This window comes from Clostridia bacterium (assembly GCA_026414765.1).
Lineage (GTDB): Bacteria > Bacillota > Clostridia > Acetivibrionales > DSM-27016 > SKW86.
Genome location: JAOAIJ010000043.1, coordinates 1 through 57,671, shown reverse-complemented (window position 1 = coordinate 57,671; position 57,671 = coordinate 1). Strand labels below are relative to the sequence as shown.

Genomic DNA, 57,671 nt, shown 5'->3' with positions numbered 1-57,671 from the left:
TTCAAATCCAAGGCCAGGTAGTGGTTCCAGTTTTGGCTATGTTCAATATATGATAAAAGTTCCCCAACCAATTTGAGTTCATTATCAATAAGTCCTATATTGTATTTTTGAACTAAAATCGCTACAGGAGGAAGCTCCAAACTTTGAGAAAAACCATCAATCTGTTTTTTCAAACCCAATAAGCCATATTTCAATTTTTCATGTTTTTGCTTAAGTATGGCATAGGCTTCATCCTTCGGTAAGTGGCATATCATCATACAGGCAATATTATCCTTTATATGATCCAATTCGGTACTAGCAAGATATTCCCTGATAGAATCTTTTAAAACCCTCCTCCCTTCCTCAGAAATCGAATAAATAGTTTTCTCCGGTGTATTACCTTCCTTTCTTGCCTCTCCTGCAATTAATCCGCTCTTTTGAAGGTTTCTAATAGTAGCGTAAACAGAAGAAGGTGCCACAGGGAACCATTTTTTGATATTGATTGCGTTTAGGAGTTTATTAATTTCATAAGGATTAATTGGCTTTTCATCAATAATACCTAATATTAAGACACTAACTTTAGGTAACATATATCCTCCTTTATTCTTACTATAATAGTGCAACACTATAAATGTATACTACTATATTTATACACTAGTCAAAACATATTGTCAATAAAAAAACTCGCCGTTTCCGACGAGTCCCTTAAAGTATGGTGGAGCTAAGGGGATTCGAACCCCTGACCCCCACACTGCCAGTGTGATGCGCTCCCTCTGGTATTGTATCCCATTTTTTACTTATGATAATTTTCTTCTAACAACCTTGCCTTGCTGTAACCTGGTAAGGATGCAGTTCGGCATGAACTATTCCTGCTTTTACTGCTGGGTCATTTTTAAAAATTTGTTGAGCTTCTTCAGTTGATTCAGCCCTAAAGATAACTATTCCATATGCACCGTCAAGGCATCCGCCCATTAGAATAACCTTTCCCTCTGCAAATAATTTTTCCGTATATTCTGAGTGTCCTCCAAAAGCTGCCATTTCTTCCTGTGTCATAGTCTGCAAAAAGTTCTCCCGCTTGGGTTTAAAGAGATAAATGAATTCACTTGATTTTTGCATCTAAAATGCACTCTCCTTCATTTTTTATTCTTAACAAAATATTTCTAATTCTCTGTAGCTACTTTTCAAGCTGCTTTTGAATAAGCGACTTTTATCCAATTAACAACTTCTTCTGTTATTTGACTTAGTGATTCTATTTTTATCTTATGTGTGCACATGGCACCTGCTCCTGATATCAATTCAAGAATACCATGAGGTTCTTGACCTTTAATAATCAACTCAATTTCAAATCTAGTTTTTGTTGCCGGTTTCAAACAGCAGAATTGTTTCTTCCTGCGAAGGCTGACATATGTATTTTTGGGCACAATCTCTATATCGTCACCAAAGTTCATTATTCTTAATAGCAACTCATCATAAATAGGTTTTAAGTTTTCTTTACCTTTATACTGATTTTCGATAAGTGTTTCCGAATCAACAGAACCAGAATCTGTTCCATTGGCTTTATGCACAACTAAGTCTGCATAGAAAGTCCCTAATCCGAATTGTTCCTTAAGGAATTGTACTGATTGACTATGCTTCGGAGACTTGTTTTCATTTATAATTATTACCCATTCTTCTATTGTCTTTCCTGTGTTCTTATATAAGTTTTCAATCATAGTATCTTCCGTTTTTTTATCCACTATATTCTGACCCCTTTTCTTTAAAGATAAAATAAATTTACCACAAATTTCTCTTAAAAAATTGTAAAAAAGGGACATTTCAACCTTCAAAAAACGTTTTTGCAAAATTGTTATCCTGTTTGAAATATTCCTTAGGAGTCAATCCTGTAAACCTTTTAAATTCTTTGATAAAGTGGGACTGATCATAATAAAAATCATACATTTGATCTCGAATATCATTTTTATTCATAGCAATCTTGCTATAAAACGCTTGGAATCTGAGAACCCTTGCAAGTTCCTTTGGGCTTACCCCTATGTGTTCCTTAAATTTTCTGTCAAAATGACGTTTTGAGTAACCTGTATCGGTAATCAATTCGCTAATATTGATTACCCCATTTTTCAAGGTGATCTGATTTGCTGCATACTCGATAAAGGAAGCAGCTTTCCTAGATGAAAACAGCTGATTAAGCAGGAAGCTTTCGAGAATAAATATTTTTTCTTCCACGGATTTCGAATCTGCAATTCTCTTCTGAAGTTCACAGCCAATCCTGTTTAAAACTTCATCTGCGTGATAAAACTGGTTTGTGAGTTCATAAAGTGGTATACTGAAGAAATTAACAGCTCCAAATGGTCTAAATTCTACTCCAATCGTTCCAAAACAGCCTTGCGGGTCAATGATTGCAGGTTTTGTTGTTTGTCCTATAATAGCAAATGAATGTTCTGAAAAATCCCATGAATAATTTTCAATTCTGCAATTCACATTACTCCTGTACATGATGATTAATTTTACTTCTCCATTGGGGGTTATCATTTTCATATCATCATTAGGAATTCCATATTTGCTTTCGAATATCCAAATCCTATGTATATATGGTTTTAAAAGTTTATGAGGAGAATGTAATTTATATACAACATCAAACATGCTTTACCCCCAGATTTTATCAAGTATGGTCTTCAAACAGAACAATTAATAATTATGATAATAAAAATTATAACAAAAAAACTCGACATTTTCGACAAGTTTTTTGTTTTGGTGGAGACGAAGAGGCTCAGACTCTCGGCCTCCACAATGCCATTGTGGTGCTCTCCCAACTGCACTATAGCCCCAAATTTCCCCATTTCTGGGGACTTATGCAATTTTAATTATTACCTGTTTTTCAATTATCTTTGGGGATGTAGTTACAGCGTTAGTGTTCTCCCACTGAGTAATCATCCTAATTTTTCCTTGTTAATTTTATGATTTGCGTATACTTAACAGCAATCCCCGTTTTATCCACTTACTCTATCTTTCACCCCTGCAACCCAACTCATAACTGTATCTAAAATCAACTTAACATTCCCCACATTACAATGAGCCCCCGCGGTTTCCTTGTCAGTAAATATTCGTACAGTAAGGGATTTAACGTTTTTCAGCACATCGATTTCTTTACTGACCATATGGTAATCAATAAAGTGGTCTTTGTTGGCACCAATAATTAGCATATCCTGTTCAATAAGCGGAGCAATATCTATCATTTGGTATTGGCTCATTTTAAAAATATATTCGCAAGGTGTTTTTGCCTCATAAGCATACATTCCATGCCGTAGTCCCCATTTTACCAATTCATCTCCCCTTTTCAGCTTAAAATTAAATACTGTATTAATCACAAACCCAAGTCTCATCTTGACTAAAAAATTAAGGAATTTTTGTAATCTAGGTGGTTGAGTAGATATAAGGATGTCCATAAAGTTAGGGAAGACGGACCATGCTATAACCCGATTAATCCTTTTCTCAAATGCTGCCGCACGGGGTGCAAGCATTCCCCCGAGAGATGCTCCAATAATCGTTACATCGTCTAGCCTAAAAAAGTCAAGGATTGCTTTCACAGGTTTCTCCCATTGATAGGAAAAGTGTCTTCCTTGTATTCTCATAACACCACCTTGTCCAGGCCCTTCAAAGAGATAAACCTCAAAACCATTTTCCGCTAAATACAGCATCGGCAAGAAAAACTCCTCAAAATATGAGTCATTTCCACCATGCAATAGAATGGTATCTTTTTTCATCCCCTTTGCTTTTGCATACATTACGGGAAGTGTAATATTTTCAAAGGGTACTTCATAACTTACAACGGTACTATCAACAAAGAAGTTCTTGTAATAGTCATAAAACAATTCTGTAGCAAGACTGTAATATTTCTGTTTATCTGCATCTCCATCATACATAAAAAATTCACTCATACGGTAATATGCGATGGCTTCCCTGATTCTACCCTCAGAAAATGCTTTATCGCCAATAGCTATGAGTTCCCGTTTCCAAGCTATACTATCATATATGCCATGAGCAATTTCCTCAATATCGCTAAGTTCCCCGCCCCCCCACATAATTGTACGGTTCAATTGATAATTTAAATTCGACTGCGAGTTTAAATTGTATGATCCAATTTTGAACTCTATTTTATCGTTTTTCATAATTAATATCCTCCACAAGCTTTTACCTAATTATACTTTGTGGTAATATGAAAAACTTTCAAATAGATGCTACATTACCTCTTTAAGTAAAGTCATTTTTCTGAAATCTGTAAATGACAACCCAAACATTCTTTTACAAACAGCTGAAAAGTGTGAAGGACTGTCAAAGCCTGCACGAACGCTTGCGATGGTAATATTTTCGCCTGTTGCAACGTACGTGTACGCTTTTCTCATTTTTTCAAACACCAAATAACTACTTAGCGAGACACCGACCTGTTGTTTGAACAGATGAGACAGTCTGCTCCGGGACAGATAAACTACATCACAAAGTGTACTGATTGCATTCTGATATATGCCTTCCATTTGTGAAACCGATTCCAGTAGTTGGTGAATTCTATGATCGTATTTTATACGACAACTCCGCTTTAACTGACAAACTGACAAGATAGCTTCATCCAGCTTCTTTGAATCTTTATGGGTTTCTTCCCAAACCGTACTTACTTTAGAAGATAGTTTTTCATCCAATACACAAAAAGGCTTACCCATTAGATAGTTAACACTTAATTCCCTTGCCAGTACACTTGTTTCATCAAACAGAAATACAAGTATATTCCCATCATTTCGACCTATTGTATGCTCGACATTTGAATCAATGCACACGCCTTTGCAATAAAAGCTTGCGTTTTCTACCACGCATTCAAATTTATTGTTAACACTGAAAATCAAATGTTTGGCAAGATGCCTGTGTGGTGCTGGGTTATCATAGCCCTTAGATATTAAAATATGATCAAAAGCCCAAAAAGCCTCTGCTAAGATATCATTCATTTTTATCCTTCTCATTTTAATAATTACTCGTGCTAAGAATGTTATAAAAATGGCAAAACAGAAGGACTTAAACCTTGCGAGTTCATTCCTTCTGTTTCATTTTATTTGGTGGAGATAGAGGGACTTGAACCCTCGACTTCAACACTGCCAGTGTTGCACTCTCCCACTGAGTTATACCCCCAAATTTCCCCATTTCCGGGGACTTATGCAATTTTTATTATTACCTGCTTTTCAATTATCTTTGGGGCTGTAGTTACAGCGTTAGTGTTCTCCCAGCTGCACTATAGCCCCATATATTAATCCGATATTTCCTATATTAAAAATAATGCAACCCAACTATTATATTTTAATATATTTTCAAATTAAGAGTCAATAAAAATCTTTTCAATCAACATGTATTGTCTCTGTAGAATAATCAACAAGCACTGCCCGTCCGTCATTTTCCACGAAATTTACAATACTTGACATCATACTGTCTGCATGCCCAGCTTCGTTTGATACACATGAAACACCTATAACAGCTTTATTCCATGTGTCATTCATGTCAACCTCAGCCACAGATGCATTAAATCTGGACTTAAGCCTTTCAACTATACTTTTGACAATATGCCTTTTTTCCTTTAATGAAAAAACCTCATCCATATGCAATACTATCCTGCAGACACCTATAACCATAAAACACCTCATTTTATGAATCAAGCCCGACTTTATAGTTTAAACCGGGATTTTATAATTTTATCATCTAAAAAGCCGATAAACAATACAAATAAATTTATATCTCTAACTTCCCTTTGATATATAAGGCTCTAAATGCTATACTATAAAACGAAGCATAGCTTCACATCTGAGCACACAAGTGTGCGTTATTTAGAAAGGGTGTAAAAATTGCCTTTTGACGGAATAGTTACTAAATGTATATCAAAGGAACTATCAGATACCCTTGTCGGCAGCCGGATAGAAAAAATATTTCAGCCTGAAAAAGATGAAATCTTAATGAATATAAGAGCGCAAGGCCAAAACCTAAAACTTCTTCTCAGTGCAAATGCAAACTATCCCAGGGTACATATTACCTGGGTTTCAAAGGAAAATCCGGCTAATCCTCCTGTATTCTGCATGCTCTTAAGGAAGCATCTTTCGGGGGGAAGAATTGTAGGTATTGATTTTCATGATTTTGAGCGGATAATTACCATTAATATAGAAGCAATGAATGAGTTAGGAGATCTGTCGGTCAAGAAGCTTATTATTGAAATAATGGGAAGGCACAGCAATATTATACTCACCACAAGTGAGGATAGAATAATCGATTCCATCAAACATGTTGATAATGAAGTCAGCAGCGTAAGGGAAGTAATGCCTGCCAGAACTTATGTATTGCCACCGTCCCAGAATAAGACCAATCCTCTGGAGCTTGATACTGATAAGTTTTTTAGGATTAGCGCTGAGACTCCTTTAGTAAGCATTGAAAAGTATCTGCTTAACAATCTCAAGGGATTCAGTCCCCTTCTGTGCTCTGAAGTCTGCTACCGTTCATGCGTAGATGGGAAAAATAGTATTAACAGGCTTTTAGCAGAAGAAGTTTCAAGGCTGGAATCTGTACTCAGCGATATAATCGACGAAATAAAACAAGACAACTTTTCACCATGTATAATTATGGATGGTGCAGCCGCCCCAGGCAAACCTATTGATTTTCATTGTCTGCCGATAAAGCAACATCCAAATATAAAGTATATTGACTCTATAAGCAAAACACTTGATATTTTTTATTCTACAAGGGACAATATTGAAAGGCAGAAGCATAAAAAAGCCGATTTGTACAAAGTGCTTAATAATAATATGGATCGGTGTAATAAAAAACTTGCCCTGCAGCAGGAAAAGCTCAGAGAAGTGTCAGACAGAGAAAATTTGAAACTATATGGTGAACTCATAACCGCAAACATTTACTGTATTCCGGCGAATACCGATAAAGTTTCGCTTCTGAACTATTACAGCCAAGACAGTGAATATCTGGAAATAAAACTTGATGAAAATCTCTCAGCACAGCAAAATGCACAAAGGTATTACAGGCAGTATACAAAAGCCAAAAGTGCTTATAGCTATACCAGCAAGCTGATGGAAGATACCCGGGGTGAACTTGATTACCTGGAAAGCGTGTTGTTGCTTTTAGATAACTGCAACTCTCTACAGGAAATTGAAGAGATCCGGGAAGAACTTATAGAACAAGGATATTACTCTTTAAAAAGAAAGCAAAATAGCAAGAAACGCCAATCAGGTTCTGAACCCCTACACTTCAAATCAAGTGACGGTTTTGACATATTTGTAGGAAAAAACAACAAACAAAATGACCAGCTAACATTAAAATTATCTTCATCAAATGATATTTGGCTTCATACAAAAAACATACCTGGTTCTCATGTTATCATAAAAAAGCTCCAGCATGAAATACCCGGCAGAACCCTTGAAGAAGCCGGTATGTTAGCAGCCTATCATAGTAAGGCAAAGATGTCTTCAGGCGTACCTGTTGACTATACCGCAGTAAAAAATGTAAAAAAACCCAGCGGTGCAAAACCCGGTATGGTTATTTATGACAATTTTAAAACAATGATAGTAACACCTGATGAGGAAACCGTAAACAAACTCAGAACATAAAATAATCCTGCAAATGCAGGATTATTTTATTAATTCAAGCTTTTTCATAACTTCAATTAACTTCTCGGTATTTATTGGTTTGGCAGCATATGCTTCACAGCCGGTTTCAAATGCACCGTATACGTCCCTTGTATCATTTAGTGCAGTTGTCATAATTATTTTGGCACGGTGTGAAGCCTCGACCGATTTTTGTTTTTCAATATCACGTATGGCTTTTAATGCTTTTAAACCATCCAGTTTAGGCATCATTATGTCAAGACATACAAGCTCATAAGGATTACCTTCATCCCATGCAAGCATAAATGCTTCTACAGCTTCTATACCATCTACGGTCACATCACAATCCCCATACGAAGAAAGAAACTTGTAAATAAACTTTCTGCTGGCAAGGTCGTCTTCTGCAATTAAAATTTTCATTTTGCTACCCCCTTGTAAATATTTATCATATTATTTTTCCAGTTTCTTCTTCCAAATTTATCAACAGCACACCTATCTGTACCCAATCTTCTTTTCTGGCAGCCAGTTCTATCTTAAAAGCAATATTCTTAATAGTGTTTTCTTCTGCACCTGAAGCTGAAATCTTTATGAGATGAGCATACCGCTCTATCTGTATACTCTCATGTTTCTCACATGCCACCCTAAGTCTTTTCATATGCAGCCGTATATCATGGATAAACAGCTTTTTATGCTCTTTAAGCTTGTTCTCTATGTTTTTTATCCTGCTACCTGCATTATTGTTCCCCAAAACTACTGTTTGGGCATTGTCTCCGTATTTCGATTCTCCCAACTGTTCCAGTGGCTTTAACAGCTCTTCCATGCTTACAGGCTTGGAAACATAATAGTCCATGCCTGCAGAAATGAATCTCTCTCTGTCACCTTCGAGAGCAAATGCCGTTAGTGCTATTATTGGAACATGCCTGTCAGTACCCTCTTCTGCAGCCCTTATCCTCCTGGTTGTCTCAATACCGTCCAATTCAGGCATCTGGATATCCATCAGAATTGCATCATAGTTTTTTTCACTCAGTTTTTTCAATGCTTCTGCCCCATTATTGGCAATATCCACTCTATGACCTTTTTTTTCAAGTATTTGAGTAGTAAGTATCTGGTTAACCTTGTCATCTTCCGCCATTAGAATCTCCAGTGTGTTTTCCGTCTTTTCCAACAAGCTGTTTATTCCGGAAATGCTTCCTGCCCTTGCTGCCATACTACCTACACTGAATTCTATAGTAAAGTAAAACGTACTGCCTTTACCTTTTTCACTCTTTAGCCATATAGTACCACCCATCATTTCTACAAGATGTTTGGATATGGCCAAGCCCAGTCCTGTTCCTCCATACTTCCTTGTTATTGAACCATCTACCTGACTGAAATTTTTGAATAACTGGCTCATTTCTTCCTGGGCAATCCCTATACCCGTATCTGATATAGAGAACTTCATATATGCCCTAGAATCAATTATCAGGTAATTATCCACCTGTATGTTTATCTCACCTGCTTCGGTAAATTTTACTGCATTCCCTATAAGGTTGTTCAGTATCTGCTGCAATCGTGTAGGGTCACCCATCAGGGTTTCAGGTACTTCTTTATTCACGTTATGTATGAATTTGAGCCCTTTTAGCCTGGCATTTGTATAATGAGGCTTAACTGTTTTTTCTATTAATTCTCTTATATCGAATTGAATACTCTCTATAAGCATTTTTCCCGCCTCGATTTTAGAAAGATCCAGTATATCGTTGATTACCCTATGCAATGTATCGGCACACGTTTTTATTGTGACTAAGTTTTCTTTTTGGTCTTTTGTCAGTTCAGTAAGCAAAGTCAGATCAGTCATACCTATTATTCCATTTAGCGGAGTACGTATTTCGTGGCTCATATTGGCCAAAAATTCACTTTTCGCCCTGCTTGCTGTTTCGGCAGCTTCCATGGCAAGCTGCAGTTCCCGTTCTGCCTTCTTCCTCTCTGTAATATCTCTTATTATACTCAGTATTACTCTCTTATTTCCGATAGTAGTTCCCTGGGCACTTACCTCTACCGGAAACACACTTCCGTCCTTGCGTATATGCTCAGTTTCAAAAAGCGTTCCTTCTGCATCAGCTATCTTAAGCTGTTTTGCAACCTGCGGAATTTCTTCATTGTTTCTAAGTTCAAATACACTCTTGCTCAAAAGCTCTTCTCTGGTATATCCATATGCCTTGAATGCGGCATCATTTGCCTCCAGGATATTTCCATCGGTATCGATAAAGTAAATTATATCACGGGCTTTTTCTGATAGTATCTGGTACCTTTTAAGCCCTTCCTCATTCCTCTTGTTCTCAGTGATATCTTCAATAGCCAGCACTACATATATTCTGCCATCCAATACTACCGGGACAGCACTCATTTTCAGCCATATGTTTTCCTCTTTTCCGTCCACGAATATATAATGGGATATTTCCATACCTTTTATCGGCTCTCCCGAATCAAAGGCAACAGAAACAATACTCCAGAAAAGACAATTGTCACACTCGATACTAAAGCCGCAACCATTGTTGCCTCTGATACAGTTTATACAGTTAAATCCGATACCAATCCGTCTGCTTATTACATCCTCAAACCCTCTTTTCAATATCTTCAATGCAGAATCATTGATTCTGCATATGATCATATTCTCATCTAATAGCAGCATCCCTACAGGTGAAGATTCAAAAATAGCCTTCAGGTTTTTTTGTTCATTTGCCACTTCTTCTTCGGCTTGCTTGATTCTTGTTATGTCTCTGAAAACTACTACTACACCGATTATTTCCCCATCGCATTCTTTTATGGGCGCACTGCTGGCTGATATATAGCTTTCTGTACCGTGCTTTGATATCAGTACTGTATGATTCTTAAGTCCGCTTTTACTTCCCTTCCTTAATGTCACGGTAAAAGGGCTCTCCAATAAAGAGCCGCTTTTTTTGTCAATAATTACAAATACTTCTTCCAGCCTCTTTCCGTCTGCATCAGTACGGCTCCATCCGGTAAGTTCCTCGGCTGCTTCATTCATAAATACTACCCTGCCGTTTTCATCAGTGGTTATTACACCATCCCCTATACTTTCAAGGGCAATCGACAGAAACTCCCTTTCAGCCTTTTTCCCTTTGGTGAACTGCCTGTCGTTTTGCATATCCTGCCCCCTTCTGAATTCCTTTTCACAGTATCCGGTTACAACTTCCCATTAATTACAGAAAACACAACCTGTGCAATATTGTCCAGCGCTACCTGTTTTTCAACTGCTCCAATATCGTATGCAACCTTAGGCATACCATATACGACACATGAATGTTCATCCTGTCCAATAGTCCTTGCACCGTTTTTTCTCATCGACAGCATTCCCTTGGCCCCATCATATCCCATACCTGTAAGTATGACACCTATTGCATTTCTTCCAGCTTCCTTAGCTACGGACTCAAAAAGTATATCTACGGAAGGACAGTGACCATTAACTCTTTCACCCTTAAAGCATTCGACTTGATATGATCCCCCGAACTTTTTCAATCTCATATGGAAATCCCCCGGAGCAATAAGGACACGCCCCGGCAATACCTTGTCCCCGTCCTTTGCCTCTCTTACCTCCAGAGAGCATGAATTATTCAGCCTTTCCGCATACATCCTTGTAAATACCGGAGGCATATGCTGCACTATCACCATTCCGGGAATTTCCCTCGGAAGGGATTTTATAACTTGATAAATAGCCTCAGTTCCCCCAGTGGATGCTCCAATTGCAATTATACGTTCCGTAAGGTCTGATATTTCGCTCTTCGGATTATTTCTTCCTGATAATCCTCCTGGCAGCCCAGCCCCTTTCAAGTGTCCCACCTTGGCTGTAGACGCTATTTTTATTTTCACTATAAGCTCATTTATCAATGAGTCCATTCCTTTAGGATTGCCCGGTGCGGACTTTGTAACAAAATCTACCGCACCGGCATTCAAGGCATCAAAAACATTTTCACTGACGGCACTCACTACAACTACAGGTATAGGGTATTGGGGCATAAGCCTGCGAAGGAATTCAATACCGTTCATTCTGGGCATTTCTACATCCAGCGTCATTACATCAGGCTCAAATTCAATTATTTTTTCGCTGGCTGTATATGGGTCCGGTGCAGTTGCCACTACCTCGATACCAGGATCGGAAGTAATGCCTCTTGCCAAAGTTTCCCTGAACAAAAGCGAATCATCTACAATCAAAACCTTTATCTTGCGTTTAATAAACACTCTTACCTCCGCAATCTTTTCTTTTATATCTTATAACAATTCATTCTTTTCTGTAAACAGCAGGCAGAATATATTTATATCCGCTTTCGCTGCGGTTAAGTGATTCCGAATGTCCAATGAACAAATACCCCCCCGGTTCTGTACTGTCATAGAATTTGTTTACCAATTCCCTTTTCGTTTCAGCGTCAAAATATATCATCACATTTCTGCAGAATATTACATGAAACTGTCTCTTAAACGGAAAATAATTCGTCATCAGATTGAATAATCTGAAAATGACTTCACTTTTTATTCTATCCGCAACTATGGAGTTTTCAGTGTCATGTGGCCTGAAATAGTTCCTTTTCCAATAGTCAGGCAAGGAAGCTATGTGCTCATTGGAATAAATCCCCTTATCTGCAGCATTCAATACCTTTGAAGAAATATCCGTAGCCAATACCTTGGTATCCCACTGAGGTTTTTCCAAACCGAAAAAATCGGATAAAATCATTGCAAGCGTATAAGGCTCTTCACCTGTCGAACACCCGGCACTCCATATCCTTAAATCCTTCCTGCTTTTCTCTTTTTCCGCAAGATAGGGAAGCACATTCTTTTTTAGATAATCAAAATGCTGGGACTCCCTCATAAAAAAAGTATGATTGGTTGTAAGCTTGTTTATGAGGGTGGTAACGGCATCCCCCGTCTTATCGGAAATTATGTACTCGTAATACTCTGAAAAGCTTTTAAAGTTATTTTGTATAAGGACATTATGCAAGCGTCCCATAACAAGTGTTTTTTTCTTTTCGGTCATATTTATGCCGTAATTCGCCTTCATATATGTTGCAAGACGTTCGAATTCCTTATCCGAAATGTCCAAAATACTCAACCTCCATAGTTATGCTTTAGTATTTGCCAAATTCATTACTTTCAAGAGATATTTGAGATTTAGGGTGCACAGAAGCTGCATTTTCCTGGTTTCCTCTGCTTACAGTATTTAAATAGTGCTTTTTGCTCATCATGCTCTCAATCATATTAATAACATCAGGGTTGAAACTGTCAAAGCCGGTATTTTTCATATCTTTCAGTCTGAACCTTCTTACAGATTCTTTCAGTAAGTCTGCCTGACCAGACAGCTCTTCACTTGCTGCTGCACTTTCCTCGGCAGTTGCAGAGTTGGTCTGTACAACCTGTGCAACCTGTTCAAGAGCCTGATTTACCTGCGATATTCCCGTTGCCTGTTCATTCGATGCAATTGCTATCTCACTTACTAAAGATGCTGCCTTAGCCACACCTCCAACTATCTCGCTCAAGGCACTGGCCGTGTTGCTTGCTATTTTTGTGCCTACCTCAACATTTTTAATGGAACCTTCTATCATATCGGTTGTTTCTTTTGCAGCATTTGCACTTCTGGCAGCCAGGTTTCTTACTTCTTCAGCCACTACAGCAAAGCCCTTTCCGTGCTGTCCCGCCCTGGCTGCTTCTACAGCTGCGTTTAGTGCCAGTATATTTGTCTGGAAAGCAATCTCGTCTATAACCTTTATTATTTTTGATATATTGGAGGAAGACTGGTTTATGTCCTGCATCGCTTTTACCATTTCCTTCATCTGGTCATTTCCTTGTTCGGCTTTTTCTTTTACAGCCAATGCAAGCTCGCTGGCCTGATTTGCATTTATTGCATTCTGTTTTGTCTGGGCAGCAACTTCAGTCATTGATGAAGTGATTTCCTCTATGGAGCTTGCCTGCTCGGTAGCCCCCTGGGACAATGCCTGGCTTGATGCCGAAACCTGTCTGGAACCTGCAGCCACCTGCTCAGATGCTGAATTAATATTAATCAGTACCTCATTATTCTTTTGTATCATCTCACTGAGTTTTTTGCCCAGAAGATCATTCTCCGACTTAACGGTTACTTCTACTGTCAGATCGCCGGATGCTATCTTTTCTACTGCAAGAGCCTGTTCTCGTACGTTTTTTATCATTCTGCCAAAGGCTCCCATCAATTCTCCTATTTCATCCTTTGTATCTGCTTCAACACTGACATTTACATCTCCTACAGCAAGTTTATTGGCAGCTGAAACCATATTTTTTACCGGGTTGCTTAAAATACGGGCTACATAAATACCCAAGCCTACAGCTACCAAAACAGCAAAAATCACAACAATTACCATGGTCATAACCGTGTTGTCTGTGGTAACAGAATATTCATCTGACCTTTCATTTCCACCCTTTATCTTAAGTTCCATCAGTTTATCAATAGTATCATTTATCTCGTTAGCCAGCTTTGCTCCATCCACACGCAGAAATTTCAAAGCTTCTTCTTCCCTGTTAGAAAGGGACAGATCAATGATTTTTTGCTTTATTGGCTGGTATTCGTTTATTGCGGCAACCAGCCTTGAATACTCATTTTTAGCTTCTTCAGTATGTAAAGACTTCTGAAATTCTGCCAATTCATCGTTAATAATCTTATCATAACCCTTTATTTTCTCTGTATATGTACTACGTTCCGAGCTTCCCTTGTCAATTATCAATTCCCTTAAGTTTACCCTGATACGCTGGTAGGCTATAGATACATTTCCTACATCACCTACTGCTACTCCGAAATCCTTATATAAAGTAGTATATTCAGTATCAATTTTCCTTAAATTGATTACCCCGACGATTCCGACAACACCAGCTATTAAAGCGACAATAATAAATGAGGCCAGAAGCTTTACCAGTATCTTCAAATTACGAAACCATTTCATATGATTTGCTCCTCCGTTTTTTAGATGTAGGATAGTTTGGTATATCTCTCTTAATCGAATACGTTGCTTCAGCAGACATTATATGTCGCTCACTTCTACGTGCTGACGCTATCAGGATAATGCAATGATACAATTATTGATTAATACTTGCCAAATTCATTGTCTTCAAGCATAATCTTCGCTTTGGAGAACATTTCTTTCTTATTTGTTTTACCGCCATTACTTTGCTTTTTGCTCACCATTCCTTCCAGCATTCGGACAACTTCAGGGTTTAGATTGTCAATACCTTTAAAATCACTTCTTTTTAATTTGAATTTTAGTACGGCATCCTTCAGCACTTCTGCCTGACTGGACAGTTCTTCGCTTGCAGCTGCACTTTCCTCCGCTGTCGCCGAATTGGTCTGTACTACCTGCGCTACCTGTTCCAGAGCCTGGTTTACTTGTGATATACCTGTTGCCTGTTCATTTGACGCAACAGCAATCTCTCCAACGAGTGTTGCAGCTTTTGCCACTCCATTGACTATTTCGTTCAGAGCTTCTGCCGTATCATTTGCTATTTTTGTTCCCGCTTCAACCTTTCGTATGGAACCTTCGATCATCTCTGTCGTTTCTTTTGCTGCATTTGCACTTCTGGCAGCCAGATTTCTTACTTCCTCGGCTACTACAGCAAAACCTTTTCCGTGCTGCCCTGCCCTGGCTGCTTCTACGGCAGCATTAAGCGCAAGTATATTTGTCTGGAATGCGATTTCGTCTATAACCTTTATTATTTTTGATATGTTTGAAGATGAAACATTTATATCCTGCATAGCCTTCTGCATTTGCTTCATTTGCTCATTTCCCTGGGCTGCCTTTTCTCTTACGGACAAGGCAAGTTCATTCGCCTGATTTGCGTTGATTGCGTTTTGTTTGGTCTGAGCTGCAACCTCGGTAATTGAGGATGTGATTTCTTCTATAGAGCTTGCCTGTTCTGTAGACCCCTGGGATAAAGCCTGTCCAGAATCCGATACCTGCTTGGAACCTGCAGCTACCTGTTCTGCAGAAGCATTTATGTTTGTCATTACTTCATTTATGTTGTTAGCCATAGTATCAAATGCCTGTGCCAGCATTCCCACCTCATCTTTTGTGTTCACTTCCACTTCAACATTCAGATCCCCGCCTGCTATTTTCTGTGCAGCTGTTACAAGCTTATTCATTGATTTACTGATTATCCGTGCTATAAAAATGCCAAGAACTATAGCTGTCAGCATTCCTGCAGTGACAAAAGCAATCATCATTATTACCGAATTTCTGGCAGTTGCCTGATTATCTTCCGCCTTTTCTCCCGCAATAACCACTTTAAGGGTTGTAAGCCTGTTTATAGTTTCATCTATTTCCTTTGCCAGAATTATGCCTTCACCCTTCATCCTGGCATATGCCCCATCCGCATTGTTGTTTTTTATCATTCCAACCAATTCGCCTATGTACGGTTCATACTTGTCAATTGCCACCTTCAGCTTTTCAACCAACTGTATTCCTTCTGTTGTCTGAAGGGTCTTTCCAAATTTATCTAGGTTAACCCTCATATTTGCTATATCTTCTTTTACACTCTTTTCATACTCAGCCAACCTGTCTGCATCTCTGTCTACAACCATATCCCTCATGGCAACACGTGACTTCTGGTATGACAAGGCTACTTGTGATATTTGGCTAATTGGAACTGTGTTCAACTCATACAGGACTTTATCCTGAGTTGTAATATTATTGATATTAATAATCCCTGTCACCCCTACCACACCTGCAATAAGAGCAACCAGTATAAAGGCAGTTATTAGTTTAGAAGCAATTTTTAAGTTATAATACCAATTCATATTAACTCCTCCTTTATGTATACTTTAACCCGCTGTGACAATTCAGGAGAAAACCAGCCTAACTATAATTCATTACTTTAACTAGTTGTACAAACCTGGATAACATAATAAAGAGTAATTAATACAATATAGTTTTCCCATTATGAAAGGTTCATAATTTCCTGTATCTCATCATCATTCAAAAGCTTGTTGCAGTCCAGCAACAGCTTCACGTTAGTTCCAACCTTACCTATGCCTTTTATATACCTCTGATGATAACCTGAGTTCAACTGTGGAGGCGGTACTATTTCAGTTTCAGGTATTGATAACACTTCAGATACTGAATCCACAATCAATCCCACAGATGTATTCTCCATATCTACTACAATTGTACATGTCCTGTCGTTATACTCCCTGGATTCCTTCTTGAATCTCAACCTGACATCAAGCACCGGAATGATTTTCCCTCTCAAATTAATAATACCCTTTATGTATTCAGGCATTTCAGGTACTTGTGTTATAGATTGCAGTCCAATAATTTCTGTCACATATTTTATGTCTATTCCGTATTCCTCACTGCCTAAAACGAAAGTCAGATACTTATCTTTCTGCGTATCCTCAAATTCCATTACGTTTTCCAAAACTTCAGTCATTTTACCATCTCCTCCTTTATAAACACTTTACTCCACAATGCCTGTTTATCTATCTACTCCCATTAACCCTACTACATCCAGAATCAAGCTTATACTGCCATCTCCCAGTAAGGTACACCCTGCTATCCCTCCTACCTTTTTTAAATATGATGGCAAAGCTTTTACTACTACCTGCTGCTCCCCAAGTAGTTCATCTGCAAAAATGCAGATACTTTTATCTTCATCTTCCACCATCATGATTATTCCTTCATGTATTTTCAAAGTGTCAGTTTTAACTTTGTAGATTTCGTGAAGCCTTAGTATAGGGTGACACTGGCCTCTTATAAGAATCATTTCATTACCGTCCGGATCTGTTATCACGTCCCTTTCGGTTACGCGCATTGATTCCTTTATTGAAGTCATAGGGACGGTATACCTTGAATTCCCTACTTTTATTGTCATACCATCTATAATGGCAAGCGTCAGCGGTATCTTTATCGAAATAGTAGTCCCTGTATCTGGTTTACTATCTACCAGTACAGTTCCCCCTACCTTCTCAATATTCTTGGTAACTACATCCATGCCCACACCTCTGCCGGAAAACTCAGTAACCTTTTCTTTAGTTGAAAATCCCGGTAAGAAAATAAATGAATATATCTCCCTGTCTGTCAGCTCACTCTCAGGCTTATAAACCAATCCGTTCTCCAACGCCTTTTTTAAAATCTTTTCCTTGTTCAACCCTCGTCCATCATCTTTTACGATAATCCACACATCTCCCCCTGCACTCTTGGCCTCAAGAGTTACTTTGCCGGCTTCAGGCTTGCCTTTTTCCAGTCTGTCCACCGCAGATTCTATGCCATGGTCAATGGAATTACGTATAAGATGCATCAATGGGTCAGATATGCTTTCAATTATGTTTTTATCTACTTCAGTCTCTTCTCCTATTATTTCAAGTTCTACATCCTTATTAAGCTTTTTGCTCATATCTCTGACAATGCGGTTCATTTTCTGAAAGGTCATTGAAAGTGGAACCATCCGGATAGACATTACAATATCCTGAAGCTCGCTTGTGATTTTGTGAAGCTGCCTCGCTGATTTATAAAAGTTGTCAAGCTGTAATCCTTTCAAATCCGGATTTCCCGTAACCATCGCTTCAGAGATTACCAGCTCTCCTACAAGGTCCATCAGTTTATCAAGCTTTGTAATATTAACACTTATTATTCCTTGTTTTGAAGATGTTGAGGTATTTTCTTTTTGAATTTCCTTTGATCTGTCTTTGTCAATAAACTCATCTACAGGCTTATCAAGATTTATTTCCCTTTTAACTCTTGCTTCAGGCCGGTCAGTGTTATTCTCTTCCAAACAAACTAAATCCAAATCTCTTAAGAAAATCGTCTGCTGTAATATATCCCTTACCTCATCAAAACTCTTTCCTGTATTGAAAACAACCTTAAAGCCTTCCTGCCTTATAACCTCAATGCTATCATCATTTTCCATTATATCTTCAGGTGCAAATTGCAGTTCATCTGCAATTTCCTTTAGATTATGTACTACAGTAAAAGCCCTTATATTCTCCATTTCGCAACCATCCTCAAAAAAAATGATTGCTTTGTATTTGTTTGATGTACCTGATGTAGAAATCATAGTTCTTTCCGGTGAGATATAGAATTTCTGTTCGGAATTGCTGTTATTATTCTCATTTCCTTTGGAAGGTGAATTATTCTCAATTCTTAGATTAGTCAAATATGCTTTGATTACATTTATAAGTTCTTCTGAATTTCCATCTGCATTCAGACCACTGTCAATTTTGGCAGTCTCGCATTTTATGAAATCCACCCCTTCAAGGACAATATCACTCAATCTTGAATAATCAACCTTGTCAGGCTTTTCCTCCCTGAGATAGTAAAAGAGGTCTTCTATTGCATGTGCTGTAGCAGCTATGTTATTAAAGAGCATCATAGCTGAAGATCCTTTAATAGTGTGCATTATTCTGAAGATTTCATTTATAGAAGAGTGGAAACCGCCATTTTTTTCTGAGTTTATGATTGATTGCTCCAACTGCTCCAGAAGTTGATATGTTTCGAATATAAACATCTCAAGCATAGGTTCCCTGCTATAACTATTACCCATTGGAAATCACTCCTGTTTATTGATTATTCAATTTCTTAATGTATATAAAATTTGTATTTATAAGTTTACATACATAAAAAAGATTAACTAAGAATAGATGACTGATATGCTTCGATATATGTAAAAACAAACCCATAATTACTAATTTATGTATACTTATAAATCAATAACTTTAAGTCAGGTCGTTTATACCATAAACAAATTGAATAATGATTGCTTTTATATTCACATGCACCGGTTATAGCTTGCTTAAAGTCTTAACAACATGTTCTTCTTTAAATGGCTTGACTATAAATCCTTTTGCACCTGATAATACAGCCTGTTTTACGTTGTTTTCCTGTCCAAGTGCAGAAATCATAACAATTTTTGAATTAGGGTCAAAGGCTCTTATTGTCTTAAGTGCCTCTAAACCATCCATTTCAGGCATAGTGATATCCATTGTTACTATATCAGGCTGTAATTCCTTATACTTTTTTACAGCTACCATGCCGTTTTCAGCCTCACCCACTACATTATACCCATTTCTTTCCAGCATGATTCTTAGAGAACCCCTCATAAACGCAGCATCATCAACTACTAATACATTTTTCAATTTACGTCACCCTTCCATAGATAATTTTCACAAGCTGGGAAAAAAGAATAAATAAATCAAAGCATTAATTACCAAAGTGTTTGCATACAGCAAACAAGTAAATAACAACTTTATCCATTATTTTCATTTAAAAATGGTACTTACTCGAATTGAAAAGAAGTTTAAACATGGAATAATAATATGAACTGCTTATATAGGTATTACAACTTTATTATACATAATAATCTGGAGAAATGCAACAATTCGCTATTATTCGACACTTTTCGACACCATTGTCTTAGACCACTAATTTTCATAACCAACAACTAAACTAAACTGTTGCGCCTGTTAATTGATAATCTCTGTATCATTCCAAATAATTTGAATCATTTCATGTTGACCACACAAATCTTTTAATGTAACATTGAAATAAGATAATTCTGGAAAGCAAAGTTGCTGCTTTTGATACTAATATATTTATTATTGTATCATATTAAATATATAATTAATATATCAGGAGGTTTTTTAAATGATTTCTCAAAAAATAAGCACTAATGTGAAGAACGGATCAATGATCAGAGCAATGTTTGAAGAAGGAGAAAAACTCCGTAAAATATATGGAGCCGATAAAGTATTTGATTTCTCACTTGGCAATCCGGATCCTGAACCTCCCCAGTCTGTAAAGGATACCATGAAAAGACTTCTTGACATACAAGGCATACATAAATATATGCCTAATGCCGGCTATAATGATGTAAGAGAAAAACTGGCTGAGCAGATAACAAAAGAAACTGATGTAACTCTACCTTTCGAAAATATTATCATGACATGCGGAGCTGCTGGAGGCTTGAACGTCGTTTTAAAAACCCTCCTCAATCCAGATGAAGAAGTAATTGTGTTTGCACCATACTTTGTAGAATATGGTTTTTACATAGATAATCATGGTGGTAAAACCGTAGTATGCCAGACTGATGAAAGTAATTTTGAACCTAACCCCGAAAAGTTAAGTCAAAGTATTACACCAAACACTAAAGCAATAATCATTAATACTCCAAACAACCCTACAGGAGTAGTTTATAGCGAAAAAATATTAAAACAGTTGTCACAGGTACTCGCTGAAAAAGAGAAGGAATATGGTACTACAATATACGTGTTATCTGATGAACCCTATACCAAGCTTGTGTATGATGGAATTAAGATACCCAGTGTGCTGAAAATATTCAAAAATTCTATTATAGTGAATTCATACAGCAAGTCCTTGGCTTTACCCGGAGAGAGAATCGGATATATTGCAGTGAATCCTGCCGCAGAAGATATCAAAGAACTTATAGGAGGACTCATATTTTGTAACCGCACTCTTGGATACGTAAACGCTCCGGCTCTATTTCAAAAAGTAGTCGGCGAAACTGTCGGTGAATCGATAGATATAGCCGTATATCAGGAAAGACGCGATGTACTCTATAATCACTTGACCAGTATAGGATTTGAATGTGTTAAACCTGAGGGAGCGTTTTATCTGTTTCCCAAAGCTTTAATACCTGATGATATTGAATTTAAAAACCGCGCTCTCAAGCATAATATACTGATTGTACCAGGCAGCAATTTTGGTCGCCCGGGTTACTTCAGACTGGCTTACTGCGTAAGCCTGGATCAGATAAAAAACTCACTACCGGCTTTTGAGGCCTTGGCAAAAGAGTTTAAGTAAATGGCTTTAAATACGAAAATGCCCCAAAGTTTAACTTTGGGGCATTTTATTCTTAATATTATCTTGAAGACTTACCTTCGTCATGATCACAGCAATCCTCACAGCCACACTCCCAGTCTATCTCAATTTCCTTATGGCAGTTCGGACACTTTATCGTACTGGTTTCATCATCTATTATATCTTCGTCAATATCAATTTTTTCATTACAGTAGGGACATTCTATTTCACTTTCATAAAAATAATCATCTTCTTCATCTTCTTCATCTTCTTCATCGAAAATAACTCTTTCTACTTCAGCCAAATCCTCATCCATGCTGTCAACCTGTTCGCTCAGTTGTTCCTGAACTTCTTCGATATCATCAACTGCCAATGCAATATCATCAAGTACTTCTATAATCGCCTTCAGCAGCTTTCCTTCATTTGTTGCATCACTTATCTGCATTCCTTCAGCAAGCCCTCTCAGATATGCAACCCGCTCTTTCATATAACTCATATCGCAACCTCCATTTCATAAAATAAATTGAGCTGGAAAAGCTAACATATGCTAGTTTCTCCAACCCGTGACTATTCTAGTCATTAAACTCTTTCCATATATTCTCCGGTTCTCGTATCTATTCTGACAACATCGCCCTGATTTACAAATAATGGAACTTTTACAACCGCACCTGTTTCTAAGGTTGCAGGTTTTGTAGCACCTGTTGCCGTATCGCCTTTAAAGCCTGGTTCCGTTTCGGTTATTTCCAGCTCAACGAAAGTTGGAGGCTCTATACCGAAAACATTTCCTTTATGAGATAGTATCTTACATACCATATTTTCCTTAACGAACTTAAGTGTATCACCTATTTGACTGGCGTTTATCGGTAACTGCTCGTATGTCTCAACATCCATGAAATAATACAAATCCCCGTCATTATAAAGGTATTGCATGTCTTTTCTTTCAATATGAGCCTTCGGCATTTTGTCAGTAGGATTAAAAGTTCTTTCAACTGTTGCGCCGGTAATTATATTCTTTAATCTTGTTCTAACAAATGCAGCTCCCTTTCCAGGCTTAACATGCTGGAATTCAACTATCTGGAATATCTGCCCGTCCAACTCAAAGGTAACACCGTTTCTAAAATCTCCAGCTACTATCATTAATTATCTCCCTCCACTAAATTAATTGGCAATTGACACCTGACAATTGACAATCAAAAAAATATATACTTCCCTCTTACAGGTTTGCCAGTCACTAATCACCCATAACACTCTATATATACAATTGCCAATTACCTATTCTTAACAGCTTCAACGTAATATTTCCTAACTAAAGCTGTTGACTGGAATATTTGAATATTATCTCCTAGATTATATTAAAATAAAATTTTACTTATTTCAAGAAAAATTTTCTTTTATTATATATTTTTCCCCTGATAATCAAATAATTAATGAAATTTATATAATTATCATTTCCTTTGTAGAACTGGTCAATACAACAGGTTTTTCACCGTCTATCACAATTATATCCTCTATCCTTACACCGCCAAGACCTGGAATATATATACCAGGCTCTACAGTAACAACCATTCCGTCCTCCATTTTTTTATTCCCTTTGGGAGACAATCTCGGTTCTTCGTGAATTTCAAGTCCTACACCATGTCCCAGCCCGTGTCCGAAATTTTTCTCATAACCGGCTTCCTTTATTATACTTCTGGCAACTGCATCTATTTCCTTTCCAGTCAAACCTCTCTTTGCACTTTCCATAGCCCTGACCTGTGCTTCCAAAACTATACTGTATACTTTTTTCAGTTCATCTTCCGGCTGACCTAAAAAAACAGTTCTTGTCATATCTGAGCAATAATCTTTATATATTGCTCCAAAATCTATAGTTATGGCATCGCCCAACCTGAGCACCCTCTCATCTGCAGTACCGTGGGGCATGGACGAGCGTTCACCGGATGCTACAATAATTTCAAAAGACGATCCCTTAGCACCCTGTCTTTTCATACTGTATTCCAGTTCTGCTGCCAGTTCAAGCTCTTTTACTCCCGGCTTTATAAAATTAAGTATGTCTGAAAAAGAATTATCTGCTATTTCAACAGCTTTTCTGATAATATCAATTTCGCCCCGGTCTTTTACTATCCTTAAGTTTTCAATAATACCACCTAGTGGTATTAACTCACTTATACCAAGTTCTGCTTTGTACGAAGAATAATCGTCAAATGTTACGTAGTTTTCCTCAAAACCCAATCTGCTTACACCGCGGGATTTGAGAACATCATCCAGCGTAACGAGCAAACTGCCCTCAAATTGGATAATTTTGTAGAGTATCGCCTGCGTGGCAGCCTGTTCTGTATATCTGGAGTCAGTTACCAGAACAGCTTCATCCTGGGTAATTATCAGGTAGGCTTCCCCGCCGTTAAAACCGGACATATATGTACAGTTTTCCTTTTTACATACAAGTGCAGCTTCTATATCCTTTTTCATTAACTCTTCGCGCAGTCTGATTATTCTTTCTAAGATTATTGAGTCCATATCGTCACTCCTATTACCACTGACTGTGAAAATCATTATTTATAATAATACGGCTGCATTCAGTGCAACCAGATAGCTGTTCCCCCCAAAGCCACTTATCTGGCCTTTACATACAGGAGCAATAACAGATTTGCTTCGGAACTCCTCCCTGGAGTGTATGTTAGACAGGTGCACTTCAATAGTAGGAATTTCTACAGCTTTTACAGCATCCCTTATAGCTATGCTGTAGTGAGTATATGCTCCCGGGTTAATTATCAGGACATCATATTTTTCTCTTGCATCATGGATTTTATCTATAATTTCACCCTCGTGGTTTGATTGCACAAAATCCACTTCAACATTCAGTTTTATTGCTTCTGCCATCACTCTCCTGGCTATTTCCTCCAAAGTTTCTACACCATATACACCTTTTTCTCTCGTACCTAACAAATTCAAATTCGGACCGTTTATAATTAAAATCCTCTTCATATTCATTTATCCCCCTTTTCAATCTTTTCATATATCTTTTTTAATTTTAGGGCATCTTCTGCCATATTACTCCTTGACTCACAAATAATTACCGGCTCCATATTCTTTCTGTATAGAACTTCTGCCAATGGCTCAAAGTCAGGACCGTACTGCACGTCAGAAATAGTCCAGTGCTTTTTTTCTCCACCGTCAGTAAACTCTATTCTACTGAAATGACTGTGAATTTTTTTCAGTCTGTCGTATCCTAAAGCTCCTTCTATCTTATCAATTACTTTTTCAAAATCACCTACTGTGTTGAGGCATCCCATTCCTCTGGCATGAAGATGTCCGAAGTCAATTGTGGGGATAAGCCTCTCGTCTATTTTACACATTTCCAGAATCTCATCAAGAGATCCGAGTTGATTTATTTTCCCCAATACTTCTGGACAAATAGCTATATCCGAATACCCCATTTCATCCACTTTTTGTATTGCTTTTTTCAGGACTTCCATAGCAGTTCCGAGAGCTAAATCCCTGCAAACTTTACTGCAGGCTCCCGTATGGACAACTATTCTCTTTGCACCCATCCATCTGGCAACTTTCATTGTCTCTAGTATATAGAATATAGAATTTTCCCTTTTATCCTCCTCGGAGCTGGCCATATTTATGTAATATGGTGCATGTATGCTGACAAAAATATCGTAGATTTCAGCTTGTTTTCCTATCATCCTTGCAGTTGATTCTTTAATATTGAACCCTCTGCTGCACTGGTATTCATATGCACTTAGTCCCATTTCCTTCAACCATGCGGGCATTTGCACGGATGATTTATTTCCCTGTTCATAAAAACTTTCCGAATTGCCTGACGGTCCAAACCTTATCATATGTATTTCCTGCCTGTTACTTTTTTATTATTATATACATAAATAAGCAAAAATAAAAGGAGGTTAACTTCAAAAGAAGTTCCCTCCTGATTTAGTCCGTTGTCCCGATTCATCATTCATAAGCTTGCACTACCCTATTCATGTCTTGGTTTCCTTTTTACCATTACAGCTGCTTTAGTTATTGCCGAAATAACATCCACTTCAAATTGCTGCCTGAGAGAATCAATCTTGGAATACAATTCACCTTTTTCACTTACTATGTACTTGGGCGGTAAATCATTCAATGCAATAGCAGCAATATCAAGTATGCACTTCTCACAAGTACACATATTGATGTCTGTAAGCACTTCCCTCATTAGGTTAAATACGATTTCTTCCATATAATTTTTGATCTGCGGCATAGCTTTATCCTCCCACAATTAATTATTAATTACTGATTGAATTCATATACCAGTTTATAATATCTGTTCCCCACACTATGGCTATAAAGGTTCCGATAACTATGAAAGGTCCGAAAGGGATTGTATCCTTCCTGCTTTTTATCTTTGTAAGAATAAGTATGATACTGGTTACCCCGGCTAATACTACGGACAACATGAGAGTAAGCAGACAAAGCTTCCATCCAAGAAAAATACCGATTGGCGCAAAAAGTTTGACATCTCCCATACCCATGGCATCATCAGTCTTATAAATTATTAAACCGATAACTGCTATAAGAAAAAGTGTTCCTGTCCCAGGCAGAAGCCCCAGTAATCGATTTAGCCAATAGGTCTCCCCAAATATCTGAACCGGTTTGAAAAAATTGTAGACTGTAAGTGGTAAAGCACCTGCAAGTCCGGCAACAACAAGCTGGTCAGGTATTATTTTATGATCAAGATCAATAAAAAACACAGCAATCAGGATTGCCATCAGATAAGCTGCCGCAATAAATTCTACTGAAATAAAGTATTTATAGAATAATATCATAAATACAGTTGCAGTAAGAAGTTCTATCAGGGGATACCGGGGTGAAATCCGGACTCCGCAATGCCTGCATTTACCCTTCAAGAATACAAAACTGAATACTGGAACAAGATCCGGAGCTTTCAGCCTTGACCCGCAGCCTGTACAGTGAGAAGGCGGCATTATTATCGATTCCTCACGAGGCATACGGTAGATGCATACATTCAGAAAAGATCCGAAAATGGTTCCCATTAAAAAAACAAAAAAATATAAAACTACGAAAGATAATATCGTCATATTTTCAACTCTAAAATAATTTTTCTTATTATATTATTCGTCAATTTAGCTATAAAACCTTTAATTTTTTAAAATATTTACAAAAGATTTGTATATTTCCTTAATAATATCCTCTGAGAGTTTTATGCCTGTCCATATTTCATAGGCATAAATCCCTTGATAAAACAACATTCCCAGACCGTTCATAGCCTTACAGCCTGACTTTTCAGCTTTTTTTAATAATTTGCTTTTAGCCGGGTTATATATGACATCATATATGATCTGATGACTCATAAAGTTTATTTTCTTATCAACAGGACATCCTTCTATTTCCGGATACATCCCTACAGACGTGGTATTAATAACTATATCGGCTTCACTAAATGCATCTTTGTATTTTTTGTCTTCAGAGTCTAAACACCTGATACCTGTTTCATAATTATTCTCTATTATTCCGGCAATATCCAATGCTTTGGAAATTGTCCTGTTCACTAAAGAGATATGTTTTGCACCCTCAATGGCAGTCTTCACTGCAATAGCCCTTGAAACACCACCTGCACCTATGATAAGGATATTTTTACCTTTGAAAGTGGCTCCCGACTCCTCTTTAAAAGACCTTGAAAAACCCTCTGCATCCGTATTATACCCATATAGCCTTCCATCAATGTTTTTCACGGTATTTACAGCTCCCATTAACAGGGCCTCCTTCGTGTTATCATCTATGAATTTCATAATATCCTTTTTATATGGGATAGTAACATTAAAGCCCAAAACATTTAATGCTTTTAAGCCTTTTACTGCATTATCAAGGTCAGCTTTTTCCACTCTGAAAGGAACATATACCGTATCAATTCCCAGTCTTGTACTGAGCGTGTTATGAAGCTGAGGTGATATGGAATGCTCAACCGGATTACCTAATACGCCCATAATCCGTGTCTTACCTGATACTCTTTTATCTACTATCATCTTTTCCTCACTTTTTTGATTTCTTTAACGCTTTTTATGGTATTTCCTCCTGTAGCTCATCAATACAGGCTTTTCAAAAATCCTCTTAAATCTGACAAAAACAAACTCCTTCTTATCTATAGGCTTTACAAGTACGGTAAAAGCCCCCGCTTTATTTCCCCCATACACGTCTGTAAAAATCTGATCTCCTATAACAGCTGCTTCGCTTATTTTTATATCCATAAGTCTTGCAGCTCTCATAAATGCTTTTGTTCCCGGCTTTGAAGCCCTATGTATTGCAAAAACCTTAAGTCTTTCATTAAACTTAATTACTCTTTTTTCTGAAGCATTTGAAACTATACATGTCTTAAAACCTGCCTTACGGACCTTTTCAATCCATCTGACTGCATTTTCATCAGCTTCCTTCATATGTTGGGGTACCAAAGTATTGTCTATATCCAGGATCAAGCCTTTTATATTCTTTTTGATCAAGGTTTCCAGCTCTATATCCTGTATCCTGTCAACAATCAGATCAGGGTATAATTTTTTAAACATGTGTATCCTCCAAAAATATTTTACTAATATTTTGTGAAAAAAAGCAAAAATGATTTACAAAATCATGTGAAAAAAAAGGAATCATCTAAAATATAATAATCCTGTTCATAATAATAACAAAATAAGCTGTTTATAGCAATAAGTACCGGAACTTTTGGATAAAAGGGGTAAATATCATAAGAAATGCTCAAGCATTTATTCGATAGAATCCATCTGGGAACAAGGATAAGCATTTATATATGCGATTTATACCGCAAACCAATCAAAACCAGAAAATTTGATGAAAAAGGTCTGGATTTTTCCAACAAAAAGTTGCATAATAAAATGAATAAGAAAACGCAGAGAATTTTAAACGGTTATGGTTGTTGCTGGCATTGGTATTGTAGATGATTGCTAGTATCGGCTTCAATTGCATTCCTTATTTAAAATTCAAATTGAAAGGGGTTTAAACTATGTCTTTAGAGATTAGAATTGAAAAAAACAAAAATCCAAAACAAAAGCCTGACCCAAATAGCCTCGGATTTGGAAAGTATTTTACGGATCATATGTTTATTATGGACTATACGGAAGGTAAGGGATGGCATGATGCCAGAATAATCCCATATGGTCCTTTGGAACTCGACCCTGCGACTGCTGCATTGCACTATGGTCAATCCATTTTTGAGGGGCTGAAGGCATATAAAACAGAAGATGGAAGGATACTTCTTTTCAGACCTGGTAAAAACATGGACAGAATAAATTCTACAAATGAAAGAATGTGTATGCCTCAGATAGATGTAGAATTCTGTATAGAAGCAATAAAGACCCTTGTAAAACTAGACAGTGATTGGATACCTTCTGCTCCCGGTACTTCACTTTATATAAGACCTTTTATTTTTGCAGTAGATCCTTTTCTTGGTGTTCATCCTTCCCACACATATAAGTTCATCGTTATTCTATCCCCAGTGGGTGCATACTACCCCACAGGACTCAGTCCCGTAAAGATTTTTGTCGAGAGCGAATATGTGAGAGCAGTAAAAGGCGGAACAGGGTTTGCAAAAACTTGTGGAAACTATGCTGCAAGTCTGAAAGCTCAGTCGGAAGCTTCTCAAAAAGGTTATATTCAAGTCTTGTGGCTTGATGGTGTAGAAAGAAAATATATTGAAGAAGTAGGAGCTATGAATATCTTCTTCAAAATAAACGGGGAGATCATTACTCCTTCACTGGAAGGAAGCATTTTACCAGGTATAACACGGGATTCCGTTATCCAGCTTTTAAAATCCTGGGGTGTTAAAGTCACAGAAAAGCGCATAACCATTCAGGAAGTTTATGATGCTCACGCAAATGGAGCACTTGAAGAAGTTTTTGGAACAGGTACGGCTGCAGTTGTCTCCCCTGTCGGCGAACTCAACTGGAATGATAACAAAATAACAGTAAACGATTTCAAAATAGGTGAGATTTCCCAGAAACTGTATGATTCCATTACCGGCATACAAAGCGGAAAGCTTGAAGATAAGCTTAACTGGACTGTAAAAGTTATATAAAATGTATAAAGAAAGGCGGCTTTAAGCCGCCTTTTATTTATATGTTGTCCAATTCATCCTTCAGTATTTTATTAATAACCTGCGGATTTGCTTTTCCTCTTGTTTCCTTCATGGCCTGACCCACAAGGAAGCCGAAGGCCTTTTCTTTTCCACTCTTATAATCGGATACAGACTGAGGATTACTGTCCAGAATCTTTTTAACTACAGCTACAAGAGCACCCTCATCACTTACTACCTCCATGCCTTCCTCTTTGACAATGAGTTCCGGATTTTTCCCAGACTCAAACATTTTGTCAAAAACCTTCTTTGCGATAGTACCACTGATCGTACCTTTATCTATCAATCCGATCAGCTTTGCGAGATATTCTGCCGGAAAAGGAATCTCTTCCACTTCCATTCCCTTTTCCTTAAGGATTCTCATAAGGTCTCCCATTACCCAATTGCTAACCGCTTTTGCATTATTACTTTTGCTTACTGCTTCCTCAAAGAAGTCTGCAAGAACTTTCGAAGATGTAATCATTGCCGCATCATATTCCGGGAGTCCAAATCCGGAAATATATCTCTTTCTCCTGGCATCGGGAAGTTCAGGAAGTGAAGCCTTTATCCTTTGAAACCACTCATCGTCTACTATAATCGGCACCAGATCCGGCTCAGGAAAATACCTGTAATCATGGGCTTCTTCCTTGCTCCTCATAGCATAGCTTATGCCTTTGTTATCATCCCATCTTCTGGTTTCCTGTACAATAACGCCTCCGGATTCTATCTCATTTATCTGCCTCTGAGCCTCAGCCTCAATAGCTCTTACTATTCCCCTGAACGAGTTCAAGTTCTTCATTTCCGTTCTGGTTCCAAACTCCTTCTGTCCCTTTGGTCTTACCGAAAGGTTTACATCAGCCCTCAAAGACCCTTCCTGCATTTTACAGTCCGAAACCTCTGTATATTCCAGAATTGCTTTCAGATTTTCAAGATATACTTTTGCTTCCTCAGCAGAACGTATATCAGGTTCACTTACTATTTCGATCAATGGTACGCCACACCTGTTATAGTCAACCAGAGTTCCGGTTTCCCACTCATCATGCATCAGTTTTCCTGCGTCCTCTTCTATATGAATCCTGGTAATACCTATTCTTTTCTTCCCGCCATTCAATTCTATATCCACAAAACCATTTTTGCACAGCGGAAGATCGTATTGAGAAGTCTGATATGCTTTTGGAAGATCAGGATAAAAGTAGTTTTTCCTGTCCTGTTTGCTGAAGTCTGCAACCGTACAGTTTGTAGCGAGACCTGCCTTTACTGCATACTCAACAACATTCCTGTTCAATACCGGCAACACTCCGGGCATACCTGTACAGATCGGACAACAGTGCGTATTCGGTTCTCCTCCAAATTCGGTAGTGCACGTACAGTATATTTTAGACTTGGTTGCAAGTTCTGCATGTACCTCCAACCCTATGACTATTTCATATTCCATTATTCTCACCTCATATTCTTCAGTTCAAAGCTGATGTAAAACATTACTTTATATGTGTAAGCCTAAACACTCAGCTTAAATACTTCAACATTTTTCTTAAAGTACCGGTTTTCTTTTATGAAAATCTGTATTCTGTTCAAATGTATAGCCTACTTTAAGTAGTGTACTTTCGTCAAATGGCTTTCCTATCAGCTGCATACCTATAGGAAGGTTGCTGCTGTCAAATCCGCAAGGTACTACCAACCCAGGTAAACCGGCAATATTTACAGAAACAGTGTAGATATCCACAAGATACATTTCCAGCGGGTTATCTGTCTTTTCACCTACTTTAAACGCTGTAGTAGGCGCAGTAGGTCCTAAAACCAAATCATACTTTTTAAAAGCTTCATCGAATCCGTTCTTTATAAGTGTCCTTACCTGAAGTGCCTTCTTGTAATAAGCATCATAATATCCTGAGCTAAGTGCATATGTTCCGAGCATTATTCTTCTTTTTACTTCTTCTCCGAAACCTTCACTTCTTGACTGCTTATAAAGATCAAGAAGATCAGAAAATTTCTCTGCCCTATATCCGTACTTAATGCCATCATATCTGGCAAGATTGGAGCTGGCCTCCGCACATGCGATCAAGTAGTATGCCGGAATGGCATATTCATTGATAGGAAGTGGAAACTCCTCTACTTCGGCTCCCAGTTTTTTGAAAATTTCAGCTGCATCCAGCACAGACTTCCTGACTTCTTCATTCAAGCCTTGCCCTAGATACTCCTTTGGTATACCAATTTTCATTCCCTTGATGTCGTTAACAAGTGCCTTTGTATAATCGGGATAGTTTATATCGGCTGAAGTCGAATCCATAACATCATGTCCTGCAATTTCATTCATTACCAGCGCACAGTCCGTCACATCCTTAGTCAAAGGCCCTATCTGATCAAGCGAAGATGCAAATGCTACCAAACCAAACCGTGAAACTGCTCCATAGGTTGGTTTCATTCCAACAGTACCGCAGAATGATGCAGGCTGTCTGATAGATCCACCTGTATCCGACCCTAATGAAAAAATAACTTCATCCGCTGCAACAGATGCTGCCGAACCACCGCTTGATCCTCCCGGGACTCTCTCCAAATCCCATGGATTTTTTGTCTTTTTAAAGTACGAGTTTTCTGTAGAACCACCCATAGCAAATTCATCCATATTAAGCTTCCCTAAAAGAACAGTATCAGCATCATAGAGTTTTTTAGCCACTGTAGCGTTATAAGGGGGTACAAAGTTGTGAAGCATCTTCGATCCGCATGTAGTTTTTATCCCCTCAGTACACATATTGTCCTTCAAAGCCATAGGTATACCCGCAAGTGGAGATTTAGCCTCTCCCCTGTCTATTTTGCCCTGTACTTCCTGGGATCTTTTTATAGCCTCATCCCCGCATAATGTTATGTAACTTCCTACACCAGGATCTATCTTTTCTATTCTATCCAGTAAAGACCGGGTAAGTTCAACAGCGCTTACCTTTCTGTTTTTCAGCATATCCCCCAATTCATGGGCTGTCAGTTGATATAGTTCCACTTTATCTCCTCCAATCTACTCTACTACTTTTGGTACTTTAAAACATCCATCCTCCTGAGATGGCGCGTTAGCCAGGATTTTTTCCCTGTCATATGATTTTTCTGTTTTATCTTCTCTGAAAACATTCTTGACAGGTAAAACATGTGATGTCGGTTGTATACTCCCGGTATCAAGTTCATTCAACTTGTCCACATATGCAATAATATTACCCATCTCTGAAGTAAGTTTTTCCTTTTCCTGTTCGGAAAGATTCAGTCTTGCAAGATTTGCAACATGTTCAATGGTTTCCCTTGTTATTCTCACTGCTTTTCCTCCTATTCTCCAACAAACGGCTAAATTGTATTTAAACTTGGATTTATTGACTTATTTATTGTCCAAATAATCTAAAAACTATTAGTATTATATTAAATGAGTAAAACTGAGTCAATTACCCGCTTCGAAAACATGAGCCGCTTTTTTACACAGAAAATCCCCCTTATATCTAAGGAGGACTTCATTGTACTCACTAATTCATCATAATTCTGTATAAATTCTGTCTATGCTGCCTTTATACGCAGTCCTTTTCAAATCAATATCCGGGCATTTGATATATATAATATAATAAATTGACATGTTATGCCAGCTAAATTTTTCTCTTTAGCTATTTTATCTGCATCGTTGAAGTAATTCCTTTATTGTTTTACCCAGTTCAATGTCTGAGACATCCGGCGAAATAACTTTTTCAAACCCCATATGGTTGAATTGATATGAACCATCAGATTTTCTTACAGTCGAGTTCAGGACCACACCGTGCCCGTTTTTATAGTGCATGGAAATATTCCTCCTGCCTCGGGAAAAATCTTTCCACTCCCTGGAGCCCAGCATTTTCATTAAGTCCACATCTGAACACACTAATCCTTTATTGCTTAGAGACATTGCATTTCTTGCTGCCTGTCCGAGCATTTCACTGCTATATGGAGAGTTAAGAAAAACAGGATTACCTGTAGCTCTTCCTACTCTGAATATATCGGCAGTATATGCAATTATCGTAACATTCTCCTGTTTATCAAAAAAAATACTTATGTTACCTGATGCTATTGAGAAACTCTTCCTGTTTTCTGTCCTATTACCTTTATGCTTTTTTCTAAATAAAAAAAACAAAAAAAGGCTAAAAAGTAATATTACAACGAACAAATACAACAAATACAAAGAATACTCAGACCTCATATCAATCCTTCCATAAACGATTATATTTATATACTAATGCATTGTCTCTTATAAATCAAAGTAATTATTTATTCGCTTCACAAAACCTGCTTTTTAGTATAAACTATCTTTAGTCCATTCTTTTATAAATAAACTTTCTTTGTAAATAAATTACTAAATACTGCGTTTATCATTATTGTAACGGGGGAAACAAACTAATGAAAAAGAACTTCTTTGTATACATGACATCCTTCTTCTGCGGCATGTCCGTAATGGCAGTTGAACTTAGCGCAACCAGAATGCTTGCTACCACTTTCAGTTCTTCTTCGATCATATATACAATAGTTATCGGTCTTATAATGATTTCACTTAGTATAGGAAATGTGATAGGAGGCAGGTCCGCAGATAAGCAGAAAAACGCAGACAAGCTGTATTTCATGATTGGTATTGCTTCAGTTTGGATAGCAATTATTCCCGTAATCGGAAAATATGTCACTGTATTATCAGCAGCCATCTTTGTATTTATACTTCCGGAAAACCTGATCGTAGCAGGCTCCATCACCTCATGCCTGATAATTTTCTCATTCCCTCTGGTTATTATGGGAATGGTGTCTCCATACCTTGTAAAGCTTGGACTGAAGGATATAAGCAACTCTGGAAAAACAGCCGGTGAAATATATGCATTATCTACTATTGGAAGCATAATAGGTACGTTTGTACCAACATTTGTCACTATCCCGACTCTGGGTACAAGTAAGACATTTTTTGTATTTGCAATTATCCTGAACCTGATATCCCTATATTATTTTGTGACAAATAAAAGAAAAATCATCCGTTCCGTAATAACAACCTTAATAATAATTACATTGGCTCTTGCGCCACTGAACAGTTCCTATGCATTTTGGGAGAAAAATATAGTTTATGAGGGAGAATCCATGTACAACTACCTGAAAGTGACCGAATACAAAGACTCTGTCATTCTTTCAACTAATGTTGCATTTGGTGTTCAGTCAATATACAAAAAAAATAATACGCTTTCCGGATACTATTATGATTATGGACTGATGGCTCCATTCTTCATCAGGGATACAAGCTTTGACAAAAAGCTGAATGTATTGATCCTCGGACTGGGGACTGGCACCTATGCCAAGCAGTGCAAGCGCTATTTCCCTAACAGCAGTACTGATGGTGTGGAAATCGACCAGAAAATCGTTGATCTGTCCAAGCAATATTTCGAACTCAAGGAAAACGAAGCCAAAATATATGTAAATGACGGAAGAACATTTCTAATGAGCAAGGAAGCAAAAAGATACGACCTGATAATGGTAGATGCATACCATGACATCACCATACCCTTTCATATGTCAACTGTAGAATTTTTCAGACAGGTTAAAGAACATCTGAGGGATAATGGTGTTATATTAATCAATATAAACATGCGCTCTGAAAAGAATAATGAGATTACGGATTATCTTACTCAGACAGTGAAGCATGTAATGAATAAAGTATACAAATATGACTTACAGACCGGTACAAATACACTGGTTTTTGCATCTGACGATAAAAACTGCATTGAAAACTATAAAAATAATATCAGTATTCTAAGTGAATCAGATCCCTTATTTAAGATTTCGAATTCTGTTAAGTCAAATCTGGTAGAGATATCTGAAGCAAACCATATTTTTACCGACGATATAGCTCCTGTCGAACTGATGGGACAAAAAATGCTGGATGATGTTGTGGGCAGCGAGCTTGAGTACTTTAAGCAGCAGCTGAAATCCTCCGGAAACGGGATAAAGGGAATTTTCGACATGATTTCCAACAGCTGAGTCTTTAAAAAATTGAGAAGCCAGGTATTGAGCTGTTTTGATCCGGCTTCTTTATTTTATGTCGTAATACTGTTCATCAATCTGCTTTCCTGACTGATTTTTGAAGATGAAATACAAGCCTCCTTTGGATGCTAAAGCCTCTTTATTTATCCTGACCAAATCCATCGGCTTATATGTGACCTGCTCTATCAGGCCTTTTTCCCCATCACCCTTTTTTTCCTCCTTAACCGGACTGTTCATACTGACTTTTACTTCCACAACATTACCCCTTTGGGCAATTTCATCAATCTTCACTCTATATTCCAGAGATTCGACATTACCTAAAGAACAACATATAGTGATATATTTTTCATAGTCTTCGGTCATTATCCTTTTCATGACAGACTGCTCCATACGGCCACCCATCTCTTTTTCAAAAGACAGATAATCCAAATAATTCCTGATTACAGTCAGCTTCATCTCCTCAGGATGCTCCGCTGAATACCACTTATCATATGAAGTATCGCGCACGTCATTTCTGAAACTGTTATTATATTGTGAGAACCACTCAAATTCAACGTTATATACCTGATTTATCGCTGCAAGCGAATACGCTGAAAACAACGCCATTATTGCAGTTATAATCAAAATTATCAAATGAGGTTTTTTCATTGTCTTATCACCTGTATTTTTAGCTTGTCCTACTCTGTAAAATTAACCTGCACACTTTTTCAAAACCTCCAGGTTAAGCTTTGCTGATTCTTTATCTGTTATGTTATATTATACCACATATCCATATAATGAAATAACTTTATGATCACTGTAAGTTAATAACCTCCGGAAACATTTAGTATCATAGCCTTTTTTTGTTGTTTAACCCCGATTATTTCATAAATATAATAGATAATTTGTAAACAGCTCGTAAATTTTAAAGCCTCTCACGGTGAATTTATACCGTCAGAGGCTTGCTGTTTATTAGTATAGTCATTAATTGGCGTATTATTAATGCAGTATTCCACCGTCCAGGGGCATCAGATCAATATGCTGTATGTCCTGGTTAATAGGGTCTCTCTGTACTTCCTTAACCTTAGCACTCACCTTTGTTCCGTTTAGTTCAAAATTTAAAATGATACCTTCACCTTTTTTATCTAAGATATTTCTCAATTCATGTTCTTCCAGAATAATAGGGATACCAGCACCTTGATTATATATTATTCCCGGCACCATTCCTTCATTTTTCAACTTCCTCATTGCACTTTTACCAGTATCATTCCTTTTCTCCACGCTAATATCAAAACTCTCCATGAAAAACACTCCTTTATAATGAGTCATATAAAAAAGTATTTCCTTATTGTTATTTTTGATACCGGGCAGGAAAAAGAAGTGGATTGATTATTCGAATGGAGTCTGCTATGTATCGATACCGGTATATTTACACCGCTTCAACATTTTCTGTATAAAATAAATACAATATCCCTTTAATAATATCATTATGGTTTTCATAAGTGACAGGATGCAAATCTCCCTTATCTACCTGTATGCACATACAAATTTCGTATTTATCATTATTATCCATTACAGCACTTATCATATCAATTGCATCCAGCGGCTTGTTATATATGTATATCCACTGGTCGACGTCATCATCCATAATAATATTCTTTTCATAATAGCTTTCCAAAAACCTTTTGATTTCACCAGTTCTTTTAGACCATAAGTTAACAGCAATTGACATTATATTGCCTCCTCTTAAAATAGTGCGCAGTGTCATTACCGGGTAACTGTAATGATTAACTCCCACTGAGGGGTTAACCCATATACCTGTCCCGCATACTCCAGGCAAATGTAGATCTTTCCCCAGCAAACCGTAAATGCTTGACAGTTCCGATTAATACATGATAATACGCTACATTACTATATTCGGTATATTTACATAAATACCTTTATGTAATTTTTTCTTGGCATGTTAGAGAATTCTATTTTGCAAATGCTAATTTGGGCTATATGAATCGCTGGAGTATTTTTATCATTTTATCTTGAAATAATACAAATAAGAGAAACATACTAAAATTCAAGATGGAGGTTAAGCAGGATTGGGGATGTGCTAAATTTTATACTACAGATTTTCGAAAGGTATTCAATAAATTTTAGGGTATCCCTATTAACTGCAAGATTAAGATGAAAAGAAATATACTGTTTTTAAGAATATTATTACCTGTTATGATAATACTTTGTTTTACTGCCACAGGATGCAGCGGACAAAAGAAACAAAATCCCGAAACTAAAATGCAGTCACTTGAAAACGAGGAAAAATCGGAGAAAGTTCCTGATCAGCTGACTTCACTGGAAGACAATATAGAAAAAATATTTAAAGAGTTTAAAGGCCCTGCTACAGTAATGGAAGAAAAAAAAGGTGGAGGAAAGGACGAACAGGAAACTGACAAAAAACAGTCACAGGATCAGGAAGGCGGGCAGCAAGGCGAAGGCGGACAGGAAAATAAAGAACAAGGCGGCGGTACTGACGAAAAAGGCGGACAGCAGGGTGGCGGTGAGAAAGAAAATCAGGACAAACAACAAGCTCAAGCAGGCCAGCAGGTAAAACAGCCAAAGCAGGATCCATGGACCAATGTAGCTCCTGTAATTAATGAGCTGCATTACCAATGGGACAACTATATGCCTATGGCAGCTCAAAAGGGTGCAAGCAAAAACCTCATGGATGGTTTCAGCAAAGCTCTTAATAGCCTGACAAATACTATTATCGGAAAAAACTCGACAAATACACTAATGGCAGCCAGCTATCTTTATGCCTATATACCTGACTTTTATTCCTTATACAAGACAGAAATGTCTCCTGAAATAAAAAGGATAAAATATTATACAAGAAATGCCATGCTAAATTCCTGGACAGCAAACTGGACTCAGGCGGAAAGTGATATAAATGCTTTAAAATCGTCCTGGCCGCTGATTAAGAATACAGTTAGCAAAGATCAGCAGGAAAATTGCAACAAGCTGGATTATTCCCTGTATGAGCTTGAGAAAGTTATTAAGGAAAAAAATCAACCTCTAGTTGATATAAAAGGTAGGGTTGCATTAACAAATGTGCAGGCTATAGAAAAAGGGATGCAGAAAGGTAATGAAAAAGGTGGCGGAAGTGAAGGCGGCAACCAGGGAGGCGGAGAATCAGGTGGTGAATCCGGGGGTGGTCAGTCAGGCAGCGGGAGTTAGCTCATAATTCATAGATAAACAAAATAACCTGGGACTGTCTCCCGGTTATTTTGTTTATTCCGCTTACCACTTATCTTACCTTGAACACAGCTCTTATCTCTCCTACCTTTTCCCCTTTATGATTTACAATGTCAGGGTTGTAAAATTCCTTTAATCTTTCAATTTCTTCACTGTTTATAACCTTTAGTTGGAGAAGAACCTGAAGGATTGCAGGACCTGCAGCTCTATTATTACCATCATCTATCTTTATTGCAATACCTATTGATTTTCCAATTATACCTGCACAATATACACCTTCTGCTCCTATCTTCCCGATTACTCTATCACCGAAATTCTTCATCAGTTCATAATCAATCCTACCAACTCCTGAAACCATTTCCGGATACATTGTCATAGAACTTTGTACATAGTTTTGGGATTTAGCATATTTACCATCCATAAAACCGTTATCACAAAGATTTGCGTACGCAAGAGCCATATTCATTAATGGTATTCCATAAACGGTAATTCCACACCCGTCACTACCCTTTATGATTTTATTTTCTTCTACACTACTGAAATGTGAAACAACTCTCTCTACATCTTTCTGAATTGGATGGTCAACCTGGCTGTAATTCTTCACGGGTAATCCCTTTGCAATTGCAGCAGCAATAATTCCCAGATGTTTCCCAGAACAGTTACAGTGAAGCTTTGAAGGCTCTTTACCTGCTGCACTCAGCTCCTTTGCTGCTTCCTTTCCCAAAGGTTCATGAATACCACATTCTAACTGTTCCTCGTCTATTCCAATTTTTTTCATTATTGAGTCAGCCACCTCTATATGCTGCTTCTCACCGCTATGTGATGCTGTCATAAGGGCCACTTCCCATAAATCCAACCCGAATTTTTCTACTATACCAGCCTCCAAAGCTGCAATTGCCTGTATGGGTTTGGAGGCAGAACGAAGAAAGGTCAGGCGGTGCTGGTCTCCGAGACTGTACAATATGCTGCCGTCAGATCTGGCTATAACAACATCTCCCCGATGTATACTTTCAACCAAATTTGATCTTGTCACCTCTACAAGCTTAACAGGCATCTGTTTCACAACTCCTATTGTTTTTCTTCATATTCACCAATAAGCTTAGCCATTCTTTTCAAATGATCATGATCATTTGATAGTATTTCATTTATTAATGCCATACTATCCTTTCCGATATCCGTCTTAGCCAAATCTTCTACAAGGGCAATTCCCTGGTCTTCTCCATCATATGCCTTTTTCAGTATTTCTACATCACCTCTTTTTTCCATATTATCAAAGTTCATTTTTATATTAGCCATAAGCCCCCCAATACCTGTGCTGTATTGAGGCACTCCACCCAAATTCTGAATTCTTTCAGCAAGTTTTGTGGTATGATTTTTGTGTCGTATTTGTATACTCTGAAGCTCACTTTTTATCCTATCGTCCTTTGTGGCCTGTATAAGGTGTTCATAGGCTTGTACAGCCATTTCTTCCCCTCTTAACATGTCATTCAGATTATTTAAAGATAAATTTTCCATATATCCTCCTTCTCCAAGTATATTTATTTGTATAGTTTGCCAATATAATAGAAGAATAATACGGACATTTTCACGCTTGGAAATTCATAAGCAATAAATATATTGTGAATGGCTGGAAATTAGGCTATAATATGTTTTATAATAGGGAGGTTTCAAAATGATTGTTATCGGTGAAAAAATCAACAGTACATTAAAGGTAATAAAGCACCTGATAGAAAGCAATAATTCCGTAGAAATACAGGAAATAGCAAAAAAGCAATATGAGGCAGGTGCATCATACATTGATATAAATGCAAGAACTTTTTCAGATAATGAACCGGAAAAACTGGAATGGATTATCAGCACTATACAGAATGTTATCGATATTCCTTTTTCCATAGCAACTACAAATCCTAAGGCCCTTGAAAAAGCACTGAATGCAAACCAAAACGGTCAACCGATTGTCAATTCAATAACTGATGAAAAAGACAGGTACGATTCCCTACTCCCACTTGCAGTCAAATATAAAACCGGTGTTATAGCTTTGTGTATGGATGAATCAGGAATGCCGGAAACAGTTGATGAAAGTATAAAAATCGCTCATAGACTTGTCAGAAAACTCTCTGACAGCGGAATCCCTATGAAGGATATATATCTGGACCCTATGGTCAGGGCTATAGGCTCAGGTTCACAGCATGGTATCATGGCACTTGAATCCATAAGCAAGTTGAAAAAGGAATTTCCCGGTGCCCACATTACATGTGGAATCAGCAATATATCCTTTGGCATCCCGGCAAGAAAGCTTATGAATCAAGCTTTCCTGGTTGCAGCTTTATCTGCCGGTTTAGACAGCGGGATACTGGATCCGCTGGATAAAAAGCTTATGTCCTCCTTGTATGCTGCCGAGGCACTGTTAGGAATTGATGATTTTTGTATGGAATATCAAATGAAATTCAGGGAAGGTTTGTTGGATACTTAAAATATGAAGGTTGCAGGTTTAGTTGTAGAATATAACCCTTTTCATAACGGGCACCTATATCATCTTGAACAGTCAAAAAAACTGTCAGATGCAGATTACACTGTATGTATCATGAGTGGAAATTTTATACAACGCGGTGAACCGGCATTAGTAAACAAATGGGCAAGGGCAAAAATGGCCTTACTATCCGGTATCGATCTTGTGATAGAATTACCTGTAGTATATGCGATGGCAAGCGCGGAATACTTCGCATATGGTGCCGTTAGCATCCTTGACAGTCTTGGCGTAGTTGACAGTCTTTGTTTTGGAAGTGAAAGCGGAAGTATATCGGAACTGGATTTAGTAGCAGAAACACTGAATATGGAACCTGACAACTATAAGTTTTTTTTAAAAAGCAAACTGAATCAGGGCTTGTCTTTTCCATCAGCGAGAGAAGCTGCTCTGATAGAATACTTTAAATATTTAGATTTGGATATTAATATCAGTACCATTATAGGCTCATCAAATAATATTTTAGGAATCGAATACCTGAAAGCGTTAAAACGGATAGGTAGCAGTATAAAACCTCTTACAATAGGACGTATATGCAACAGCTATAATTCCGAACAGCTTACAGGAAGCGTGTCAAGTGCGACTTCGATTAGAAAAAGTATATTACATACTTCAGACGGACTTCTAACCCCTGAAGTGTCAAAAACTCTCCCTGACACAAGTTTATCCATCCTTAAAGAAGAAGCTGATGCAGGACGCAGCCCGGTTTTTCCGAAAAATTTTGAGACTGCTCTTCTATCGTTTCTCAGAAGAATGCCTGCTGAGGAGATAGGCCTGCTCCCCTACGTATCCGAGGGAATGGAAAACAGAATAAAAGCTGCTTCCGATTCCTCTGGAAGTCTTGAAGAACTTATTGCCAATATAAATACCAAAAGATACACAAGGACACGGATACAGAGAATATTATTCAGTATTATGACAGGATTAAAGGCATTTGAACTGCACGCATATGTCAGGGATTACGGTCCACAGTATATAAGAGTGCTGGGTTTTAGTCAGAGGGGCAGAAAGTTATTGTCTGAAATAAAAGTCAAGGCTGTTCTCCCCACAATTATAAAAACAGCAGATTATAAAAGGTCCTGTAACCCCCTTTTAAAAAGAATGCTTGAGATTGAAGCTCAAGCGACTGATATGTATGTTATGGGATACTCTAATCCCGTATATAGAAAAGCAGGACAGGAATTTACACAAAATATCGTAATAATATAATAATTCCTTGAAAACAAATTTGAAAAATCTGCTTTCAAGGAACCTCTTTTATATCTCCATAATAATCGGAAGTATCATTGGTTTCCGTTTTGTTTTTTCATATATATAGTCCCTGAGGGAGTCTTTTATAATATTTTTCTTTGCAGCCCAATCGCTCTTTTTCTTGTCTTCACATTTTTCCAGAGCTTTCTTTACTACTTCCCTCATATTGTCCATCAAGTCTTCAGACTCTCGAACATATACAAAACCTCTTGATATGATATCCGGCCCGGCAATGACACATCCCGAATCGCCTTCTATAGTAACTACAACAACTATCAGACCATCCTGTGACAAGTGTTTTCTATCCCTTAAAACTATATTGCCTACATCGCCCACCCCAAGACCGTCTACCAGCACTTTCCCGGAGGTTACGCTGCCATTGATTTTTGCGCTGTCGGATGTCAGCTCGAGAACCTTGCCTATGTCCATAACGAATATGTTTTCATTTGCCATTCCAAGTTTATGAGCAAGGTTGGCATGCTGTTTGAGATGTCTGTATTCACCGTGTACAGGCATAAAGAATTTTGGCTTCACAAGGTTTTGAATCAGCTTTAGTTCCTCCTGGCACGCATGTCCTGATACATGGATATCCGCTAATGCTTCATAAATAACTTCAGCACCCTTTTTAAACAACTCATTTATTACTCTTGATACCAGCTTTTCATTGCCCGGTATTGGTGTCGCTGATATTATGACAAGGTCTCCAGGTACAATTTCAACTTTTTTGTGTTCTGATGCTGCCATTCTTGATAAGGCAGACATTGGTTCACCCTGACTTCCCGTAGTTATAATTACTACATTTTCAGGATTATACCTGTCCATATGGTCTATATCAATCATTATGCCTTCAGGTACATGCAAGTATCCAAGTTCCATTGCAGCATTTACAACATTAACCATACTCCTGCCGCAAATTGAGACTTTTCTGTTAAACTTAACTGCTGCATTTACGATTTGCTGTACCCTGTGTACATTTGAAGCAAATGTTGCAACAAGTATCCGGTTTCTGGCATTCATAAATATCTCTTCAAATGTATCTCCTACTGTTCTTTCGGACATAGTATACCCTTCACGCTCTACATTGGTGCTGTCAGACATCAATAACAAAACGCCTTTTCTGCCCAACTCGGCAAGACGGGCCAAATCCATAGGCTGTCCCTCTATAGGTGTATAGTCTATCTTGAAGTCGGATGTGTGTACTACAACTCCTACAGGAGTGTGTATCGCTAATGCAACAGCATCTGCAATACTGTGTGTAGAGCGTATGAATTCAATTTTGAAAGCCCCGAAATCAACTATCTGCCCCTGTTCTACTCTTCTCAAAGTTACAGTAGAAAGCATTCCATGTTCTTCAAGTTTGTACTGTAGTAATCCCAGTGTAAGTTTAGTACCGTAGACAGGTACGTTTATTTCCTTTAGTACATACGGTAATGCGCCTATGTGATCCTCATGTCCGTGTGTAAGTATAATGCCTTTGATCTTTTCCTTGTTTTTACTCAGATATGTTGTGTCAGGTATTACTAAATCAATACCAAGCATTTCATCTTCCGGAAATGCCAATCCGCAATCAATGACAATTATATCCTCTCCATACTCAAAAACCGTAATGTTTTTACCAATTTCCTGTAATCCGCCCAATGGTATGACTTTAAGTTTTTTCTTGTTCTTTGCCACTTCTTAACCTCCAATTTTTTTCTTATGTATGCATTTACAAAAAACTGATTATCCGTACGTTTTTGTAAAATAAATTCTGATATCTATAAATAATATTCTAATTAAATCTTATACTTTACACCTAGTTTACTGTTGAGTAAAATATCTGATTCAATATTTCTGAAATGTTACTATAGAATACCATATAAAATATGTACAAAATTATAAAAGATATTGATATCAATATATCAGCTGAAAAACAGCCTGACGATTATCCATCTATTCCCTGTTTATATGCAACTTTATTATTATAGCATATTTCCAATAAAAACAAATATCTTTTTTTAAATATAGGTTTTTATTGGGTTATTCGGAATAAGAGGCCTACAAACATATCGATACACGGCTATAAATGTCAAACAATAGTACATAGCCTTATTCAATATCTTCCCAGCCTCCCTTCTGAAAACATTCAGTCCCGCTTCAGTTAGCCTTTGATTTCAGGAGTCTTCCAGTTAGCACCCTTACTTTCTTTCAGTACTTCGCTATATACATCCATTGTCTGTTTTGATATCACGTCCCAATTATATATCCTGTTTACCTTTTCCAAAGCCTTTTCTTTCATTTCTTCCGCCTTGTCCGGATTGAACAATATCTCCATAATACTGTCAGCTAGAGAATTTGCATTACCCGAATATGATTTCATCCCGTCAATACCGTGATTAACAATTTCCCCCAAACCACCTGTATCAGATACTACAACCGGTACATTCGCTACCATTCCTTCAAGAGCTACTATACCAAAAGGCTCATATAAACTTGGAAACACAGCAACATCCGCACATTTGTATAATTTACACAAGTCATCATCGCTTATATATCCTGTAAAATATACTTTATGCGCAATACCCATTGCCAAGGATTTCCCTTTTAAATACTCAAACTGAGGACCTTTGCCTGCTATAACAAACTTAACATCGTTATAGTACTGAACAATTTTGGGTATTGAATCAATCAGTACATGAGCACCCTTTTCATTAACAAGCCTTCCAATAAAAAATACAATCTTTTCATTATCTGCTGCAAAGTTTCTTCTGAAACCAATATCTCTTTCATAACCCTTAAACTTGTCAGAATCTACACCATTATGTATTGTGTGTATCTTATCTTCGGGCAGCTGAAAGATATTTCTCACTTCATTTCGCATATACTCACTATTTACAATAACTTTCCATGATTCATAGGTAAGCCACCATTCTACACTGCTGATATAGCTTTGTATATCATTATGTATACCCCAATTCCTCCCGTATTCAGTTGCGTGAATAGTTGATACAAGGGGTATTGAATAAGATTGTTTTATAGCTCTGGCAGCAAATGCAACAATCCAGTCATGAGCATGAATTATGTCGAACTTTCCAAATTCGTTAATAAGCTTAACGGAATATTCTACTAAAGCAAAATTTAGCTGCAGTACCCAGTTAATAAAATTACCTGCATTAATATCATATGTATGCACCCTGTGAACCATAACTTTTTTATCCATTTCAACTTCTTTAGAGCCTGGCTCCCAACAGGTAACAACATGAACTTCATTATCATTTTCCCCAAGCTTTTGTGCTAAATCATGCACAACCCTGGAAATTCCACCGACTATTCTAGGAGGGTATTCCCAGGATAGCATAAGTATACGCATAGAATTCTCCTCTCAAGCATTTTAATAGTAAGACGCTTAAAATGGTTCATATACCATCTGTATCATACCAGTTAATCCCGCATTATTGTTTCCGATTAATAATAATATTATTTGCCTATATCAATATTGTGCAACAATATTCAAAGATTATTTATCTGCTTAAATCTTATACGCTAAACAATTATTTCATTCAAATTACTTTTCTATTTATATAATTTTGACCTATTTTTCTAATTGATTACGCCTGAATAATATAATCCGGTTTATGAAAAAATATTATGGTGAAATTACAAATATGAAACAGTAATATACCATATTTCGTCATATACTGGAAAAATCCTTCATATTACTATTTATTTATACATAAAATTATTTATAATGTAAATAAATAATAATTTTGCACATACCCTTTTAGTACATTGGCAGCTTTAGCTTACACTTGGATATGCAGTAGCAGGTATTTATTACTAATACTACCGATTAAGTTCTGTAATGGAAAAGTAAACTATAAACTGATTTAATCAACTATATACCACTGAAACTGTTTTTAAACCAATTTTTGTTAATCAATATTATCAAGGAGGACTATTTATGGTTGGGGCAAACATACAAGGTGATTATTTTTTGCCTTTAAGATACGATGAAAGCAAAATAACTTTGTTAGCCAGGGATCCGAATTGGCTATATGCTTACTGGGAAATATCAGGCTCCAAAAAGGATGAATTCATAAGAGAGTTCGGATATGAACTTTGGGAAAAATCTGTACCTGTACTTAAGGTAATAAACGTGTCAAAAAACACAAGTTTTTTTATCCGAATAAATGATTTCTCCAACAACTGGTATATAAATGTACCGGATGCCAATATGCTATATGTAGTTGAAATGGGAAGAAAAGTAGCTGACAGGTTTTTTATCAACCTCGCCAGTTCAAATTATGTCTCAACGCCGTCAAATAGTGTAAGCACAAATACAGCAACATATTTTATCAACTATAACAGCCTGAAAAACGGCAAGCTTGATATGGAAACGAAAACCATCTATGAATCCTACAACTTTAAATCACATTCAAAATTCATGGTTGGCATAAGTTCACCGGAATTGATGGGAATAGGCCTTGAAGAGGCTTCTTTTGGAATTAGTTCTGCAGAGTTATTCGGAATTAATATTTCAGAGCATTTTGGAATCAGCTCTGAGGCCTTTTTGAAATGAAAACAGAACACATAGAGTTAACACCGGAAAGGATGATTGTAAATGGCCAAAGGATATGTAGCACTAGTATTGCATGCCCATCTTCCTTATGTACGCCACCCAGAACATGATAATTTTTTAGAGGAAAGATGGCTTTTTGAAGCTATCTCTGAAACATATATCCCTTTACTTAATACCTTTGAATCTCTCTCAAACGAAGGCGTAGATTACAAAGTGACCATGTCTATTACCCCACCTTTACTATCTATGCTTTCTGACAGTCTCCTACAGGAAAGGTACATAAGATATCTTGAAAAATTGATATCGTTGACAGACAAAGAGATTGAAAGAACTAAAGAACAGCAGGAATTCAATTTGCTAGCAAAAATGTATAATGATAAATACAGAAATGACTTATACATTTTCACTACTAAATATAATCGCGACTTGATTTCTGTATTCAAAAGTTTTCAGGATTCCGGGAAATTGGAACTTATTGCATCAGCTGCTACTCATGGATTCCTTCCTCTTATGGAAAATTCAAATGCAATTAGAGCTCAGGTAAGTACAGGTGTAAAAGTATATGAGAAATACTTCGGATGTAAACCCAAAGGGATATGGCTCCCTGAATGCGGTTATACTCCAATGGTAGAAAACATACTGAAGGAAAACGCCATTGAATACTTTATTACTGAATCCCATGGAATTTTGTTTGCAGATCCGAAACCCGTGTTTGGTACTTATTCCCCTATAGTCACACCTGCAGGTATCGTGGCTTTCGGAAGAGATATCGAATCTTCCAGGCAAGTATGGAGTGCGACAGAAGGTTATCCGGGTGATTTTGATTATAGGGAGTTCTACAAGGATATAGGATACGAGCTTGATTATGACTATATTAAAGATTATATTTCTCCTGACGGTCAAAGAATTCAAACAGGCATCAAATACTTCAGGATAACCGACAAAACCGGACAAAAACAGCCATATAACCCAATCTGGGCACATAACAAGGTAGATATCCATGCCAGCAATTTTATGTTTAACCGACAAAAGCAGATTGAATTCCTAAGCGATAAAATGGATAGACCTCCAATTGTAGTTTGTCCGTATGATGCAGAATTGTTCGGCCACTGGTGGTATGAAGGCCCTTATTGGCTATATTCACTTTTTAAAAAAACATATTATGACCAGAACACATTTAAACTTATAACCTTAAGCGAATACATGGCAGAAAATCCTGTAATGCAGGTATCCTCGCCTTGCCCGTCTACATGGGGGCATAAAGGCTATAACGAAGTATGGCTGAATACTTCAAATGACTGGATTTATCGTCATTTACACAAATCAGCTGACAGGATGGTTGAGCTGGCAAATTCGAACCTATATGCAGAAGGTCTAAAAAAAGATGCTTTAAACCAGGCCGCCAGAGAACTGCTGCTCGCTCAAAGCAGCGATTGGGCTTTTATAATGAAAGCAGGTACTGTTGTACCCTATGCAATAAAACGGACAAAGGACCATGTAAGCCGTTTTACCAAACTATATCACGATATCAAGGAAAACAGCATAGATGAGGAATGGCTTCGTGATATCCAAAGTAAGGATAATATTTTTCCTGAACTGGATTACAGTATTTATAGATAAAACCACCCCAAACCCCTTCGCTTTTTTTGAGAAGGGGTTTGGTTTTACTCTCCATTCTAAAGAAGTAGCCCGAGGTGAGCTTGAATTTACATTCTTTTAGCACTTTCATAAGCCAGTTCTGAACGCTCACATTCTTCATCGGTCAATGTTACCTGGTAGCATAGTGAGCTGCCTTTCATCTTTTCAGACGCGTAACACAGACCATTGGTTCTTATATCAAGAAAAGGATGATCGATCTGTTCGGGATCACCCAGCAATATTATTTTAGTACCCATACCAGCACGGGTTATAATTCCCTTTACCTGCTTTGGTGTCAGATTCTGAGCTTCATCAATAATAACCCATTGTTTTACGATAGAACGTCCTCTTATAAAAGCAATAGCCTCCGTATTAATAATCTTTCTGTCAAACAACTCATCTACCTTATCTTTCAATTCCTTCTCACTTCTATAGCGTTCATTCTCATCGTTATCAATAAGAACCTCCAGATTGTCTACAACAGGCCGTAGAAATGGAGCTATCTTCTCCTGTTCAGTACCGGGCAGAAATCCTATATCCTCATCAAGCTTTACGTTTGGACGGCATACCAGAATTTTTCTGTAAAGCCTGCTCTGCTCTGTCATTATTTTATGGAGACCTACTGCAAGTGAATAGAATGTTTTTGCTGTACCTGCTGGCCCTTTTATAATCACCAGAGGCGCTTTATCTGCATCCAGCATCAGTGCTTCCTGCATGAATTTTTGGCCGGCATTCCTCGGATTTACGCCAAATGGCCTTTCCTGTAAAAACTTCAGCACTACAATACTTTTCCCGTCAAACCTCCCTAAAGCTGTATGCTTATCATTACTGCACGAATGAACAATAAGAAACTGATTTGTAACAAGCTTTATGTCTATCTTTTCTCCTGAATCCGATGAAAAACTGTATATGTCTTCAGGTTTTATTTTGCCTTTACTATAAAACTCATTTAGCTTCTCTTCCGATGTATAAACATCCACACGCCCTTTATACTGTTCGTCAAAAGTGGGAACCTGCTCTGCAAAAAAATCCTGAGCAATAACACCTATTATGTCAGCTTTTATTCTCTCAAAAATATCCTTCGTAACAAGATATACCTTTTCGCCTTTTTCCATCAGTCCCTTACATACCTGTAAAATCCTGTTGTCATTATTACTTTCAGACCAACTACTGGGTAATTCCACATGGTTATAATTCATTTCAATACGGAGAATACTACCGTTTTCCAATTCTACACCTTCATTTAAATTTCCTTTTACCCTAAGTGCATCAATAATTCTTGCTACATGCCTTGCATTGGCTCCAAGTTCAGTATTATCCCTTTTAAACCTATCAAGCTCTTCCAAGACTACTTCTGGTAAAATAATGATATTATCTTCAAATGAGTATAATGCAAAAGGCGTTTGCAACAGAACGTTGGTATCAAGAACAAAGGTCTTCTTCAATAGAGATCTCTCCCGTCTGTAGTTTATTTTACTATAATACAGATTAGTCAACAGACAACCAAAATGTGAATAATAGAAATTATATGATACCTCCTATAAAATATTTCGTACATTTAACAAAGAAACAATAGTATGAAATAAATAGGTCTAAAATCATATTGACATTAACCACCAACATTAGTATAATAAAAACACTTGTCGTATTGATACGACTCTCTTTAATTACCCGGATAAATATAATTGAATTGTTGTTCTTAACCAATTTGGTAGGGTTCCGGAAGGAACCCTACATCAATTTTTTTTGGGGACTAGTTTATATCTTTATCCTTCTCGCTGAGAAAAAGTTTATCAAAGCTATTACAGCACCTCCGATAAAAACATATTTATAGCCGTCTGCTCCCCCACTTTGCCAGACAACTCCTCCCAAAACCGGTAAAAACATTGATACAATATGATCAATACTGATTCCCAATGAAAGCGTAGGGGATACATCCTCGGGTGAAACTGCAATCTTCTTTAGATATGTTGATCTTGCCATGCTGACCGAACTCGAACACTGATCCAGGACATAACATGCACTGACAAGAAATATAGCTGCACTGCCTTTCAATAAATCGTTTGAAAATGCATAACCAAGGCATACAAAGAATAATATCGCAGACTCCCCTGCCAACACTATCCTCTCACCTATCTTATCTACCATGTGTCCTATCAACGGCTTAATAAATATCCCAAGAGAAGCTATAATGAAAAACAGGATTGTCATAGTAGCCCGCTGCTGCTCAAAAACATCAACCAGAACCCATGTTCCGAAAGTAAGAAATATCTGTTTCCTGGCTCCAAACAATATACACAGCCAATAAAAGAGTTTATACTCTTTTCGGAAAACAAACCTTGTTTTAGATTTCTCCTTTTGCTCCTTTTTCATCAGCAGCAAAAGAAAAGCAGCAGCAGTAAATGATAATGCCCCTATAGAAAATGATACTGTATATCCTATATCAAATATTTTTATCAAAAGCCATAAAGCAGCGCTGCTTATTACAAGGGAAGCTGTATTAAAAGAACTCAACTGCCCCAGCTTTCTCCCCAGGTTTCCTTCCTTGGCAAAATTCATACCTATACTGTTTGAGAGTGGCATATATACATGCTGTCCGGTGCTGTAAACAAAAATACATATTAGCACCAGTGAATACTCGGAAGGGATAATCCCCAGCAGTAACATCCCTGCAGCAGCACAAATATTTGCAAAGGCCGCTATTCTGATATCTCCAAAGGCATATAAAAAACCAATTATTAAATAAACTAAAAACCCCGGAAGCTCCCTTGGAATTTCTAGGGCTGTCCTCTGAATAACATCAATCTGAAACTTGTCTTTTAAAAAATTTGTTAATGTAGAATTATCTACACTTTGACCTATTCCTAGAAAAACACCAACCAAAAGAAATAAGAGAAAGTCTCTTTCCATGCTTTTTGTCTTTCTTATCAATGTCTTGACCATTCTTTTCCCCCTGTTTTTGCGAATTATATAAGTTATAATATAGCACTATTTAAGTGGTAATTCTACATGAATATTATCTAAATCAGCCGCTAGTGCTAGTTGATTTTTATTGCAAATGCTTATTTATATGACTTTTAGTACTATATACCATCCGTATTCTTAACCCCTTTACCCATATATGATGATACAGATATACTAGGCATATTAGACAAAAAAGACTAGATACTGTTCTGATTTATAATGTTAATATATTGTTAGGAAAGTGTATATTAATGCACTAAAAAAGGGTGAGTATTTATGCACATAAACTTATTGTGTATACAGGATATGTGTCCTGACTGGTATAAGCTTGAAAAACAAACTAAAAATACAATAGGTAAGCTAAATAGTGTAAAAGACCTGAGTTTTTACCTAAAAAGCCCTGATGAATTTATCAGACGTCTTGCTATTCTTAGAATAAATGAATTAAAGCTGAAAGACTCCATTGAAATCTTAAAGGATATTATGGATGAACCTTATGAAAGTCAACCTAACAAAGAGTTGGCTGCCTGGACAATAAAAACAATAAGTCATAAGTGGAATATTGATTTATTTATAAGCCACAAGCTTTTGAGCAAGTTTTCCGGTACTGAAAAGCTTGATGACATATTCAGGCTGACAGTAAAAGACTATTCTACTTCCATAAAATACGAATTCACTTCTGACATTATCTTCAGGGAGCTACAGTTTGACAACAGCAGCATAAAGCAATATGATGAAATCAGTTTTGAAATGCCCTTTTCGATTATAGAGTGGACTAAATCTTACTTTTCTCACTTATCCGCAACTAATAAAAAACTATTGGCAAATCTCCCTCTTATTACTGCAAGAGCGCTCAAAAACTTCTATACCGTATGCACAAAAAAAATCCTCATCCGGATATTTCACTTTATTAAGCATAATTTCAGCACTTTTAGCCGTGAACTAAAGCATAAGCTGTCATATAAGAAAAAATCCAAAGCAAAAACCAGAAGTTTATATGTACATAATACCCGGCAATATCCTTCCCTAAAGAAAATTGTTGCAGGCCTTCTATATGTAGTCTTTACTCCTTTAAGAATGGTTATCAGACACAAAATGCTATTTTTGAGTGCAATTTTAGCTTGTTACTGCTTATTAGCACTGACAGTGCCGGGAAAAATACTTACATATAAATACACTGGAACGGATCTGTCAGAAATACAAAGCAGCGCATATTATTCAGCAAAGGATTTTCTCTCTTTCGCCTGGAATGAAGCAAAGACAATAATCGGTATAGAAGAAACTGACACTGTTGAAACTACTGAAGCTGAAATCTCTCCATTATCTGAAACAGGCAAACTATATACAGTCACAGCTAAGGAAGGCCTAAACCTTAGAATGCAGCCTGACGGCACTTCTGCCAAAGTAATAAAACACGCTTTAAAGCATAACACAAAAGTAAGTTTTCACGGACAAACACAAAAGGATACTTCTGGAAGGCTTTGGTATTTAGTAAGCACCCATGATGGGTATTCAGGCTGGGTTAATTCAAAATGGCTTAGAGAAGCCGGGAGGTAAGGCTATGTGCGATAGAGCAATGAAAGACAGAATTGAATTTGTTATAAGACTGCTTTACGAGCTAAAAAGTACTGTGTCTTCCTTTGAACAGCTTAATAGTACTATAGGTAAACACTCTGGAGACTTTTACTCAAACCTTTTGAATAAAAGCAGGTGTGAAGTACAGCAAGAAATTGAAAAATACAAAACCAATGTAAAAAAGATAACTTCCTTAAATCACGAAATAACAACCAGAATAAATGAGTGGTATAATTTTTCAAAAAACCCCGTTTACCTTAAACAAATATCATACCCTCTAAAATTCTTTATTGAAAAGCGAAAGCTCAAGATATTCATTAAACATATAAATTTGGAAGTATCCGAATTGGCGATCGAAAACAGGTTCATACGCGAGCGCCTGACAAATTGGGAGCATGGCCTGGAATCAAAAGCGGTACAATTAATCAATGAAGAGGAAGAGCACAAGCATTATATTCAGCTACTGAGAAAAAAGGATGAACTTGTTACGGAACTTGGATATTTATTGCCTACTGTTCTTGATAAGCAAAATATGGAACTGGATATCCACAATCTTGACTACCTTATTGAGGAGTTAGCTAAAAAAACAGCTGCTTAAATAGAGTAAAGGGATACACCCCAGGTTTTCTGACAGTAGTATCCTGACTTATATGAATATATCCCTCTATTTTTGGATTCTTAAAAAAGCAGAATAACGGCAAGCATCTCTAAAGGCTCTGTACCATTATTCTCAACCGAATGGGCCGCACCACCTCCGGTTAGGATGGAATCACCCTCAAATACCTCTTTTTGGATGCCATTGTCATCGATTATGCCTTTACCTTTTATAACATAGAATATTTCTTCCTCATTCACATGCTCATGCAATCCTATAGAACATCCTGGATTTATAGTGATTTTTGCACATAATCTTGCTTTTCCAGTGAGTTCATCCTGCTTGAAGATATGAGTTATTTCAACAGATCCTTTTCCACCCCTCATTTGCTCTTTAATTTCTTTAACCATCTCATCAGCTTTTCTTATCATTAAGATACCTCCAAATTAACAATTTTATCCGATACATGAATTATATACTTCACTCAAACTCATTTCAATATTTCCACTAATTGAAAATAAACTAAAATAATACTGAAGTTATTCTTTACCAGTTTTTTAGTTATGAATCTGCATAAAATAGTATTATTAATCAGTTTCACCGTAATCATGCTACTAAATCAATGATTGGAGGTATTGGAATTGAGTACAGTAGTTCACGCTTATCATAAGAAAACTGCTAATATATGCCCTATTTGTCATGCACCGATGTATATAGTTTACTTGCATAACAAAACCAGAAGTCTCATGTGTTTAAAATGCAATTTTGGTTTTAACTATAAAGATTAGTATACTTAAAATGTAAATCATCAGGTAAATAAAAAACCTCGTATTTTGAAATACGAGGTTTTTGGCTGTGGGACCCCGATTACGATAGTATCCACAATACTATTTCCATTATTATAAGTTCTCTCGAACCAAGATAGGCATTGATCTTAAAACACATAAAAAATAACTCATAGAATACTATGAGTTTAGAGAGCCAAGTTAATTAGTAATTGTCAACACGATAAACCTTTGGTAACTCAAATAACATAAGTTGTATTGCACTAAAACCTTCAAACAGACTAATTAGTCTATATAATTACAAAAGATTTTATGAATTACCTCTTTCTCTTAGATTATTTAGTGGTCTTAACGACTTTTCCATCTTTATCCTTGATTTCGGCTTCTCCAGTCTCAATTTTAAATTTACCTATGATTGTTCTCCCATCACTTTCATATAGATTGATTTCTTTTTTTGATGGCATTTTATTTTGCTTCTCTAAGGCTTCCTTTGGAGACTTTGGTTTATCCCCTGTAAGGTCAGATGACTTTACATATCCGACTGTTCCATCTACACCGATTGCTTTAATTAAGTCTGGCTCATCTTCTTGGTTTTCAGCATACAGTGCAGAACCATATGTCTCACCTGATTCATTTTTAGGATAATCTTTTTGCTTAATCATATTAATTGATGCGTAAACAGCAGAGCCTGCTAGTATACCAACTAACAGAATTAATAAAAATACCGATTTCTTATAAATGACTTTCACGTTCATTTTATTTGCCTCCTTAACTAATAAGTTTGACTTGGACTCTGGTATGTAGAATAAGAAGTGTATCCATTTCCGTTATATGCATACGAAGTACCTTTACTATAATATGATCCTGTTCCTCCATTATATGATGTGCTGGTGCAAACAGATAAATATTCAGCAGCTGATGAATTATAAACTGTATTTGTAGATGTCACCAATGCATCATATCTATATAGTCTTGCTTGGGCACCTATATAGCCTGTTGGTACAGTTCCTGTCCCATCTTTTCCAGCATATGTTTGTGCATACATATAGCCATTAGATGGATTATCGCTTACATAAACACGTGCTATGTTCTTATAGCTGTATCCATTTGTTGGGCCATAATATTTCCAAGACCCTTCTGCGACACCGGCAAATGCAGTAAATGTACCTATTCCTAAGGTGACACCTACAATGAATGTAAAAATTACTTTACTTAAGTATTTTTTATCCATATTATTTTCTCCTTATGTATTGAAAAAATTCGAGTATAATAATATTTTACATCAATGTTTAAATTTGTCAATTTATTATTTCTTACCATTGAGCTCTAATAACTGTTAGTACCTAATGCAAAAAATTACCCATATATAAAATAAATACTATGGGTTGAGAAAATTAAGCTAAGTCGGATTGTTACAACACCCAAAGCTAACAAAATAAGTATTTATATATCTATGAATAAGATTCTATATTAGTAGGATGTACTCTATACAGAATTTTGTTAACAAAAAACCTGATATATACCAGGCTTTTTATTTCTATTTTTATCTTTTTTCTTTACTCATAATATGATCATTGGTTTTTCTTATTATTTGCAAAATAAAAGTTCTTAAAGCCAAATACTATAATAATACCAGAAATTATGATTTCGGTGATTATTACATACCATAAAAATGAGGGTATGAGTTTCATTCCGTTGGATATGGGACCAGATGATACTGCTTTAAACTTATAAACACTATAGAAATCGTATATTATTATAATAGCCATAAGTTTTGTAAGTGTTAAAAATAATGATACTAAACCAAGTCTAAACATAAAATACCTCTTTATATTCATAAACAATATTACATATCTCCATTTACTATATTTGTAAATTATTATAATTATAAATTTTGACAAATGTCAATATGCTTAGTATAATAATTATATCCATTTATATACATATGTTACATATTGTTCCTGGGTGACATTAAATAACGGTAAAGAATATTATTATATGGAGGTATCTTTATTGTGAAACACTTTAGAAAAATAATATGTTTTACTACAATCTTTAGTATGTTAATGGCTTTGAATGTAAATGCTGCTGAATCAGCAGAACTTAAAGATGATATTACTCTAACAAAAAAATTCATTAGCACAGAGTTAAAGCTAAAGAAGGCTAAAGTAGAAAAAAAGGATGGCTATACAATTACAACTATAACTGATAAAGATGAGCTTAAAAACCCTGATGTTATGGCTGGCGCGGAAATACCGGAAGGCTATAAGCTTGTAGAGGTAAAAATTGGAGTCATGAATTCAGAAGATGAAGACTTAACATCTAAACAAGATCCGCCATCTTCTACAGACAATCCACAAGCTATTACTCAAGCAGTTATTTTGCCACCCATATATTCATATTATGCAAAAAATGCAGTTGAAAACCCTGTAGAATGTTATTTTCCAAACAACCCAGACTATAGCGACTGGTACGACGGCCCTGCAAGCATTAGTATATCAGAGCAAAGAGGGTTTTTAGCAAAATATACAGCAACTGTGGGGTTAACTGTATCAGATATTGAAGCAGCTGTAGGTTTTGAAGTTGGTATAAACTATAATCGTACAGTTACTTATAGCATTACAGCTAGTTCTACCGAAAAAGTTAATGTTAAAGTATTCTCTAATAATAAAGAAACAAAATATGAGGAATGGAAACAGTGTATTAGCAGAATACCTTATACATCCGAATTTGTAGGTACAAGATATGCATATAAGCCTATCGGTTCAATTTGGAAACAATATCGATATACTAAATAATACATTTTACTGTTTTGAGTTTTCTCCTGAGGATTTTTGAATATCAATAGATTACCTTATTTAGTGGGTCTATAAGAAATTTCGTGTAAATTTATTTTGATAAATAGCTATAGCTGGTTACCATAACCTTTATACCTGAAGAATTTAATAATACTATTATTTGCCACAATAATTTGGATATGCATGTTTCTGAATAATTATGGCAA

The 57,671-nt window shown here is 36.9% G+C and carries 54 protein-coding genes and 1 tRNA gene (1 of these 55 running past the window's edge); 12 read left to right on the top strand and 43 right to left on the bottom strand.

The features are described 5' to 3' along the window. From N3I35_16470 to N3I35_16435, 8 genes are all read right to left on the bottom strand, one after another. Window positions 1–569, bottom strand: partial view of a PadR family transcriptional regulator gene (locus tag N3I35_16470; protein ID MCX8131674.1) — the 5' portion only. 16 nt of this gene lie to the left of the window's left edge; the window shows 569 of its 585 coding nt (coding positions 1–569); it begins with the start codon at window positions 567–569; its stop codon lies beyond the left edge, outside the window. Between the two features lie 223 nt (window positions 570–792). Continuing rightward, the gene (locus N3I35_16465) at window positions 793–1,095 is read right to left on the bottom strand and encodes a YciI family protein (protein ID MCX8131673.1); all 303 of its coding nucleotides are present in this window, start codon (window positions 1,093–1,095) and stop codon (window positions 793–795) included. Between the two features lie 65 nt (window positions 1,096–1,160). Then, window positions 1,161–1,715, bottom strand: a complete 555-nt coding sequence (locus N3I35_16460; GenBank protein MCX8131672.1) for a DUF4287 domain-containing protein — start codon at window positions 1,713–1,715, stop codon at window positions 1,161–1,163. A gap of 79 nt (window positions 1,716–1,794) precedes the next feature. After that, window positions 1,795–2,616 carry an AraC family transcriptional regulator gene (locus N3I35_16455; protein MCX8131671.1) on the bottom strand — a complete coding sequence of 274 codons (822 nt, stop codon included), beginning with the start codon at window positions 2,614–2,616 and terminating at the stop codon, window positions 1,795–1,797. A 347-nt stretch (window positions 2,617–2,963) separates the two neighbouring features. Beyond that, a complete protein-coding gene (locus tag N3I35_16450) occupies window positions 2,964–4,142 on the bottom strand; it encodes an alpha/beta fold hydrolase (protein MCX8131670.1) in 1,179 nt (392 codons plus the stop codon). Between the two features lie 69 nt (window positions 4,143–4,211). Beyond that, the gene (locus N3I35_16445) at window positions 4,212–4,967 is read right to left on the bottom strand and encodes an AraC family transcriptional regulator (protein ID MCX8131669.1); all 756 of its coding nucleotides are present in this window, start codon (window positions 4,965–4,967) and stop codon (window positions 4,212–4,214) included. A gap of 106 nt (window positions 4,968–5,073) precedes the next feature. Then, window positions 5,074–5,148, bottom strand: a tRNA-Ala gene (locus N3I35_16440). A gap of 203 nt (window positions 5,149–5,351) precedes the next feature. After that, window positions 5,352–5,642, bottom strand: coding sequence for a DUF503 domain-containing protein (locus N3I35_16435; protein ID MCX8131668.1), 291 nt, complete (start codon window positions 5,640–5,642; stop codon window positions 5,352–5,354). Between the two features lie 210 nt (window positions 5,643–5,852). Between N3I35_16435 and N3I35_16430 the strand changes: the two genes are divergently transcribed. Beyond that, the gene (locus tag N3I35_16430) at window positions 5,853–7,613 is read left to right on the top strand and encodes an NFACT family protein (GenBank protein MCX8131667.1); all 1,761 of its coding nucleotides are present in this window, start codon (window positions 5,853–5,855) and stop codon (window positions 7,611–7,613) included. Between the two features lie 21 nt (window positions 7,614–7,634). On the opposite strand, the gene N3I35_16425 is transcribed toward N3I35_16430, so the two are convergent. From N3I35_16425 to N3I35_16385, 9 genes are all read right to left on the bottom strand, one after another. Continuing rightward, the gene (locus N3I35_16425) at window positions 7,635–8,030 is read right to left on the bottom strand and encodes a response regulator (GenBank protein ID MCX8131666.1); all 396 of its coding nucleotides are present in this window, start codon (window positions 8,028–8,030) and stop codon (window positions 7,635–7,637) included. 25 nt (window positions 8,031–8,055) lie between these two features. After that, window positions 8,056–10,755 (bottom strand): PAS domain S-box protein, encoded by a 2,700-nt coding sequence (locus N3I35_16420; GenBank protein ID MCX8131665.1) that lies wholly within the window; start codon window positions 10,753–10,755, stop codon window positions 8,056–8,058. Window positions 10,756–10,793: 38 nt separating this feature from the next. Next, the gene (locus N3I35_16415) at window positions 10,794–11,846 is read right to left on the bottom strand and encodes a chemotaxis response regulator protein-glutamate methylesterase (protein ID MCX8131664.1); all 1,053 of its coding nucleotides are present in this window, start codon (window positions 11,844–11,846) and stop codon (window positions 10,794–10,796) included. A gap of 40 nt (window positions 11,847–11,886) precedes the next feature. Further along, window positions 11,887–12,705, bottom strand: coding sequence for a protein-glutamate O-methyltransferase CheR (locus tag N3I35_16410; GenBank protein ID MCX8131663.1), 819 nt, complete (start codon window positions 12,703–12,705; stop codon window positions 11,887–11,889). A 22-nt stretch (window positions 12,706–12,727) separates the two neighbouring features. Continuing rightward, complete coding sequence (locus N3I35_16405; GenBank protein ID MCX8131662.1) at window positions 12,728–14,566, bottom strand: methyl-accepting chemotaxis protein; 1,839 nt, start codon at window positions 14,564–14,566, stop codon at window positions 12,728–12,730. A 140-nt stretch (window positions 14,567–14,706) separates the two neighbouring features. Continuing rightward, window positions 14,707–16,413 carry a methyl-accepting chemotaxis protein gene (locus N3I35_16400; protein ID MCX8131661.1) on the bottom strand — a complete coding sequence of 569 codons (1,707 nt, stop codon included), beginning with the start codon at window positions 16,411–16,413 and terminating at the stop codon, window positions 14,707–14,709. A 140-nt stretch (window positions 16,414–16,553) separates the two neighbouring features. Further along, the gene (locus tag N3I35_16395) at window positions 16,554–17,045 is read right to left on the bottom strand and encodes a chemotaxis protein CheW (protein ID MCX8131660.1); all 492 of its coding nucleotides are present in this window, start codon (window positions 17,043–17,045) and stop codon (window positions 16,554–16,556) included. Window positions 17,046–17,090: 45 nt separating this feature from the next. Further along, the gene (locus tag N3I35_16390) at window positions 17,091–19,154 is read right to left on the bottom strand and encodes a chemotaxis protein CheA (protein MCX8131659.1); all 2,064 of its coding nucleotides are present in this window, start codon (window positions 19,152–19,154) and stop codon (window positions 17,091–17,093) included. A gap of 238 nt (window positions 19,155–19,392) precedes the next feature. Then, on the bottom strand, window positions 19,393–19,746 hold the full coding sequence (locus tag N3I35_16385) for a response regulator (GenBank protein ID MCX8131658.1): 354 nt from the start codon (window positions 19,744–19,746) through the stop codon (window positions 19,393–19,395). A 508-nt stretch (window positions 19,747–20,254) separates the two neighbouring features. Here N3I35_16385 and N3I35_16380 point away from each other — a divergent pair. After that, window positions 20,255–21,430: a pyridoxal phosphate-dependent aminotransferase gene (locus N3I35_16380; protein MCX8131657.1), complete on the top strand. Its 1,176-nt coding sequence runs from the start codon at window positions 20,255–20,257 to the stop codon at window positions 21,428–21,430. A 58-nt stretch (window positions 21,431–21,488) separates the two neighbouring features. Here the strand turns inward: N3I35_16380 and N3I35_16375 are convergent, their stop codons facing one another. From N3I35_16375 to N3I35_16335, 9 genes are all read right to left on the bottom strand, one after another. Next, window positions 21,489–21,923: a hypothetical protein gene (locus tag N3I35_16375; GenBank protein ID MCX8131656.1), complete on the bottom strand. Its 435-nt coding sequence runs from the start codon at window positions 21,921–21,923 to the stop codon at window positions 21,489–21,491. Between the two features lie 83 nt (window positions 21,924–22,006). Further along, the gene (gene efp / locus N3I35_16370; GenBank protein ID MCX8131655.1) at window positions 22,007–22,564 is read right to left on the bottom strand and encodes an elongation factor P; all 558 of its coding nucleotides are present in this window, start codon (window positions 22,562–22,564) and stop codon (window positions 22,007–22,009) included. Window positions 22,565–22,861: 297 nt separating this feature from the next. Beyond that, the gene (locus N3I35_16365; GenBank protein ID MCX8131654.1) at window positions 22,862–23,941 is read right to left on the bottom strand and encodes an aminopeptidase P family protein; all 1,080 of its coding nucleotides are present in this window, start codon (window positions 23,939–23,941) and stop codon (window positions 22,862–22,864) included. A 39-nt stretch (window positions 23,942–23,980) separates the two neighbouring features. Beyond that, window positions 23,981–24,409 (bottom strand): type II 3-dehydroquinate dehydratase, encoded by a 429-nt coding sequence (aroQ, locus tag N3I35_16360; GenBank protein ID MCX8131653.1) that lies wholly within the window; start codon window positions 24,407–24,409, stop codon window positions 23,981–23,983. Window positions 24,410–24,411: 2 nt separating this feature from the next. Further along, on the bottom strand, window positions 24,412–25,272 hold the full coding sequence (locus N3I35_16355; GenBank protein MCX8131652.1) for a TIM barrel protein: 861 nt from the start codon (window positions 25,270–25,272) through the stop codon (window positions 24,412–24,414). 134 nt (window positions 25,273–25,406) lie between these two features. Further along, window positions 25,407–25,673: a late competence development ComFB family protein gene (locus N3I35_16350; protein MCX8131651.1), complete on the bottom strand. Its 267-nt coding sequence runs from the start codon at window positions 25,671–25,673 to the stop codon at window positions 25,407–25,409. Between the two features lie 25 nt (window positions 25,674–25,698). Beyond that, window positions 25,699–26,511, bottom strand: a complete 813-nt coding sequence (locus tag N3I35_16345) for a prepilin peptidase (GenBank protein MCX8131650.1) — start codon at window positions 26,509–26,511, stop codon at window positions 25,699–25,701. A gap of 60 nt (window positions 26,512–26,571) precedes the next feature. Further along, window positions 26,572–27,456: a shikimate dehydrogenase gene (locus N3I35_16340; GenBank protein MCX8131649.1), complete on the bottom strand. Its 885-nt coding sequence runs from the start codon at window positions 27,454–27,456 to the stop codon at window positions 26,572–26,574. 24 nt (window positions 27,457–27,480) lie between these two features. Beyond that, the gene (locus tag N3I35_16335) at window positions 27,481–27,990 is read right to left on the bottom strand and encodes a YqeG family HAD IIIA-type phosphatase (GenBank protein ID MCX8131648.1); all 510 of its coding nucleotides are present in this window, start codon (window positions 27,988–27,990) and stop codon (window positions 27,481–27,483) included. Window positions 27,991–28,442: 452 nt separating this feature from the next. On the opposite strand from N3I35_16335, the gene N3I35_16330 reads away from it, so the two are divergent. Continuing rightward, window positions 28,443–29,513, top strand: a complete 1,071-nt coding sequence (locus N3I35_16330) for a branched-chain amino acid aminotransferase (GenBank protein MCX8131647.1) — start codon at window positions 28,443–28,445, stop codon at window positions 29,511–29,513. A 37-nt stretch (window positions 29,514–29,550) separates the two neighbouring features. On the opposite strand, the gene gatB is transcribed toward N3I35_16330, so the two are convergent. The 4 genes from gatB to N3I35_16310 all read right to left on the bottom strand — a co-directional run bounded on the left by gatB (window position 29,551) and on the right by N3I35_16310 (window position 33,747). Next, entirely contained in the window at window positions 29,551–30,984 is a 1,434-nt protein-coding gene (gene gatB, locus N3I35_16325) for an Asp-tRNA(Asn)/Glu-tRNA(Gln) amidotransferase subunit GatB (GenBank protein ID MCX8131646.1), read from the bottom strand. A 96-nt stretch (window positions 30,985–31,080) separates the two neighbouring features. Next, window positions 31,081–32,541 carry an Asp-tRNA(Asn)/Glu-tRNA(Gln) amidotransferase subunit GatA gene (gene gatA, locus N3I35_16320; GenBank protein ID MCX8131645.1) on the bottom strand — a complete coding sequence of 487 codons (1,461 nt, stop codon included), beginning with the start codon at window positions 32,539–32,541 and terminating at the stop codon, window positions 31,081–31,083. Between the two features lie 15 nt (window positions 32,542–32,556). Next, the gene (gatC, locus tag N3I35_16315) at window positions 32,557–32,844 is read right to left on the bottom strand and encodes an Asp-tRNA(Asn)/Glu-tRNA(Gln) amidotransferase subunit GatC (protein MCX8131644.1); all 288 of its coding nucleotides are present in this window, start codon (window positions 32,842–32,844) and stop codon (window positions 32,557–32,559) included. A 342-nt stretch (window positions 32,845–33,186) separates the two neighbouring features. Then, complete coding sequence (locus tag N3I35_16310; GenBank protein ID MCX8131643.1) at window positions 33,187–33,747, bottom strand: hypothetical protein; 561 nt, start codon at window positions 33,745–33,747, stop codon at window positions 33,187–33,189. 197 nt (window positions 33,748–33,944) lie between these two features. Here N3I35_16310 and N3I35_16305 point away from each other — a divergent pair, with 197 nt between their 5' ends. Further along, complete coding sequence (locus N3I35_16305; protein ID MCX8131642.1) at window positions 33,945–35,555, top strand: fused MFS/spermidine synthase; 1,611 nt, start codon at window positions 33,945–33,947, stop codon at window positions 35,553–35,555. Window positions 35,556–35,606: 51 nt separating this feature from the next. On the opposite strand, the gene N3I35_16300 is transcribed toward N3I35_16305, so the two are convergent. The 3 genes from N3I35_16300 to N3I35_16290 form a co-directional block, all read right to left on the bottom strand. After that, on the bottom strand, window positions 35,607–36,206 hold the full coding sequence (locus tag N3I35_16300; GenBank protein MCX8131641.1) for a hypothetical protein: 600 nt from the start codon (window positions 36,204–36,206) through the stop codon (window positions 35,607–35,609). Between the two features lie 330 nt (window positions 36,207–36,536). Further along, entirely contained in the window at window positions 36,537–36,839 is a 303-nt protein-coding gene (locus N3I35_16295) for a 50S ribosomal protein L25 (GenBank protein ID MCX8131640.1), read from the bottom strand. 127 nt (window positions 36,840–36,966) lie between these two features. Further along, complete coding sequence (locus N3I35_16290; protein ID MCX8131639.1) at window positions 36,967–37,269, bottom strand: hypothetical protein; 303 nt, start codon at window positions 37,267–37,269, stop codon at window positions 36,967–36,969. 443 nt (window positions 37,270–37,712) lie between these two features. Here N3I35_16290 and N3I35_16285 point away from each other — a divergent pair, with 443 nt between their 5' ends. Next, the gene (locus tag N3I35_16285; protein MCX8131638.1) at window positions 37,713–38,759 is read left to right on the top strand and encodes a hypothetical protein; all 1,047 of its coding nucleotides are present in this window, start codon (window positions 37,713–37,715) and stop codon (window positions 38,757–38,759) included. A gap of 70 nt (window positions 38,760–38,829) precedes the next feature. On the opposite strand, the gene N3I35_16280 is transcribed toward N3I35_16285, so the two are convergent. Both N3I35_16280 and N3I35_16275 read right to left on the bottom strand, forming a co-directional pair. Beyond that, window positions 38,830–39,831, bottom strand: coding sequence for an asparaginase (locus N3I35_16280; GenBank protein MCX8131637.1), 1,002 nt, complete (start codon window positions 39,829–39,831; stop codon window positions 38,830–38,832). Between the two features lie 14 nt (window positions 39,832–39,845). Continuing rightward, complete coding sequence (locus tag N3I35_16275; protein ID MCX8131636.1) at window positions 39,846–40,292, bottom strand: PA2169 family four-helix-bundle protein; 447 nt, start codon at window positions 40,290–40,292, stop codon at window positions 39,846–39,848. Window positions 40,293–40,449: 157 nt separating this feature from the next. Between N3I35_16275 and N3I35_16270 the strand changes: the two genes are divergently transcribed. Both N3I35_16270 and N3I35_16265 read left to right on the top strand, forming a co-directional pair. Then, window positions 40,450–41,250, top strand: coding sequence for a dihydropteroate synthase (locus N3I35_16270; GenBank protein MCX8131635.1), 801 nt, complete (start codon window positions 40,450–40,452; stop codon window positions 41,248–41,250). A 3-nt stretch (window positions 41,251–41,253) separates the two neighbouring features. Continuing rightward, window positions 41,254–42,510, top strand: a complete 1,257-nt coding sequence (locus N3I35_16265; protein ID MCX8131634.1) for a nucleotidyltransferase — start codon at window positions 41,254–41,256, stop codon at window positions 42,508–42,510. 48 nt (window positions 42,511–42,558) lie between these two features. Here N3I35_16265 and N3I35_16260 read toward each other — a convergent pair whose 3' ends face one another. Continuing rightward, window positions 42,559–44,226: a ribonuclease J gene (locus N3I35_16260; protein ID MCX8131633.1), complete on the bottom strand. Its 1,668-nt coding sequence runs from the start codon at window positions 44,224–44,226 to the stop codon at window positions 42,559–42,561. 466 nt (window positions 44,227–44,692) lie between these two features. Beyond that, entirely contained in the window at window positions 44,693–45,901 is a 1,209-nt protein-coding gene (locus N3I35_16255) for a glycosyltransferase family 4 protein (protein MCX8131632.1), read from the bottom strand. Between the two features lie 591 nt (window positions 45,902–46,492). Between N3I35_16255 and N3I35_16250 the strand changes: the two genes are divergently transcribed. Further along, window positions 46,493–47,110 carry a DUF4912 domain-containing protein gene (locus N3I35_16250; protein MCX8131631.1) on the top strand — a complete coding sequence of 206 codons (618 nt, stop codon included), beginning with the start codon at window positions 46,493–46,495 and terminating at the stop codon, window positions 47,108–47,110. A 42-nt stretch (window positions 47,111–47,152) separates the two neighbouring features. After that, a complete protein-coding gene (locus N3I35_16245; GenBank protein ID MCX8131630.1) occupies window positions 47,153–48,730 on the top strand; it encodes a DUF1957 domain-containing protein in 1,578 nt (525 codons plus the stop codon). 86 nt (window positions 48,731–48,816) lie between these two features. On the opposite strand, the gene N3I35_16240 is transcribed toward N3I35_16245, so the two are convergent. Both N3I35_16240 and N3I35_16235 read right to left on the bottom strand, forming a co-directional pair. Further along, window positions 48,817–50,193, bottom strand: coding sequence for a PhoH family protein (locus N3I35_16240; GenBank protein MCX8131629.1), 1,377 nt, complete (start codon window positions 50,191–50,193; stop codon window positions 48,817–48,819). 313 nt (window positions 50,194–50,506) lie between these two features. Continuing rightward, entirely contained in the window at window positions 50,507–51,691 is a 1,185-nt protein-coding gene (locus N3I35_16235) for an MFS transporter (GenBank protein ID MCX8131628.1), read from the bottom strand. A 297-nt stretch (window positions 51,692–51,988) separates the two neighbouring features. Here N3I35_16235 and N3I35_16230 point away from each other — a divergent pair, with 297 nt between their 5' ends. Further along, window positions 51,989–53,269 carry an SH3 domain-containing protein gene (locus N3I35_16230; protein MCX8131627.1) on the top strand — a complete coding sequence of 427 codons (1,281 nt, stop codon included), beginning with the start codon at window positions 51,989–51,991 and terminating at the stop codon, window positions 53,267–53,269. A gap of 4 nt (window positions 53,270–53,273) precedes the next feature. Next, window positions 53,274–53,885, top strand: coding sequence for a hypothetical protein (locus tag N3I35_16225; protein MCX8131626.1), 612 nt, complete (start codon window positions 53,274–53,276; stop codon window positions 53,883–53,885). Between the two features lie 80 nt (window positions 53,886–53,965). Here N3I35_16225 and N3I35_16220 read toward each other — a convergent pair whose 3' ends face one another. From N3I35_16220 to N3I35_16205, 4 genes are all read right to left on the bottom strand, one after another. After that, entirely contained in the window at window positions 53,966–54,313 is a 348-nt protein-coding gene (locus N3I35_16220) for a cupin domain-containing protein (GenBank protein MCX8131625.1), read from the bottom strand. A 689-nt stretch (window positions 54,314–55,002) separates the two neighbouring features. Continuing rightward, window positions 55,003–55,422, bottom strand: a complete 420-nt coding sequence (locus tag N3I35_16215; protein ID MCX8131624.1) for a peptidase M56 BlaR1 — start codon at window positions 55,420–55,422, stop codon at window positions 55,003–55,005. Window positions 55,423–55,439: 17 nt separating this feature from the next. Continuing rightward, complete coding sequence (locus N3I35_16210) at window positions 55,440–55,898, bottom strand: hypothetical protein (protein ID MCX8131623.1); 459 nt, start codon at window positions 55,896–55,898, stop codon at window positions 55,440–55,442. A gap of 340 nt (window positions 55,899–56,238) precedes the next feature. Then, window positions 56,239–56,484, bottom strand: coding sequence for a hypothetical protein (locus tag N3I35_16205; GenBank protein MCX8131622.1), 246 nt, complete (start codon window positions 56,482–56,484; stop codon window positions 56,239–56,241). A gap of 198 nt (window positions 56,485–56,682) precedes the next feature. Between N3I35_16205 and N3I35_16200 the strand changes: the two genes are divergently transcribed. Further along, a complete protein-coding gene (locus N3I35_16200) occupies window positions 56,683–57,465 on the top strand; it encodes a hypothetical protein (GenBank protein MCX8131621.1) in 783 nt (260 codons plus the stop codon). Window positions 57,466–57,671 lie beyond the last annotated feature (206 nt).

Bases quoted from the DNA above. Each gene is read 5' to 3' on its own strand.
- N3I35_16335 (MCX8131648.1), bottom strand. From the start codon at position 27,990: ATGTTTAAAAAATTATACCCTGATCTGATTGTTGACAGGATACAGGAT.
- N3I35_16330 (MCX8131647.1), top strand. From the start codon at position 28,443: ATGTCTTTAGAGATTAGAATTGAAAAAAACAAAAATCCAAAACAAAAG.
- aroQ (MCX8131653.1), bottom strand. From the start codon at position 24,409: ATGAAGAGGATTTTAATTATAAACGGTCCGAATTTGAATTTGTTAGGT.
- N3I35_16455 (MCX8131671.1), bottom strand. From the start codon at position 2,616: ATGTTTGATGTTGTATATAAATTACATTCTCCTCATAAACTTTTAAAA.
- N3I35_16250 (MCX8131631.1), top strand. From the start codon at position 46,493: ATGGTTGGGGCAAACATACAAGGTGATTATTTTTTGCCTTTAAGATAC.
- N3I35_16355 (MCX8131652.1), bottom strand. From the start codon at position 25,272: ATGATAAGGTTTGGACCGTCAGGCAATTCGGAAAGTTTTTATGAACAG.
- N3I35_16305 (MCX8131642.1), top strand. From the start codon at position 33,945: ATGAAAAAGAACTTCTTTGTATACATGACATCCTTCTTCTGCGGCATG.
- N3I35_16310 (MCX8131643.1), bottom strand. From the start codon at position 33,747: ATGAGGTCTGAGTATTCTTTGTATTTGTTGTATTTGTTCGTTGTAATA.
- N3I35_16395 (MCX8131660.1), bottom strand. From the start codon at position 17,045: ATGACTGAAGTTTTGGAAAACGTAATGGAATTTGAGGATACGCAGAAA.
- N3I35_16280 (MCX8131637.1), bottom strand. From the start codon at position 39,831: ATGCCTGTTAAGCTTGTAGAGGTGACAAGATCAAATTTGGTTGAAAGT.
- N3I35_16220 (MCX8131625.1), bottom strand. From the start codon at position 54,313: ATGATAAGAAAAGCTGATGAGATGGTTAAAGAAATTAAAGAGCAAATG.
- N3I35_16380 (MCX8131657.1), top strand. From the start codon at position 20,255: ATGATTTCTCAAAAAATAAGCACTAATGTGAAGAACGGATCAATGATC.
- N3I35_16235 (MCX8131628.1), bottom strand. From the start codon at position 51,691: ATGGTCAAGACATTGATAAGAAAGACAAAAAGCATGGAAAGAGACTTT.
- N3I35_16420 (MCX8131665.1), bottom strand. From the start codon at position 10,755: ATGCAAAACGACAGGCAGTTCACCAAAGGGAAAAAGGCTGAAAGGGAG.
- N3I35_16245 (MCX8131630.1), top strand. From the start codon at position 47,153: ATGGCCAAAGGATATGTAGCACTAGTATTGCATGCCCATCTTCCTTAT.
- N3I35_16390 (MCX8131659.1), bottom strand. From the start codon at position 19,154: ATGGGTAATAGTTATAGCAGGGAACCTATGCTTGAGATGTTTATATTC.
- N3I35_16290 (MCX8131639.1), bottom strand. From the start codon at position 37,269: ATGTCAATTGCTGTTAACTTATGGTCTAAAAGAACTGGTGAAATCAAA.
- N3I35_16225 (MCX8131626.1), top strand. From the start codon at position 53,274: ATGTGCGATAGAGCAATGAAAGACAGAATTGAATTTGTTATAAGACTG.
- N3I35_16435 (MCX8131668.1), bottom strand. From the start codon at position 5,642: ATGGTTATAGGTGTCTGCAGGATAGTATTGCATATGGATGAGGTTTTT.
- N3I35_16275 (MCX8131636.1), bottom strand. From the start codon at position 40,292: ATGGAAAATTTATCTTTAAATAATCTGAATGACATGTTAAGAGGGGAA.
- N3I35_16450 (MCX8131670.1), bottom strand. From the start codon at position 4,142: ATGAAAAACGATAAAATAGAGTTCAAAATTGGATCATACAATTTAAAC.
- N3I35_16255 (MCX8131632.1), bottom strand. From the start codon at position 45,901: ATGCGTATACTTATGCTATCCTGGGAATACCCTCCTAGAATAGTCGGT.
- N3I35_16350 (MCX8131651.1), bottom strand. From the start codon at position 25,673: ATGCCGCAGATCAAAAATTATATGGAAGAAATCGTATTTAACCTAATG.
- N3I35_16425 (MCX8131666.1), bottom strand. From the start codon at position 8,030: ATGAAAATTTTAATTGCAGAAGACGACCTTGCCAGCAGAAAGTTTATT.
- N3I35_16205 (MCX8131622.1), bottom strand. From the start codon at position 56,484: ATGTTTAGACTTGGTTTAGTATCATTATTTTTAACACTTACAAAACTT.
- N3I35_16340 (MCX8131649.1), bottom strand. From the start codon at position 27,456: ATGATAGTAGATAAAAGAGTATCAGGTAAGACACGGATTATGGGCGTA.
- N3I35_16345 (MCX8131650.1), bottom strand. From the start codon at position 26,511: ATGACGATATTATCTTTCGTAGTTTTATATTTTTTTGTTTTTTTAATG.
- N3I35_16295 (MCX8131640.1), bottom strand. From the start codon at position 36,839: ATGGAGAGTTTTGATATTAGCGTGGAGAAAAGGAATGATACTGGTAAA.
- N3I35_16265 (MCX8131634.1), top strand. From the start codon at position 41,254: ATGAAGGTTGCAGGTTTAGTTGTAGAATATAACCCTTTTCATAACGGG.
- N3I35_16270 (MCX8131635.1), top strand. From the start codon at position 40,450: ATGATTGTTATCGGTGAAAAAATCAACAGTACATTAAAGGTAATAAAG.
- N3I35_16285 (MCX8131638.1), top strand. From the start codon at position 37,713: ATGAAAAGAAATATACTGTTTTTAAGAATATTATTACCTGTTATGATA.
- N3I35_16400 (MCX8131661.1), bottom strand. From the start codon at position 16,413: ATGAATTGGTATTATAACTTAAAAATTGCTTCTAAACTAATAACTGCC.
- N3I35_16465 (MCX8131673.1), bottom strand. From the start codon at position 1,095: ATGCAAAAATCAAGTGAATTCATTTATCTCTTTAAACCCAAGCGGGAG.
- N3I35_16445 (MCX8131669.1), bottom strand. From the start codon at position 4,967: ATGAATGATATCTTAGCAGAGGCTTTTTGGGCTTTTGATCATATTTTA.
- N3I35_16405 (MCX8131662.1), bottom strand. From the start codon at position 14,566: ATGAAATGGTTTCGTAATTTGAAGATACTGGTAAAGCTTCTGGCCTCA.
- N3I35_16300 (MCX8131641.1), bottom strand. From the start codon at position 36,206: ATGAAAAAACCTCATTTGATAATTTTGATTATAACTGCAATAATGGCG.
- N3I35_16365 (MCX8131654.1), bottom strand. From the start codon at position 23,941: ATGGACTCAATAATCTTAGAAAGAATAATCAGACTGCGCGAAGAGTTA.
- gatB (MCX8131646.1), bottom strand. From the start codon at position 30,984: ATGGAATATGAAATAGTCATAGGGTTGGAGGTACATGCAGAACTTGCA.
- N3I35_16210 (MCX8131623.1), bottom strand. From the start codon at position 55,898: ATGGATAAAAAATACTTAAGTAAAGTAATTTTTACATTCATTGTAGGT.
- N3I35_16215 (MCX8131624.1), bottom strand. From the start codon at position 55,422: ATGAACGTGAAAGTCATTTATAAGAAATCGGTATTTTTATTAATTCTG.
- N3I35_16230 (MCX8131627.1), top strand. From the start codon at position 51,989: ATGCACATAAACTTATTGTGTATACAGGATATGTGTCCTGACTGGTAT.
- efp (MCX8131655.1), bottom strand. From the start codon at position 22,564: ATGATAGTAGCTGGAGATTTTAGAAACGGTGTTACCTTTGAGTTGGAC.
- N3I35_16375 (MCX8131656.1), bottom strand. From the start codon at position 21,923: ATGAGTTATATGAAAGAGCGGGTTGCATATCTGAGAGGGCTTGCTGAA.